General features: G+C 45.6%; 49 protein-coding genes and 1 pseudogene. 22 read left to right on the forward strand and 28 right to left on the reverse strand.

The window, feature by feature from the left end; genetic code table 11:
* Positions 1–452: 452 nt before the first annotated feature.
* Together JGK36_RS11975 and JGK36_RS11980 are read left to right on the forward strand one after the other, a co-directional pair.
* A complete protein-coding gene (locus tag JGK36_RS11975) occupies positions 453–1,655 on the forward strand; it encodes an argininosuccinate synthase (protein WP_293179989.1) in 1,203 nt (400 codons plus the stop codon).
* Between the two features lie 269 nt (positions 1,656–1,924).
* Positions 1,925–2,551, forward strand: coding sequence for a Uma2 family endonuclease (locus JGK36_RS11980; protein WP_293179992.1), 627 nt, complete (start codon positions 1,925–1,927; stop codon positions 2,549–2,551).
* 39 nt (positions 2,552–2,590) lie between these two features.
* On the opposite strand, the gene JGK36_RS11985 is transcribed toward JGK36_RS11980, so the two are convergent.
* Positions 2,591–3,370 (reverse strand): pentapeptide repeat-containing protein, encoded by a 780-nt coding sequence (locus JGK36_RS11985; RefSeq protein WP_293179995.1) that lies wholly within the window; start codon positions 3,368–3,370, stop codon positions 2,591–2,593.
* A gap of 262 nt (positions 3,371–3,632) precedes the next feature.
* Here JGK36_RS11985 and JGK36_RS11990 point away from each other — a divergent pair, with 262 nt between their 5' ends.
* Positions 3,633–4,190 (forward strand): DUF6232 family protein, encoded by a 558-nt coding sequence (locus JGK36_RS11990; RefSeq protein WP_293179998.1) that lies wholly within the window; start codon positions 3,633–3,635, stop codon positions 4,188–4,190.
* Positions 4,191–4,234: 44 nt separating this feature from the next.
* A complete protein-coding gene (locus tag JGK36_RS11995; RefSeq protein WP_293180001.1) occupies positions 4,235–4,648 on the forward strand; it encodes a hypothetical protein in 414 nt (137 codons plus the stop codon).
* Between the two features lie 54 nt (positions 4,649–4,702).
* On the opposite strand, the gene JGK36_RS12000 is transcribed toward JGK36_RS11995, so the two are convergent.
* The 5 genes from JGK36_RS12000 to JGK36_RS12020 form a co-directional block, all read right to left on the reverse strand.
* A complete protein-coding gene (locus JGK36_RS12000) occupies positions 4,703–5,131 on the reverse strand; it encodes a hypothetical protein (protein ID WP_293180004.1) in 429 nt (142 codons plus the stop codon).
* An 80-nt stretch (positions 5,132–5,211) separates the two neighbouring features.
* Entirely contained in the window at positions 5,212–5,784 is a 573-nt protein-coding gene (locus JGK36_RS12005) for a Uma2 family endonuclease (RefSeq protein ID WP_293180007.1), read from the reverse strand.
* Positions 5,785–5,858: 74 nt separating this feature from the next.
* Positions 5,859–6,479, reverse strand: coding sequence for a Uma2 family endonuclease (locus JGK36_RS12010; RefSeq protein ID WP_293180010.1), 621 nt, complete (start codon positions 6,477–6,479; stop codon positions 5,859–5,861).
* A 63-nt stretch (positions 6,480–6,542) separates the two neighbouring features.
* Positions 6,543–7,277 carry a hypothetical protein gene (locus JGK36_RS12015; RefSeq protein WP_293190115.1) on the reverse strand — a complete coding sequence of 245 codons (735 nt, stop codon included), beginning with the start codon at positions 7,275–7,277 and terminating at the stop codon, positions 6,543–6,545.
* A 197-nt stretch (positions 7,278–7,474) separates the two neighbouring features.
* Positions 7,475–8,098: a DedA family protein gene (locus JGK36_RS12020; protein WP_293151269.1), complete on the reverse strand. Its 624-nt coding sequence runs from the start codon at positions 8,096–8,098 to the stop codon at positions 7,475–7,477.
* Between the two features lie 345 nt (positions 8,099–8,443).
* Here JGK36_RS12020 and JGK36_RS12025 point away from each other — a divergent pair, with 345 nt between their 5' ends.
* On the forward strand, positions 8,444–8,788 hold the full coding sequence (locus JGK36_RS12025; protein ID WP_293197027.1) for an STAS domain-containing protein: 345 nt from the start codon (positions 8,444–8,446) through the stop codon (positions 8,786–8,788).
* A 97-nt stretch (positions 8,789–8,885) separates the two neighbouring features.
* Here the strand turns inward: JGK36_RS12025 and JGK36_RS12030 are convergent, their stop codons facing one another.
* The 4 genes from JGK36_RS12030 to JGK36_RS12045 form a co-directional block, all read right to left on the reverse strand.
* Positions 8,886–9,539: a hypothetical protein gene (locus JGK36_RS12030; RefSeq protein WP_293197026.1), complete on the reverse strand. Its 654-nt coding sequence runs from the start codon at positions 9,537–9,539 to the stop codon at positions 8,886–8,888.
* Complete coding sequence (locus tag JGK36_RS12035; protein ID WP_293151059.1) at positions 9,532–10,086, reverse strand: Npun_F5560 family protein; 555 nt, start codon at positions 10,084–10,086, stop codon at positions 9,532–9,534. The genes JGK36_RS12030 and JGK36_RS12035 overlap by 8 nt, the downstream gene beginning before the upstream one ends.
* Positions 10,087–10,499: 413 nt before the next feature.
* The gene (locus tag JGK36_RS12040) at positions 10,500–11,093 is read right to left on the reverse strand and encodes a class II aldolase/adducin family protein (protein WP_293190114.1); all 594 of its coding nucleotides are present in this window, start codon (positions 11,091–11,093) and stop codon (positions 10,500–10,502) included.
* 822 nt (positions 11,094–11,915) lie between these two features.
* Entirely contained in the window at positions 11,916–12,839 is a 924-nt protein-coding gene (locus JGK36_RS12045; protein WP_293151072.1) for a hypothetical protein, read from the reverse strand.
* A gap of 247 nt (positions 12,840–13,086) precedes the next feature.
* On the opposite strand from JGK36_RS12045, the gene JGK36_RS12050 reads away from it, so the two are divergent.
* Complete coding sequence (locus tag JGK36_RS12050; protein WP_293180028.1) at positions 13,087–13,344, forward strand: hypothetical protein; 258 nt, start codon at positions 13,087–13,089, stop codon at positions 13,342–13,344.
* 423 nt (positions 13,345–13,767) lie between these two features.
* On the opposite strand, the gene JGK36_RS12055 is transcribed toward JGK36_RS12050, so the two are convergent.
* The 3 genes from JGK36_RS12055 to psbN all read right to left on the reverse strand — a co-directional run bounded on the left by JGK36_RS12055 (position 13,768) and on the right by psbN (position 16,167).
* Complete coding sequence (locus tag JGK36_RS12055; protein ID WP_293180031.1) at positions 13,768–14,679, reverse strand: MBL fold metallo-hydrolase; 912 nt, start codon at positions 14,677–14,679, stop codon at positions 13,768–13,770.
* A gap of 1 nt (position 14,680) precedes the next feature.
* On the reverse strand, positions 14,681–15,781 hold the full coding sequence (gene aroC / locus JGK36_RS12060) for a chorismate synthase (RefSeq protein WP_293180033.1): 1,101 nt from the start codon (positions 15,779–15,781) through the stop codon (positions 14,681–14,683).
* A gap of 254 nt (positions 15,782–16,035) precedes the next feature.
* Entirely contained in the window at positions 16,036–16,167 is a 132-nt protein-coding gene (gene psbN / locus JGK36_RS12065; RefSeq protein WP_193971847.1) for a photosystem II reaction center protein PsbN, read from the reverse strand.
* A gap of 216 nt (positions 16,168–16,383) precedes the next feature.
* Here psbN and psbH point away from each other — a divergent pair, with 216 nt between their 5' ends.
* From psbH to JGK36_RS12095, 6 genes are all read left to right on the forward strand, one after another.
* Complete coding sequence (psbH, locus tag JGK36_RS12070; protein ID WP_293127124.1) at positions 16,384–16,587, forward strand: photosystem II reaction center protein PsbH; 204 nt, start codon at positions 16,384–16,386, stop codon at positions 16,585–16,587.
* A 150-nt stretch (positions 16,588–16,737) separates the two neighbouring features.
* Positions 16,738–16,989, forward strand: a complete 252-nt coding sequence (locus JGK36_RS12075) for a TatA/E family twin arginine-targeting protein translocase (RefSeq protein ID WP_293180036.1) — start codon at positions 16,738–16,740, stop codon at positions 16,987–16,989.
* Positions 16,990–17,652 (forward strand): aminoacyl-tRNA hydrolase, encoded by a 663-nt coding sequence (gene pth, locus JGK36_RS12080; RefSeq protein ID WP_293190112.1) that lies wholly within the window; start codon positions 16,990–16,992, stop codon positions 17,650–17,652.
* Positions 17,649–17,915, forward strand: coding sequence for a DUF3146 family protein (locus tag JGK36_RS12085; protein ID WP_293190111.1), 267 nt, complete (start codon positions 17,649–17,651; stop codon positions 17,913–17,915). The genes pth and JGK36_RS12085 overlap by 4 nt, the downstream gene beginning before the upstream one ends.
* 130 nt (positions 17,916–18,045) lie before the next feature.
* Positions 18,046–18,414 carry a type II toxin-antitoxin system RelE/ParE family toxin gene (locus JGK36_RS12090; protein ID WP_293190110.1) on the forward strand — a complete coding sequence of 123 codons (369 nt, stop codon included), beginning with the start codon at positions 18,046–18,048 and terminating at the stop codon, positions 18,412–18,414.
* A gap of 105 nt (positions 18,415–18,519) precedes the next feature.
* Complete coding sequence (locus JGK36_RS12095) at positions 18,520–18,849, forward strand: helix-turn-helix domain-containing protein (RefSeq protein ID WP_293190109.1); 330 nt, start codon at positions 18,520–18,522, stop codon at positions 18,847–18,849.
* Here JGK36_RS12095 and JGK36_RS12100 read toward each other — a convergent pair.
* Positions 18,811–19,131 (reverse strand): S-layer protein, encoded by a 321-nt coding sequence (locus tag JGK36_RS12100; protein ID WP_293190108.1) that lies wholly within the window; start codon positions 19,129–19,131, stop codon positions 18,811–18,813. The two genes, JGK36_RS12095 and JGK36_RS12100, sit on opposite strands and share 39 nt — an antisense overlap.
* Before the next feature lie 56 nt (positions 19,132–19,187).
* Between JGK36_RS12100 and JGK36_RS12105 the strand changes: the two genes are divergently transcribed.
* From JGK36_RS12105 to JGK36_RS12115, 3 genes are all read left to right on the forward strand, one after another.
* Complete coding sequence (locus JGK36_RS12105) at positions 19,188–19,418, forward strand: hypothetical protein (RefSeq protein ID WP_363319191.1); 231 nt, start codon at positions 19,188–19,190, stop codon at positions 19,416–19,418.
* A gap of 139 nt (positions 19,419–19,557) precedes the next feature.
* The gene (locus tag JGK36_RS12110) at positions 19,558–20,022 is read left to right on the forward strand and encodes a hypothetical protein (protein WP_293190107.1); all 465 of its coding nucleotides are present in this window, start codon (positions 19,558–19,560) and stop codon (positions 20,020–20,022) included.
* Entirely contained in the window at positions 20,012–20,389 is a 378-nt protein-coding gene (locus JGK36_RS12115; RefSeq protein WP_293197025.1) for a HEPN domain-containing protein, read from the forward strand. Before JGK36_RS12110 ends, JGK36_RS12115 begins: the two co-directional genes overlap by 11 nt.
* A 124-nt stretch (positions 20,390–20,513) precedes the next feature.
* Here JGK36_RS12115 and JGK36_RS12120 read toward each other — a convergent pair whose 3' ends face one another.
* The 5 genes and pseudogenes from JGK36_RS12120 to JGK36_RS12140 all read right to left on the reverse strand — a co-directional run bounded on the left by JGK36_RS12120 (position 20,514) and on the right by JGK36_RS12140 (position 22,579).
* Positions 20,514–20,741 (reverse strand): DUF433 domain-containing protein, encoded by a 228-nt coding sequence (locus JGK36_RS12120; protein WP_293197024.1) that lies wholly within the window; start codon positions 20,739–20,741, stop codon positions 20,514–20,516.
* Between the two features lie 87 nt (positions 20,742–20,828).
* Positions 20,829–21,044: pseudogene (locus tag JGK36_RS12125) on the reverse strand (CPBP family intramembrane glutamate endopeptidase); the annotation flags it as partial.
* Positions 21,037–21,468 carry a hypothetical protein gene (locus JGK36_RS12130; protein WP_293180059.1) on the reverse strand — a complete coding sequence of 144 codons (432 nt, stop codon included), beginning with the start codon at positions 21,466–21,468 and terminating at the stop codon, positions 21,037–21,039. The gene JGK36_RS12130 and the pseudogene JGK36_RS12125, both read right to left, overlap by 8 nt.
* A complete protein-coding gene (locus tag JGK36_RS12135; protein WP_293180061.1) occupies positions 21,461–21,679 on the reverse strand; it encodes a hypothetical protein in 219 nt (72 codons plus the stop codon). Before JGK36_RS12135 ends, JGK36_RS12130 begins: the two co-directional genes overlap by 8 nt.
* A gap of 63 nt (positions 21,680–21,742) precedes the next feature.
* Complete coding sequence (locus JGK36_RS12140) at positions 21,743–22,579, reverse strand: type II CAAX endopeptidase family protein (protein ID WP_293180063.1); 837 nt, start codon at positions 22,577–22,579, stop codon at positions 21,743–21,745.
* 212 nt (positions 22,580–22,791) lie between these two features.
* On the opposite strand from JGK36_RS12140, the gene JGK36_RS12145 reads away from it, so the two are divergent.
* The 5 genes from JGK36_RS12145 to JGK36_RS12165 all read left to right on the forward strand — a co-directional run bounded on the left by JGK36_RS12145 (position 22,792) and on the right by JGK36_RS12165 (position 29,032).
* On the forward strand, positions 22,792–24,240 hold the full coding sequence (locus JGK36_RS12145) for a GTP-binding protein (RefSeq protein WP_293180065.1): 1,449 nt from the start codon (positions 22,792–22,794) through the stop codon (positions 24,238–24,240).
* 132 nt (positions 24,241–24,372) lie between these two features.
* Positions 24,373–25,773 carry a 3' terminal RNA ribose 2'-O-methyltransferase Hen1 gene (locus JGK36_RS12150; RefSeq protein WP_293197023.1) on the forward strand — a complete coding sequence of 467 codons (1,401 nt, stop codon included), beginning with the start codon at positions 24,373–24,375 and terminating at the stop codon, positions 25,771–25,773.
* Between the two features lie 59 nt (positions 25,774–25,832).
* Positions 25,833–26,093, forward strand: coding sequence for an AbrB/MazE/SpoVT family DNA-binding domain-containing protein (locus JGK36_RS12155; protein WP_293180071.1), 261 nt, complete (start codon positions 25,833–25,835; stop codon positions 26,091–26,093).
* Positions 26,087–26,410, forward strand: coding sequence for a type II toxin-antitoxin system PemK/MazF family toxin (locus JGK36_RS12160; RefSeq protein WP_293180074.1), 324 nt, complete (start codon positions 26,087–26,089; stop codon positions 26,408–26,410). The genes JGK36_RS12155 and JGK36_RS12160 overlap by 7 nt, the downstream gene beginning before the upstream one ends.
* A 12-nt stretch (positions 26,411–26,422) precedes the next feature.
* Positions 26,423–29,032: a polynucleotide kinase-phosphatase gene (locus tag JGK36_RS12165; protein ID WP_293197022.1), complete on the forward strand. Its 2,610-nt coding sequence runs from the start codon at positions 26,423–26,425 to the stop codon at positions 29,030–29,032.
* Positions 29,033–29,183: 151 nt separating this feature from the next.
* Here the strand turns inward: JGK36_RS12165 and JGK36_RS12170 are convergent, their stop codons facing one another.
* Both JGK36_RS12170 and JGK36_RS12175 read right to left on the reverse strand, forming a co-directional pair.
* Positions 29,184–29,945 (reverse strand): Uma2 family endonuclease, encoded by a 762-nt coding sequence (locus tag JGK36_RS12170; RefSeq protein WP_293197021.1) that lies wholly within the window; start codon positions 29,943–29,945, stop codon positions 29,184–29,186.
* Between the two features lie 113 nt (positions 29,946–30,058).
* On the reverse strand, positions 30,059–31,738 hold the full coding sequence (locus JGK36_RS12175; RefSeq protein WP_293180083.1) for a mechanosensitive ion channel: 1,680 nt from the start codon (positions 31,736–31,738) through the stop codon (positions 30,059–30,061).
* A gap of 77 nt (positions 31,739–31,815) precedes the next feature.
* On the opposite strand from JGK36_RS12175, the gene JGK36_RS12180 reads away from it, so the two are divergent.
* Positions 31,816–32,280, forward strand: coding sequence for an SRPBCC family protein (locus tag JGK36_RS12180; RefSeq protein ID WP_293180086.1), 465 nt, complete (start codon positions 31,816–31,818; stop codon positions 32,278–32,280).
* A gap of 162 nt (positions 32,281–32,442) precedes the next feature.
* Here JGK36_RS12180 and JGK36_RS12185 read toward each other — a convergent pair whose 3' ends face one another.
* Entirely contained in the window at positions 32,443–33,120 is a 678-nt protein-coding gene (locus JGK36_RS12185; protein WP_293180089.1) for an alpha/beta hydrolase, read from the reverse strand.
* 318 nt (positions 33,121–33,438) lie between these two features.
* Positions 33,439–34,260: a SirB1 family protein gene (locus JGK36_RS12190; RefSeq protein ID WP_293180092.1), complete on the reverse strand. Its 822-nt coding sequence runs from the start codon at positions 34,258–34,260 to the stop codon at positions 33,439–33,441.
* Between the two features lie 489 nt (positions 34,261–34,749).
* Here JGK36_RS12190 and JGK36_RS12195 point away from each other — a divergent pair, with 489 nt between their 5' ends.
* On the forward strand, positions 34,750–35,970 hold the full coding sequence (locus JGK36_RS12195) for a hypothetical protein (RefSeq protein ID WP_293180095.1): 1,221 nt from the start codon (positions 34,750–34,752) through the stop codon (positions 35,968–35,970).
* Between the two features lie 223 nt (positions 35,971–36,193).
* Here the strand turns inward: JGK36_RS12195 and JGK36_RS12200 are convergent, their stop codons facing one another.
* The 5 genes from JGK36_RS12200 to JGK36_RS12220 form a co-directional block, all read right to left on the reverse strand.
* On the reverse strand, positions 36,194–37,681 hold the full coding sequence (locus JGK36_RS12200; RefSeq protein ID WP_293197020.1) for a hypothetical protein: 1,488 nt from the start codon (positions 37,679–37,681) through the stop codon (positions 36,194–36,196).
* Positions 37,682–37,824: 143 nt separating this feature from the next.
* The gene (locus JGK36_RS12205) at positions 37,825–38,526 is read right to left on the reverse strand and encodes an FHA domain-containing protein (RefSeq protein ID WP_293197019.1); all 702 of its coding nucleotides are present in this window, start codon (positions 38,524–38,526) and stop codon (positions 37,825–37,827) included.
* A gap of 345 nt (positions 38,527–38,871) precedes the next feature.
* The gene (locus JGK36_RS12210) at positions 38,872–40,152 is read right to left on the reverse strand and encodes a VWA domain-containing protein (RefSeq protein ID WP_293197018.1); all 1,281 of its coding nucleotides are present in this window, start codon (positions 40,150–40,152) and stop codon (positions 38,872–38,874) included.
* A 561-nt stretch (positions 40,153–40,713) separates the two neighbouring features.
* A complete protein-coding gene (locus tag JGK36_RS12215; protein WP_293197017.1) occupies positions 40,714–41,688 on the reverse strand; it encodes a protein phosphatase 2C domain-containing protein in 975 nt (324 codons plus the stop codon).
* A gap of 238 nt (positions 41,689–41,926) precedes the next feature.
* The gene (locus tag JGK36_RS12220) at positions 41,927–43,102 is read right to left on the reverse strand and encodes a tetratricopeptide repeat protein (RefSeq protein ID WP_293197016.1); all 1,176 of its coding nucleotides are present in this window, start codon (positions 43,100–43,102) and stop codon (positions 41,927–41,929) included.
* Positions 43,103–43,159: the final 57 nt, after the last annotated feature.

Below are 43,159 nucleotides of genomic sequence, written 5' to 3' on the forward strand. Positions count from 1 at the left end.
GGCGTAAGCCAAGAACATCGGGAGCCGGATGCGGTGAAAATCGCACGTCCGGTTCTAACTGAGAGGGGCGGGGAATAATATCCCCCCTCGACTCAACCAAGATACTGGGCTTGTAAGAGCAATTCCTGCAAGCCGTACTGACCAGCCTAAGTCTTAACTGACTACGTTTGTTGAGTCACGACACCCGGAAATGCGTAGCTAGTTTCCTGCTCTGTCATTTGCAATTAAACAGTTCTAAGGTCACTGGAACAGTGTTGCAAGTCTAAAAAGCTCTTTAAACATTGGCGAAGCTCACTTTACTGGAATGGCAAGGCGCTCCCGGCAATACAGGGATTAGACAAGTACCATTCCTCTACTTGTCTAGCCCCGAAAGGGGTAGGCGGTTAAAACCGCTCGTATCGTTTCCCTCTCAGGGCTAAAGCCGCTGAGTTTCCCACTTACCGAGTATTTTCATGAGTCGCGCTAAAAAAGTTGTCCTAGCATATTCCGGCGGAGTCGATACTTCTGTCTGCATTCCTTACCTGATGAAGGAGTGGGGAGTCGAAGAGGTAATTACTCTGGCGGCGGATTTGGGACAGGGAGATGAATTAGAACCCATCCGCAAGAAAGCTTTAGCATCTGGTGCTTCGGAATCTTTGGTGATTGATGCTACGGAAGAATTTGTCAAAGATTATGCCTTCCCAGCAATTCAAGCTAACGCGCTTTACGAAAATCGGTATCCGCTATCTACGGCGCTAGCGCGCCCGCTGATTGCTAAATTGTTGGTAGAAGCTGCCGAAAAATACGGTGCGGATGCGATCGCCCACGGTTGTACTGGTAAGGGAAATGACCAAGTACGGTTCGATGTGTCGATCGGCGCACTGAATCCCAAGATTAAGATTTTAGCACCAGCGCGGGAATGGAAAATGAGCCGCGAGGAAACCATCGCCTACGGTGAAAGATGCGGGATTCCGTCGCCGGTGAAGAAGTCTTCACCTTATAGTATCGATCGCAATTTGTTAGGAATGGCGATCGAAGCCGGCATTCTCGAAGATCCTTGGGCGGAACCGCCGGAAGAGGTATTTTTGATGACAAAGGCGATCGAACAAACTCCCGACACACCCGAATACATCGAAATCGGTTTCGACTGCGGAAAACCAGTCAGTTTAAACGGCAAAGAATTAGCACCAGTCGCCCTAATTACCCAACTCAACGAAATAGCTGGAAATCACGGAGTCGGCCGCATCGACATGATTGAAAATCGTGTAGTCGGGATTAAATCGCGGGAAATTTACGAAACACCAGCCATTTTAGTTTTGATGCACGCGCACCGAGACTTAGAAAGTTTGACTTTGACAGCAGATGTCACGCGATACAAGCGCGGCATCGAAGAAACCTACAGCCAAATGATTTACAACGGCCTTTGGTACAACCCTTTAAAAACAGCTTTAGACGCATTTATTCTAGACACGCAAAAGCGAGTAACTGGAACCGTGCGCCTAAAAATGTTCAAAGGAAACGCCACAATTGTCGGCCGCAAATCAGAGAATTCGCTGTACAGTTTCGACTTAGCAACCTACGGCGCCGAGGATGAATTCGATCACAAAGCAGCCGAAGGATTTGTCTACGTTTGGGGATTGCCAACCCGCATTTGGTCGGAGAAGAATCGGGGTTAGAATGTGTTAACAGGACTTGTGCAAAGAAACCGGGTTTCTATCAAAAATCTTTGCTTTCTAAACTAGAGATTTAGGAAGAAACCCGGTTTCTGGCCTCGGCATCCAGCAAGACTGACAAACAAAGTCCCAGCAGAGTGGGACTAAGAGTAAGGTGGGCAATGCCCACCTTATTTGTTAAAATATGGATCAAATAATTTAAAAATCCTAGTGGGTTTGGTACAATAGAAGTGGTCTGAATCTAGTATCATAAAAAACTCAATATAAAGCCAATGGTTGCAAATCAAAGCCAAAATTACATCTCACCGGAAGAGTATCTGAAATTAGAAGAACTCAGCCAGGTTAAACATGAGTATATTCAGGGCGAAACCTACGCAATGGCAGGTGCAAGTGATGCTCATGTGACAGTTGCTGGCAACTTATTTGCACTTTTGAGAAATCATGTTCGGGGTAGTGGCTGTCGTGCTTATATGTCAGACATGAAAGCTAGGATTGAATCTAGGAATATTTACTACTATCCCGACGTGATGGTAAGTTGCGATGAACGGGACAAAGCATTTCAATCTTTTAAAAGACATCCTTGTTTAATTATCGAGGTTTTGTCAACAGGAACTGAAGGATTCGATCGCGGTGATAAGTTTGCTGACTATCAAGAATTAGAAACGCTTCAGGAGTATGTGTTAATTAGTCAAAAGCGGCAGCGGGTTGAGTGTTTTCGCCGCAATGCTGAGGGGTTGTGGGTTTTGTATTCTTACACCCAAGGAAGCGAAATTCACTTGGCTAGTGTGGATTTTCGCACTAGCATGGATTCTATCTATGAGGATGTAATCTTTACCAACGAAAGTCAGTCGGCGATTGAAATCGCGACTACACAAACGAAGTCCGCCTGCGCGGACTGAAGAGTAGAATGGATATTATGGCAGGATTTGGTATCATAGCTATGCCTGACTCAATATTTCCAAAAACTCCTGCACAACTAGAGCCGGTTGTTCGCTGCATCGGGTAGCATCGTAATGTTTGACAAGACTGATGCCAGAATCTATCGAAAGTCCGCACATTTCATCTTCTGCTGTGTTTTGATGCGATGATTCGCGGTCAATTTTCAGCATTCCTAACTTGTTTTGGTGGAATATAAGAAAGTCAGCTTCTTGGTTTTGTCTCCCTTCCGGTGTTGTGAGTCGGAGTTGGGAGTTGGGGATGAAGAGAGTGGAAGTGCGATCGAGTATTTCGGCAATTTTCACTTGTGCGTCGGAGTGAAAGCAAAAATCGTTCCAGTTAATTTTGTTTTCCGAGTCAGATAATTCTGTTTCACTGTCAGCGTTTATAGTTTTATCTAAATCAGCTTGACCATAATCAGCTTCATTTAAGTTTGCGAATAATCTAGCACCGCTTAAGTTTGCTCCACTGAGATTTGCACCAGTGAGATTAACTTCGATGGTCAGATTTCGCTGTAGATTCACTTTACCTCGTCTTAAATATCGTTTCAATACTGACTTGAGATTATCTTTTTTGACTTTTTCTTCTAGTGCTTTTGAAAGTAGTTTCCATAGTTTAGCACCAGCATCTTTGATATAATCATATTCATATTCAGCACTGGCTGCAATTTCTTTATAAGACCGCCCTTCCCAGGATTGACGAAACACTAGCTCTTGAACTTTGTTGAGGCGATCGTAGTTGAGGGCTGTTTCTGCGATCGCTATGGCTTCGTCAACGGTCATATGTTAAAGTCCCTTACTAGCGGAGCGTTAAGGTAGGCTGAGTATAGATTGTACCGCAACAGGGAACAAATCTTACTTTTTTATTACTTTTTTATTACTTTTTCTCACTGTTGAAGCTCATATTAAGTCGCTATTATACTTCTAACTACACAGGGATGTCAATATCAATAGCACTCATCAGCAGTCCCAAGGACTTCATTTATGTAGGGATAGAATTAATTCTTATTACCTGGTGGGTTCACAGTTTTAAAAAAAGGGGGGAATGATGGCTGCAAATAACATATCATCACAAGATAATGACCGACCTATCTGGGATGACACCAAGATATATATTACCAAAAATACAGTTAAATTTGGTTCTGATGTCTATCAATTTCGCAACATTACAGGTTTTGGTATATCACCAGTTAAGACCCCAAAAATTCCATTTCAATGGATTTTGGGATTGTTTGTCATTGGACTTGTTGTAGCTACTTATTTTAATAATGCTGAGATGAGAGCGGCAGGAATAATTATGGCGATAGTAGCAATTATCTGGTTAATTGTAAATACTTTTTCGCCCGAAAAATACGGTCTTAAGTTATATCTGAATTCCGGTTCTCCTATGCCAATATTTGTGACAACCGATATGAAAGGATTAAAAAAAGTAGTTGATTTCTTATACAACTTCATGGAAAGTAATGCAGAAGGTAGTTATGTAGTCTATTCGACCGATCGATCTATCCGAATAGAAGGAAGTGTGGGAGGTTCTGTCACAGCAGGTGATATAGGAGGCAGTTCATCAAGTAATGTTGGAGGAAATGTTTCGCGAAATGACTAAAAATAACAGTATTATCCAAATATCAATCAACTTAGGAGGGAATAATGGAAGATAAACAAGGTATTCAAATCGGAGGAAGTGTTGGAGGTGCTGTTACAGGAGGTAATATTCAAGGCACTTCATCAAGTCACGTTGGAGGAGATGTTTCATTCGCTATAAACGAGTTACCTTCATCCTCTGAACCTGATAAACCCGGAATCAAAGAGTTACTGATTGAACTCGAAGCAGCAATTTCAGCCGATCCAAATTTAAGTGAAGATGACAAAGAAGATGCTTTAAAACAAGTAAAGGAATTAGCTGAAGCTGCTACAAATCCTAATGATGCAGAAATGAAGACTAAAGCCAAACAGGCAAATAGGATGCTAGAACGAATTATGAAAAGTGTACCAAAAGCGACAGAACTACTAGAATTCTGCAATAATCTACTGCCATTGATTACTAAAGCGTTTGGGTTTTAGTAAGTGTTTGCAACTCTTAGAATCACGTCTGAGAGTTGCGAACACTTACTATCTTTACCACATAAACAGTTCTTTGTCAACATAAACATATTTGCCCAAAACCGTCAGTGGCATCATCTCCCCGCTGCCAAGCAAATCAATTGAAACCCCATCTCGAATCAGTATTTTAAACAATTCCTCGTCATCTTTGATCAAACTAGCATCTAATTCAATAACTTGACCTTCTTCCCTCATTACCTCCAACAAATCAGAAGTAGATACCTGAAATATTTCCTGATTATTGCACCGCGCAGTCAAGCAATTGCCATAACTGCCCGTAGCTTCAATATCAAATATTTCCCATTGCTTTAAGAGATAATTTTTGTCTAAATATTCAAGGATTTTTGCAACTCTCAATTCCAGTTTTTCCTCTGCTTCGCAGCAAAGTGTCACAGCCCATTTTTGACCGATATTGTAGGTAATAGCCGACTTTTCAGATTTCATAATGCTTCCGGGATTCTACTATATCACTTCACTCTTCAGACTCAAAATCCACGCGATCGAACATTTCACCCAACGACATCTTAACTCAATCCAGGAACATCCTCATACAAAGCAGAGATTGGACACTGAAAATTGATACTAGCCAACTCCAGACATTCCCCCTCACCGCAGGAAGAAAAAACCCAACGCCCTTCCACATCGCGACGGTAGCAATCTACATTCATCCGTTGTTGACCGATTAATACATATTCTTGTATAGTTGAGAGCGATCGATAATCCGCAAATTTATCTCCTCTGTCAAACGCCTCAGTTGTTGGAGATAGGACTTCCACAATTAGCGAAGGATAGCAGATAAAATCGGCAACAGAAGTAGTATCTCGTTCATCGCAAGATACAGCTACATCTGGATAATAAAAAGTATTAATTGTCTCAAATCTTACTTTTGTATCGGCCATAAAAACCAGGCAACCAGTCCCGCGCAGATGATTTCTCAGCAGAGTTGCTAAATTTAGACAAATCAAAACATGGGGATTACTTGCGCCGGCCATTGCATAGATTTGTCCGTTCCTGTATTCATGCTTGATGGGACTTACCAGTTCACCTTCTAAATAGTCTTTAACTGAAACGTCAGGATGATTTTTGCTGGCAATCATTACGTTTTCCTCGATTTTTATGATTAAATTTACTCGCTTAATTCGATCTTACTTAATCATGTTTTTTATGGCTACTAATCAGACTCCGACTCAAAATCCACGCGATCGTACATTTCGCCCAAAGACATCTCAAACTGCACCGAGCTCAACACCAGAACCGCTTCAGCACCATCATACTCAGACAAAACCCACTTATTGTCATCCGTCTTAGAAAACTGTTCGACGTGCATCTCGTACTGATCGATCAAAATATACTCCCTCAAAGTGGGAATCGATCGCAAAAGTTTAAATTTTTCACCTCGATCGTAATTTGCTGTCGATTTCGATAAAACCTCAGCCACCATCACCACATTAGTAATCGCATCTTTCCTCCCCTCCGCAAACTCCAGCTTACCCGCAACCACCATCACATCAGGATAAGTACAAAATTGCTTTTGTGGTATCCACAAACGCAAGCCCAAAGCAAATAAATGATAATGTTTCTGTCCTTTAAAAGCAAAATTCAAAGGAGTAATAATATCACCTACTATCATATTGTGGTTGGCGGAATTCGCAGGCATTGGTAATATTTGACCGCGACAATATTCACTTTTGTCCTCTGCTGCTTCTTCTAAAGCAAAATACTCGGCTGGAGTGTAATAAGGTTGTGGCTTACTCTCAATTACTTCTTCGCGAATTTCTGTTGATGCCGTCATACTACATCCTCCTGCGATCGTACTCACAATTATAACCGGATTATCCGCAATCAAAACAACCGCTCAAAGCTCACTATCTGTCATTTTAATTACCTTCCCCTCAAACTCAAAACCCCTCTCCCAACCATCCAAATACTTATCCATATTAGGCTTGAACCACAGCGCCGCTTCCCCGTGTCCCAACTCCACCGCCCGATCGACTAATTCATACCAATGTGTCAGAGGCTTCCCCGTCGCTTCCACCGCTTGCAAATAATCCCAAACCACCTTTGGCACTGATACCGGCGACACCGCATACCTCAACAATTCCTGTGCACCCTCCGGCGAAACAATCACATTATTCTCAACCCAAATCATACCCACATCCGCCGCCTCTTCCCCTTGCCAATTCACCTCGCCTCTCAAAACATAACCCCAAGGTTTGATAAAATTGTCAATCAGATACTGCAACCATTCCACATAATCATAAAATTTTTCCATGCCATTCCACTGAATCCCCCCGCCGTCAGCAGTCGGAATCCACTGACACCACAAACCGGGCTGAGTCTTTGGCGGGCGGTTGTAATTTACGATCGACAATTCCGACTCTTCATCCCACTTTTCATTGACAAAATAGCAGCCTTCTTCGCCCACAGGCAAACCCACGGCTGTTCTCGCCGCATCGGGAACATCTTGCAAAATTTCAGGATTTCGCTTCATTCGCCTCGTCCGAGAAAACTCTAATAAATAAAGAGTTTCGCTATCCAATAACCGCTGATTTAAATGAAATGTGCCTTCAAAGATTGTAGTGTATCCCATGATTTCTATCTATTATAAATGTAGAGATATCGAAGTCTACCTCAGAATAAGTTTTATTGTTTGTGGAACGGGCTTCTAGCCTGTTCCTGACATTGGTGTAAAATATAAGTTTAACCTCAGATGTTACACTATTTTAAGAACGGGCAAGATGCCCGTTCCACAAGAAGATTGAGTCTTTTTGAGAAGAGTCTCCAACCCTACTTAGTCTTGTCCAAATTCCGCGACTCCAACCAAATAGGAATTGCAATCCAAGCAACTGTTAATAGCAAAGCAACTACCGCAAATTGAGCAGCCCAACCTACTAACTTCTCTAAAGACACAACCTGTCCTAAGAAGTATGACAAACTTACCATTACGGATGCCCAGCTTGCGGCACCCAAAATATTGAAGAATGAAAATTGCAAAAAGGGCATTTCTGCAATTCCCGCTAGGGGGCTGGCAAAAATTCGCAGCAGTGCGATGAAACGGCCCAAAAATACGGCTTTAGCTGCATTTTCGCTAAACTTTTCTTTTAAGTCAAACAGTTGTTCTTCCCGAAAGCGGAAGATTTTTCCCAGCTTCAGCAGCAGGGGCCAGCCGCCGTATCTGCCGATCGCATAACCGAAATTTCCCCCCACAGTCGCACCGGCGATCGCACTTCCGAGCACGTACCAGTAATTCAGTTCCCCGCTGCCAGCCAAAAATCCGCCAGCAATCGTAATTGTCTCGCCTGGAAGAGGGACTCCCAGATTTTCTAGCAAAATCCCGAAAAATACAGCCCAGTAGCCGTAATCTCGCGCCAATTGCTGAATAGTCTCTAACGATAAAAACTCAAAAGACATTTCGATATTGCCTTCGTAAACTTTTGCAAAGCTCAATACTTTTATATATTGGCTCGATTCGGCCAATAGTGCAATCTTTCGCTGTGATGAAAAACACACTACACTTGCGATCGCCCGCTCAAGCAAAAACTAACCTTTCAGAGATAATCAATTAATCAGGAATTGTTGCGCTTGCATTCCGATCGAAAGCCAGTCATCTTACTTAATCTACCACAAGTGCGATCGCCTCCGATTATTTAGTCAGCCCGATCGCCTCTTGAAACTTTAGCTGAAATTATTCTGTCTTTTGACAGAAGCAGCAAATCAATTTACTTAGTCGCATTTTACAATCTTAGGGTAACAGTTATGCAATTTCCCAACTTCCACCAACACATCGTGCTTCAGCCTCAAAACTGCCTCGACTCCCAAGCCGGTAGTCTCCTGCAACAACAGCTAGCAGAAATTTTGCCCGATCGCCACAATCTGTGGGTAATTGACATGACTAGCGTCGATTTCATCGACAGTTCGGGGCTGTGCGCTTTAGTCGGCGGGCTCAACGCCGCCCGCCACCGGGGATGTCGCCTCGTCATCTGCAACCTCTCAGCCACAGTCAGGCTAATTTTTGAAATTACTCAACTCGACCAACTCTTTGAAATTTTTGACACTTTCGAGCAAATTATCTCAACAGCAACTCCCGCTTTAGTTGCTTAATAAAAATTCTACTATCTCCCGTTAATTACCCATAATTAGGTTCGTAGTAAGGACGAAGAGTCCTAATTGATTCATCAAGAAAGGACTAAAGTCCTCACTACGAACATAAAGAAGTAATTTGCATATCGTAAATAGGCTTATTTGTCAAGCAATACCAATAACAGACAAATAAATCCGGTACTTGAACGCCGACAGAAGCGATCGCAGGTGCAGCCGGAAAAGGCAAAAGTCGATCGAAACAAATCCTGTCCCCAACGAACCCGAACTGCATCAAATAAGTCGCCGGTGGCGCATTTAAAAGATCCACGAGCAAGCGGAAAGCCAACTCGTACAACTGCTGCCGCCAAACATCAGACAAATGCAGCGGTTGAGAGTAACTCAACTCGCTCGACAACTTGTCAGATTCCCCAGCGATCGCCTCAGCATACAGCGGCCCCTTTGCCGTCAACACCACCGGCAGCCAAAAATTGCCATCGCCGACGGACACTTGTAGTTCCCGAGCCACTCGATCGCGCGCCGCCGCAACATTAGCGCCAAATCGAAACACATATTGACCCGGAAAAACCAGATTGGACGGAACATCCAGCGTCAAAGGGCAAACGATCGCCCCCGAAAGAGCGATCGCGCCAGAATTGAGTTCAGAAACCGCACATATCTCGACTTCAGTTAAAGGATCGGATTGAGCGATCGCAGCCTTGAGGCGATCGGCCGAGCCTTGTTCGTAGCCTGTTACAATCACAACTTTAGGCATTGCCAAAGCTCGGCATTTGAATACCGCGATCGTCCTCAGGATCGACGCTGGGCAGATCCAGGCCCTTAGCCTTGCGGTTGCGTACCGCCAGACGGTAAGTCACGCTCTGTAACTCAGTGTGCAACTGGTTGTTTTCCTTTTGCAGTTGCTGCAACTTTTCCTTAATCGGCTCGATCCGCTCGGCAAACTTCTGGCGGTAAACTCCCGGCAATTCCTGAACCACCTGTTCGAGCATTCTAGAGCGATCGGTCAATTCTTGCACCGACTGTCGCAGTTGGTAAACCTCAGCATCGCGCTCGGCGATTTGTTCTTGATAAAAACCAACTTGCTCTTCCACGGCTTGCAATTGTTCTCGCATCGCCTGCATTTGAGCTTGGTGGCGATCGGAAACTTCCGGCGCCGGGACAAAACTCGAATTTCCCTTGACCAGTCTGAAAAGTTCTTGAGATAACTGCTGCACCAATTGGTCGCGCATTTGCAGCTCTTCGGTGAGACGAGATACCTCTGATTGCAGTTCTTTTGAGCTTACAAGTTTCGTCTGATTCACAATGGCCCTCAGTTTTTACATTATATATTTCTTTAAAATATCTTTACCTTACCTCAGAGGCAAGAGGCACTTGAAAAGTTTTGAACCCGCAGTCGCTAGAGCGATCGGTGACAAATCAACGACCAAGCCCAGTTTAACCCCGATCGGCACCAACATCAGCCGATTTTAGATTTTAGATTTTAGATTTTATAAGGGATTGAAGCGCACACCTACAGTTGCATGATTGCGGTTTGAGTCAAATATTTGGTTAAAAAAACCGCTTTTGAGAGACAAGTTCATCTGTGTGGCCTCGCTTACCTCAGAAACCAGGTTTCTGCGTAGATTTCTTATCCCTGTCGCAAAATTGGTAGAAACCTGGTTTCTAACTACATATCACGATGAGCTTTTTCTGGCAAGAGTGCGAGATCTCCAGTTTACCCGATCGCCGCCGAGAGCACTTTGCCAGCTTCATCCAAGGTGCCGCCAAAACAGATAATTCCGTCCTCGTGACCGGCCATGGCCAGAATTTTGCGATCGGCCAAATTCTCCTCGTCAAAAAGTCTAAACATTTCTAGCGCCATTTGAGGAGTGCCATAGGGTATCTCTTTTCTAGTAGTAGGAATTTTAAACAGCAGTTGCTGCCATAGTTGAGGATTGTGAACGTGAATTATCGCACGCACATCATCTCTGCGAAGGTACAGTGCAGCGTGAGTTAGAGACTCCGACGAAGCTGGTACGGGGCCGCGACAGCCGAGGAAATTTTGTTCTAAGTTAAATTCGGTAACAGTACAATAAAATTCAGGCCCCAGATTTGGCAAGTGTGCCGTCTGGGTGCCTGAAATAATGAACTGACAAGAATTGCCAATTCTGATACTGATGTTACCAAAACCAATACTATTTTCGTAGACGCCTATTAGTCCCCAAGAGTGGAGTCGATCGCGCCAGTCCATCAAATCTGCTATGTTCTCGGCAGCTAAAGGATCTGCCTCTTGCCATTCGCAGCGGTACTTAACGACTCCTTCATCCATCTATTTTTATTCCTAGCAAATCCACGACACACAAGTCAGCTTCTGAGACTTCACCGAAGTTGTCAAACTGTTTTTTTGTCTGCTGCCTTCTGTCGAGAGTGCCTGAGTGCCTTCAATAATTTACATTCCTGTGTCACCGTAATTGGCGATCGACATTAGCAAAAAGTATACTACGCAAGAAGAACAAATTATTCCAAACATCATAAGTCTAGCCTCAACAGGTCATTGCAAAAGTGGAAGGTAAAAACACACGCTTTCAGGCTGGGAGTTTGATTCTTGGCTCTTGCTAGATCGAGTCTCTTATGTGAAACTATCTAACTTCCCTCAACAAGTTATTGCTTGAGATTACAGTATTTCTACTGAGCTTGTTAACCCTCTCAACAATATTTAACGATCGAGTAGTCCTTTATCCGGGAACTTAGGTAAAATCAACCGTACATTTACTTATTTTTTATTATATAGATATTTAAGTGAGCGGAACACCAAATCCAAAAAGTTTACCAAATCAACACAAATGCCAGCCAGTATCAACACAAATGCCAGCCGATCAGGAGTGGTCAATTGCTAAAACCCTTATTCTTATTGCTTTTCCGTGTTTTTATATAACTTAATTAAGTTCTGTTAAGACCGCCCGATCGCCAAAACTAGCTGCAACCATTGCTATTATTTTTTCCCTTTTTTCATATATATCTTTGCTCGCGAAAAGTGAGGTATCTCTGAAACCTTCTTCCTGGAACATCTGCTCGCCCCAAAAAAGCAAGCCGATCGAGCAGTGGCTCGATCGGCTAAACTCTTCTGTGGAGGGCTCGCGCCCGCAGCCCTTTAAATGTGGAAATGATACAAAATGCTGCCGTCGTCTTTAATTTCACAGTTGGCATTAAAGACTTCAGCTTGTTGGTTCAAAAAACGCTGGGCGACATCCGGCGACAGCCGCGTCTCCATCGCAAACCGTACCAGAGTGATTTCGCCGCTGCCTTCCTTGATCAGTCGGTACAAAGCACTTTGGAGCCTTTCGCTCTCTTCTCGCTGAAAAGCTGCTTTGTTCCTCCAATCCGCCACTGAAGGAATCAAACCGCGACTTACCAAAATCGCTAACAGCAGGCCAACTCCCACAATCAGAGGCACAGTTGGATCGCTCGTGGGCGTCGCCACAATTTGTGGCGCTGTAGCGGCGGCCAAACTGCTCACCATTTCTTTTTCCGAGGCTTGCGTATCCGCCATCGCAAGCTGAGTTTTGTTGTAAACGTCTTGCTGAAGCTTCATTTGCTGCAACAGGCGAGCGCGCTCTCTTTCGTATTGGTCGAGTTTTTGCTGAGCTTGTTTCAGGTCTTGAGTGACTTGTGCCAAGCGTTGGTTGAGCGTCTGATTGACTGATTGCCAGCGATATCTGTTAATCAGCCGGCTTTTTTCAACCATGCCCTTCATCAACATATCCGCTGTTTTGATTGCTTGCTGCTGATCGAGCGAGCGATACCCAACAGCAATCTCTAGCGGTTGTTCCGGCTTAGAAATCTGGACGCTAGCATTTTGTCGAACTTGCTGCGGCGACAGTTTAACTGCATCTGCCACGGCTTTGACAACATTATCTGCCAGTAGAACATCCGGAGTCAGTTGCTCTCCCTGCTTGAGAATTGTCGTGCCCGTGCTCGAAAATTTGACTGGCGGATTGTTAGAAGTGAGAGTGCCTTGGGCCATGAATCCGGGTGGCGGAGCTAGGCGGTAGGCAAGGGCCCCTGAAATACCCATAATTACAGCGAAACTGCCTAAGGCAATCCATCTGTACTGATTTGCTGAAGATCTAAAACGTAAATTTCCCATTTTGATAGTCAAGTCATAACTTTCACTTTGCTTGCAGCTAGTCCCAAACCAAAGAGCGATAGTCTCTTTCTTTTGAGTGAAATTGACTGCTGAAAAATTCCTCAGATTGTAACGAAAAGCTCTCAAATCGGCTTTTCAGAGTTGCCAATATTCATGTTCGGAAAAAAGCATCGCAATGCTGTATTTTTTCGTAAATCTAACCTCAGCTTTTATCTTTAGGAATTCTCAGAAAATTACTGGGCGATCGGGATTTGGGAAGTTTGCTGCCACCAGCCGCTCATCGCGAGAGTCTGCTCTCACGAGCTTTGCCGTGTTTGTTGGCACTCAAAACGTTGACCTTTTCGCCTCTGGCAATCCTCCAGTTATTTTACTTCTTGCTGTGCATTTTGCGGAAGCGATCGGGCCAGATGCGTCGTTACTCGATCGCAAATAATAGCACGTCGCAATAAATTTTTGCTTTGGTTTAGGGGCGACGTTAGTTCTGTCGTGGCATTTGGCGAAAGTCTGAGACCTTGCTTGCACTAGATATTTTTTCCGGTCGGCATATTTCTACCCATCACAGTCACAGAAAGTCCAGTAATCGGGTCTACAGACTTGAGCAGCTAAACTCCCGCTTTGAATAACAAACTGCCAATTTTGTTCGATTTTCTCAAATAAGAGCCTGTCAAACAATGAAAAAAACCTTAAATATTCTTCCTAAAAAGTTACCAAGTCAGAATTATACCACGTACCAAGACTCTTTGCTACACATAAAAAAGTTGTGGAGCAGGCCGCGAGACCTACTCCACATCATCATCATCATCATCATCATCATGATGATTTGACAAAGGATACGATCGACCGTACCGACGAAAGTTCAGAAGCCGATCGGCAAAATAAGACCCTCGCGGGCCATAACAGCCTTGGGAAAAGCGATTTGCACGTCTTCGGCGATGCGATCGAGAAAATCGTCAGTATGAGCCGGATCGTGGTGAAAAATCACCACCCGTTTCACCCGGGCCTCCTTAGCCATTCTCACCGCTTCCTGCCAAGTCGAGTGTCCCCAACCCACCTTCGGAGACTTGGGGTTGTGATATTCCTCGTCGGTGTACATCGCATCGTAGATCAGCACGTCAGCGTCGAGGGCTAAATTGTACACATTTTCATCTATTCGATCGGGAAAATGTTCCGTATCCGAACAGTAAACAACTGAACGTCCCTGCCAAGTCACCCGATATCCCATAGCAGTATTCGGGTGATTCAGAGAACCAGTTCTAATCTCAATATCGTCCAGCATCATCGTCTGGTTGTGATCGATCTCGTGAAAAGTCAGATCTGCCGGCAAACCCATCAGCGGTACCGGCGAATTGGAGTGCAAAACCCGTTCGACGAAGTGCCGTTTCAGGCAATCTCCATCGGGGGGAATTGCCCCATAAATATCAAAGCTATTGCCGCGAATGAAAGCTGGGGCGAACATTGGGAACCCTTGAATGTGATCCCAGTGATAGTGAGTAAAAAACATATAAGCTTGCACGGGCATTTCTTGCAGCAACTGGTCTCCCAGCATCCGCAAGCCAGTTCCGCCGTCAAAAATCAAGCGTTTTCCACCGACTCGCATTTCCAAACAAGAAGTATTGCCACCGTAGCGAACAGTTTCCGATCCGGGTGTCGGAACACTGCCCCGCACGCCCCAGAACTGTACTACAAAATCATCTATACCTTTTATTGCTTCGGAGGGTTGAGGGCAATCAACGGGATTTGCCACTACAGAGGACAAGCTGATTTCCATTTTAAAATTCAGACTTTAAGGTTCCACATTGTCCGTGATGGCGCAGCAGATGGTCGCACAACACTAAAGCTACCATTGCTTCGACCATTGGCACAGCTCTTGGTAAAACGCAAGGGTCGTGCCTTCCTTTTGCCGCCAGCAGCGTTGCTTCCCCCTCTCGGGTGACTGTGCGCTGTTGCTGGCGAATTGTTGCAGTTGGCTTGAAAGCCGCGCGCAGAATGATATTTTCACCGTTAGCAATGCCACCCTGAATTCCACCGGAGCGATTCGTGACTGTACGAATTTCTCCTTGTTCATCAGTATAGTATTCATCATTATGTTCGCTGCCCAAAAGCAGAGTCCCCGCAAAGCCCGAACCAATTTCAAAGCCTTTGCTGGCGGGTAATGACATAATCGCTTTGGCCAAATCGGCTTCGAGTTTGTCGAATACCGGCATTCCCAGACCTTTGGGTACGTTGCGGGCGACGCATTCGACTACGCCGCCGATCGAATCTCCACTGTCGCGAACTTTTTCGATCAGTTCAATCATTTTAATGGCGCATTCGGCATCGGGACAGCGAACGATGTTGCTTTCTACTTGTTCTAAGGTAACAGTGTCCGGGTCGGCGACGCATTCTAAGTCTTTGATGCGTTTGACGTAGCCGACTATTTCTACGCCTGCTGCTTGTTGGAGAATTTTTTTGGCGATCGCCCCTGCTGCTACTCTACCAATTGTTTCTCTCGCCGACGATCGACCTCCGCCTTGCCAGTTGCGAATTCCGTACTTAGCATCGTAGGTAGCATCAGCATGGGAAGGACGGTAAGTTGTGGCCATTTCGCCATAATCTTGGGGACGAGTGTCTTGATTGCGGACTAAAATGGCGATCGGCGTTCCCAGAGTTTTGCCTTCAAACACACCCGACAGAATTTCGCAGGTATCTGCTTCTTTGCGGGGTGTGGTAATTTTGCTTTGTCCGGGGCGGCGGCGATCGAGTTCCGCTTGAATTTCCGATGAGTCGATCGACACCAGAGGCGGGCAACCGTCAATTACCACTCCCACACCCCCGCCGTGAGATTCCCCAAATGTCGATATCCGAAATAGATGCCCAAAGCTATTGCCCATAATGCTTTTCCCTGAAACTTAATAATTTTTACTTTAACTGGAAGATAGATTTCTCAAATATAGATTTAGCGTATTTTAAAGAATATAGCATTGAGCAGCAGGAGACGGTGATTCGCGCAACGCAGAAGTTCGATCGCAGCGGGGAGGGGGAAAATTGGGAAAGGGGGAGAGGGGGAGATGGGGAGAGAGGGGGGAGGGGGAGATGGGGAGAGAGGGAAAATCTTCCTTCTTCCCTCTTCCTTCTTCCTTCATTTCTAATCTTCGTGTTCTTCAAAAGGATCTCTCAATTCCTTAGCAGGAGGGCCGAAAGCCGTGTAGATCGAGAAACCGGTGATTGCCACCAGACACATACCGAGAGAAATGCCGAGAACTGCTGCTGGTTCCATATTGAGGAGCGATTATGAGTGATCCCCTCTATAATATTACAAAAAATAACAATTCGTCTAAAAGTCTAGTAATTTGAGGCGCGGTACGGTATGGCAGCCTCTGAGTGGGACAGGGAGAGGGGGAGAGTGTCCGAGTGGGGGATCTGAGAAATTGCGATCGCAATTAGCGGTGGAAATATGTCAAACTTTTCTGTAGAGATTCATTGCAGGTGACTTATGGCACAACGGACTTGGTTGGGAGACAGACTCAAACCCCTTAACTCAGAATACGGCAAGGTAGCCCCCGGTTGGGGAACCACCCTATTGATGAGCGTTTTCATTGGACTGTTTTTCGTGTTCTTGTTGATTATTTTGCAAATCTACAACTCTTCTCTGATTCTAGAGAATGTGGACGTTGATTGGTCGAGTCTCGGCCGCTAAACTTTGAGCAGCGAAATTTAAGACTAACAGTAAAAGCTGAGGGTAGAGGAGAAAGGGTAAAAGCTAAGTTTTCCCATTTCCCCTTGCCCTTTCCCGTTAGTGCGTCGGAATTAAATTCTAACTAATTAAACAAATTGCAGGAGAAACAAAATGAATATTTTTGGCATTGGTTTGCCGGAAATGGCAGTAATTTTCACGATCGCGCTGTTGGTATTCGGCCCGAAAAAGTTACCAGAAATTGGTCGTAGTTTCGGGAAAGCACTGCGGAGTTTTCAGGATGCTTCGCGGGATTTTGAGTCGGAGTTTACGCGGGAAACGAAGCAGTTAGAAGAAGCAGTCGCAATCAAAAAGCCGGAACCGGAAAAACTCGCGGCTGTTAAGGAAGATAGCACAGACATTTAAATGAACAACACTCAGAAGTCGGAAACTCCAGCAGAGTTGGTGATTCCCCAGCTAATTGTAGGTTTGGGGAATCCAGAACCAAAGTACGATCGCACGCGACACAATATCGGCTTTAATGCAGTAGATGCTTTGGCTCAAGCTTGGCAGATTTCGCTGTTGGAAAATCGCAAATTTCAAGGCATATTCGGCGAGGGAAATCGGCCGCGCGGACAGAAAATTCGCTTGCTGAAACCGCTGACGTACATGAATCTGTCGGGCCAATCGATTCGGGCGGCTGCGGATTGGTACAAAATACCTGCGCCTGCTGTGTTAGTAGTGTACGACGATATGGATTTGCCGATCGGGAAAATGAGAATGCGCCTAGCCGGTTCAGCGGGCGGGCACAACGGCATGAAATCCACAATTTCTCATTTGGGGACAGACAAATTTCCCCGATTGCGGATTGGCATCGGCAAACCTCAAAGCGATCCTGCTAAAAATGATAAAGATACGATTTCCTTCGTATTAGGAAAATTTTCCTCAGAGGAAAGTCAGTTAGTAGAGAAGATGCTGAAATTGGTTGTAGAGGCGATCGAGCTAAGTCTGCAACAAGGAATAGAAAAAAGCATGAGTCTCTACAACAATCGTACCATTATAGAAACAAACGCGGAAACAAAAAGGTGAGTTCGAGACGTTTGCCTGAAACTACAGCCCATGTCCGAGTTACGGGTCAATCTTGGCTAAAAGGCACGATTGAAGGTGAAGTAAGTGCCGGCAGTTTTGAGTGGCACTTTCAATGGCGTTTTCGGGAAGAAAAAACACTAATTCTGGAACCTTCTCAGGGTAGGGCATTGATTCAGGAACCGCTGCACCGTTTTCTAGAAAAATGGGATTATCAGCTTGAACCAGGTGGCGATTATTCGTTTACGGTTCGGGCTCAGTTTTAAAATTGATATTTATTTTGGAATAATTCTTGACACTTTATGCTAAATCTAGCATAATAGAATTGTAGGCACAAACAAAAACAACAGGAATCGATAGCCATGAGAAAAAACTTCTTGAGACAATATTGTAAATATGACAAAAATATCATTCAAAACTATTGTATGGATTGGAAGTTCTCTGAACGATCTTAGAGAATTTCCAGAAGATGTACATGACATCATGGGCTATGCTCTGTATCTAGCACAAACAGGAGATAAATACGAATCTGCTAAACCTCTCAAAGGATTTGGAAGTGCCAAAGTTTTGGAAATTACCGATGACCATGATGGGGATACTTATAGAGCCGTTTACACCGTAAAATTTGCAGATACAGTATATGTTTTGCACGCTTTTCAGAAAAAATCAAAAAAAGGAATTGCTACACCACAACAGGATATTACCTTAATCCAAGAAAGACTAAAACGAGCTCAAGAGCATTACGAAGAGTTCAAGAATAAGTAGCGGTGAAAATAAGTAGTAATAGCAGTTACTTATATTTCTAAATAAGCTGGAAATTAACCGCTACTGTTGTAGAGATAACCAAGACAATATAAAAAGGAGATAATCGTGAGTAAAGAGATCGATATTCAAGTTAGTAGTGGTAATATATTTGCGGATTTGGGTATGCCTAATGCTGATGAAATGCTGATGAAGGCTGAACTGGTGCGCCAGATCAATGAGATAATTACTCAAAGGAAACTGAATCAACTTCAAGCAGCAGAAGTATTAGGAATTGACCAGCCAAAAGTTTCAGCCTTGATGAGAGGGAAACTGACAGGTTTTTCTACAGAAAGGTTGTTTCGGTTTTTAAATGCTTTAGGGTGCGATGTACAAATTGTAGTGAAGCCAAAGCTAAAATCACCTGAGATTCCTGGAATTAGTGTTGTCACTATCTGATGTCGGAAAAGCAGGCGCAGTTGCTTCTCGGTAAGCGCCACAATAATACATCGTCAAAACTGCCTTGTAAGCCCAGTGATTTGGCGGCACATCGGTAAAAGGATTTGGCAGAGTTTCCGCGCGATTCTGTACGCAAGCATTCAGGATTTGTTCGCGGGTTGGCTGGACTTGAACTAAAGAATTACTGGGCTTTATTGGTGCAAGCTTTTGTGCTTTTGCGGGAGATGAACAACAGGCACTAACTAGCAGTACAAATGCGGCAACGATTCTGATTTTAAGCATCTCATTACTTTTTGTGCGACAATATATCCTAACTTCCACTGCATTCCCTGCAAACTATGCCGAGTCCTATTCTCCGCAATCGTTATCAAACGATCAAAGACTTGGGACAAGGCGGTTTTGGCGACACATACTTAGCCAAAGATTTAGACTTACCCGGACATCCCCACTGCGTTGTCAAACATCTTCAGCCGAAACACCCCAATCCTGCTATTTTACCAGCTAAACGCTTACTCGACAACGACAGCAACGGTTTTCGAGTTGTGTGTGTGACTCCGTGGACTTCTTAGCCCTTTTCCCCTTTACTCTTCTTTCTTTTTCCCTCTCGCACGTAGCGCTAAAAATATGTTTTTTCAGATTCACCGCCGAACAGATTATAATTAGAAATATTGATTTTTATCACGAATAGTCCCATAGGAGATTTATAAAATGAATAACCTATTAGCAGAAACTTTTGCCACTGTCTCTCAACTACCCGAAGCAGAACAAAATGCCATAGCATCCTTAATTTTAGACAAGATATCAGCACCAAGAGTCGCGCCTTTCCTCATTTCCCAATCAGACATCGAAACCCTAGAAAAATCATACATTTTCCGAGACAAGACAGAAGTTATTAAATTTATTAACAAATATCCGTTTTTACTTCCCGTTGTGCTAGAAGCACCGGTTCAGATTAGCCATTATTTTCCCGAACAAAAACTATTACTTCAAGTCATCAATGACCCCGAAATTCCTAACTATATTCATCTGGTTCTCTCAATCATCTTAACAGACCTCGCTCCCGATGAAGCAATGGATAAAGAAGATGAATTGCGTAAAAATTGGTCTCGGGGATTATCCCATGAAATTCGGGAGAACTTTTATACGATTTTGGAATATACTGATGAGTTTTGATTGGTTGCAATATCTAAATTTAGCAAAAGAACTTGCTGGTCAAGCAACTATTCCTGCTGAACAGGAGGCGCGATTGAGGGATGCTATCAGTCGTTCCTATTATGCTGCTTTTATCTTAGCGCGGAACTATTTGCGAGATAAACAAGGTCATTCCCTGCCAAAAACCAGCGATATTCACCGCTATGTTTGGCAAGAATTTGATATTAATCCTGACTCAAGATGTCAATTAATCGCCGATAATTTAGCAGTGCTGCGCCGATATCGAAATCAAGCAGACTATGACGATAATTTTCCCTTATTATCTGCGATTGCTAGTATTGCGATCAAGCGTTCTCAAGAAATAATTTCTAACCTAAGTAGTCTCTAAATATCAATTTAATTTGGTAATGCTTTTTTGCTGTAGTCCGGTTTGTTGCTTCATCAGCCGATGGAGTCATGGATCAAAATATCGCCCTTACGCACTAACAACCGTAGCTTGACCTTTTACTACCTTAGCTAAGATTGCCAAAATATTCGGCACCACAGGCTTCAAATCTGCCAAACAGAGCAATTACTTGCTCCCTAGTTACAGTGGGAAATCCATCTAAAAAATCATCAATTGACTCTCCGGCTTCTAAATAGTCAAAAAGTGTTTGGACAGGAACCCTAGTGCCAATAAAAACAGGTGTTCCGCCCATGATTTCACCAGAAATACTAATTATCTGAAAATTCTGAGACATAAGCCTAAGTAGTTGTAGGGTGTGGATCCTGCGATAAATTCCTAACTCAATCCCAACAATCTCATAGCGACGCACCTGATGGATATATTACAAACCTTTGGATTGTTCGGACATTTGCCGTATTCCCACAGCCAATGTACCTAGAAACAATAGCCCGATCGCACCAGCCAACGGATTGCCGTTAATTCCTGTCACCCAATCCGGGACAGAGCCAGAATATCGCACTAACTCTCCGACGTTAATTATATAGTATCCCCAGACTAAACCTGCATGAATCCCGATCGACAAACCCAGCCTATCTTTGCTCTCCTCTCCTTTTAGGACTAATTTCAAATAATAATTCAGCCCGGTATAAGCAGACATCAAACTCCAGAAAGAAATTCATGTGTCCTAGAATTAATGGAGCATTCCTGTCTTTTGTCCAAGCAAAAGCTAAATCCACTGGAGGAAAGCGCTCAATGTTCGCCCTCAATACCAAAGCCCGCGCCTCAAACCTAGCCAAATTGCCTCCTAATGGAACAGAAAGTGTTTGACGTTCCCAAATTGCTCCTAATCTTAATCCCATTTCGTAGGGCAATACGTTAACACTAGAACCTGTATCTAGCAAGCCTGATGCACTTAAAGAGCAATTCTGATAAGTTAAAGTTAGTGGCAAGTAAGGCAATGTACTTAATGCACCCAGTTGCGGATCGATTTCGGTAAACGCAAATCTGACTTTATCAACCATGTTTTACTGCTTTTTCTTCTGATAATGCCTTTGCTAATACAGCAGCGGCTTCAAAAGAGTTGTAGGAATTAGTGCTAGATACTTTGCCTTGCTCTTCTAGCGGAACTATACCTGATTCTTGGAGTAATTCTGATACGATAAAATGCAGTAGTAAAAGTTTGTCAGTGTGAGGCAAATCTTTGACGAGTGGTAGAAGTTCAGCAAGCTGCATAAAAATTTCCCCAGGTTGGTTGTAGAGTATGGTCTGATATATTATGCCATTTTCAAGAATTGATTAATCCGATCGCCCTTTGGACTGTTCCGACATCTGTCGCATTCCCACAGCCAACACGCTCAAAAACAATAGCCCGATCGCACCAGCCAACGGATTGCCGTTAATTCCAGTCACCCAATCCGGGACAGAGCCAGAATATCGCACTAACTCTCCGACGTTAATTATATAGTATCCCCAGACTAAACCTGCATGAAGCCCGATCGACAAACCCAATCGATTTTGACAACTTCGCTTTGCCAAAACCAGGATCAAACCCAGCAACAACAGCCCCGGAAACTGAGGCCAAGTCCGCAGCATTGCCTCCACGGGTTTGATAAAATGAGATAGGGCAAACACCAGACTGTTCGCCCGCACAGACATCGGATAACTGTAATCCCGCTGCAACTCGTCGAACAACCAACCCCGGAATACCAACTCCTCTGCAAAACCCACTCCCAGGGCGCTTAATAGCCCTTCTGCGATGATTCTCGGCAAATTATGAGAATTTTGCCATGCGACAAAGCCGAGCAGCCCTTGCACAAAAAATAGGGTGAAAGTAATCGAAATGCCGATCGCCAATCCCGTCAAAAGCTCAAAACCGTTTTGTCGCGTATTTACTAAACCATAACTTTTGAGCAATTGCGTTTGTCTGTAAACCTGTTTTCCCCAGCGCGGAAGTAGCAACAAAAACTCGGTAAACAGCAATCCCATTGTCAGAATGGTTGCTAGGTTACTATCTTTAACTAAGAGATAAATTGGTACGGCTAGCGGTAGCCAGATTGCTGCTAAGATTAAGAGGAAAATTATTACACGTAATGGAAATGGATAACTGGCTATTATTTGGAGGCGGTTAATCATTGTTGTAAATTAAACAAGTTTTACATGATATCTGTAGGGACACAGCATTGCTGTGTCCTTACCAGGATGAGGACACAGCATTGCTGTGTCCATACCCGGATTATAAACACGCCATTGCCCTACCCCTAATGTACAAAGCCCACAGAAAAAGCTAGAATAGCATCATATCGGTAGAAACTTTAAGTAAAGCAAAGCTATAACATCAGGTAACAATGACTGAAGTATCGGATTTTTCAAATGTCGATCGCGAATTAGACGACACAATATTAAGCTTCGCAGACATTCAAGCAGAACTAAACCTGCGCCGCGCCAAAGATGCTCTGCGAGATATAGTAGAAAATCTCGATTTGACAGCACAAGAGCGAACTGGACTGGAGCCGGAAATTGGCGGCTTGGAAACCATGCTCGACAAGCTAGAGCGCGCTTGCGTGCAAATCGCTGTGTTTGGGATGGTAGGAAGGGGAAAATCTTCGGTTTTGAACGCGCTTTTGGGTCAAAATGTGTTTGAAACGGGCCCGACTCACGGGGTGACTCGCACCACAACTATTGGCCAGTGGGATGTCGGAGATGGTGTTGATGATGATTTACCCGATAGACTTTCGCCGGTTATTTACCGTTTGTCGCAAGTAGAATTAATCGATACTCCGGGAATTGATGAAGTTGACGGCGAAACTCGCGAACTTTTAGCCCGTCGCGTCGCGCAACAAGCCGATTTGATTTTGTTTGTGGTGGCTGGCGATATTACAAAAGTAGAATACGCAGCACTTTCGCAGTTGCGGGAAGCCGGAAAACCGATGTTATTAGTGTTTAATAAAATTGACCAGTATCCCGATGCAGACAGGCTGGCAATTTATCATAAAATCCGGGACGATCGCGTGAGAGAATTGCTATCTCCCGATGAAATTGTGATGTCGGCGGCTTCACCTTTGACAGCGCAGGCGGTGCGCCGTCCCGACGGAAGTATGGGAGTAAAAATGACGCGCAGTTTACCACAAGTACAAGATTTAAAATTAAAAATTTTGGAGATTTTAGACAGAGAAGGTAAATCTTTGGTGGCGCTGAATACGATGCTCTGTGCGGGGGATATTAACGAGCAGTTGGTGCAGCGAAAAATGGAGATTCGCGATGATGCTGCTAACCGGATTATCTGGAATGGGGTAATGACTAAAGCTGTGGCGATCGCCCTGAATCCAATTACAATAGTTGATATTCTCAGCGGGGCGGTAATTGATGTGGTGATGATATTAACTCTATCTAAAGTTTACGGCATTCCGATGACCGAAGCGGGGGCGGTGGAATTGCTGCAAAAGATTGCGATTAGTATGGGGGGAATTACTGCGGGGGAATTGTTAGCGAATTTTGGCTTAAGTTCTTTGAAAGGATTGCTGGGTTTGGCGACGCCGGCGACGGGTGGTTTGGCTTTGGGGCCTTATGTTTCTGTGGCTGTGACTCAAGCTGCAATTGCTGGGGTTTCTTGCTACGGAATTGGTCAAGTTACTAAGGCTTATTTGGCTAATGGTGCTTCTTGGGGTGATGATGGGCCGAAGGCTGTGGTGAGTAAGATTTTGGCTTCTTTGGATGAGGATTCTATTTTAAATCGGATTAAGGATGAATTGCGCGCTAAGTTGAATTTGGGAAGTGTGGAAAAACAGCAATCTTAGTAGTCAGTAGTCATTAGTCAGTAGTCAGTAGTCATTAGTCATTAGTAAAAAGAAGTAATTATGAAATAACAAACACCAATTCCCAATGCCCGATGCCCGATGCCCGATGCCCGATGCCCAATTCCCAATATTATGTTATTAACTATCTCCACAACTCGCGTCCCTGCTACGGATTTAGGCTATTTGCTGCACAAACATCCCGATCGCCTTCAATGCTTCCCGATGACTTTCGGACAAGCCAGCGTGTTTTATCCTGAAGCAAATGCAGACAAGTGCACGGCAGCTTTGCTGTTAGATGTCGATCCGGTTGGTTTGGTGCGCGGTAAGACCAAATCGGGCGATCGCCCTTTAGAACAATACGTCAACGATCGCCCCTACGTAGCCTCATCCTTTCTCAGTGTCGCCCTCGCCCAGGTCTTCCGTACCGCCCTATCCGGGCGCTGCAAAGACCGTCCAGAACTCGCAGAAACTGCCATTCCGCTGACAGTTAAGCTGTCGGTTTTGCCCTGTCGCGGGGGCGAGAAGTTCCTGCGCCAAATGTTTGAGCCGCTGGGCTATCAAGTCGCAGCAAAACCGCTGATTCTTGACGAACAATTTCCCGAGTGGGGCGCGAGTCCTTACTTTGCTGTGGAACTGCAAAATACAGTGCGGTTGGCGGATTTGTTGAGTCATCTTTATGTACTAATTCCTGTCTTAGATGACGATAAACATTATTGGGTGGGCGATGATGAAATCGAGAAGTTATTGCGTCACGGCGAAGGTTGGTTGAACTCGCATCCCGCCCGCGAACAAATTGCCGATCGCTATTTGAAACGCCAGCGCCGTTTGACTCGCCTTGCTGTGGCACAATTAGCAGAAGAAGATAATCTTGACTGCGATGCAAGCGAAGTTTCTCGTGCTTTAGAAGAGGAAGTTTTAGAACAGCGAATTAGCCTCAACGAACAACGTTTAGAAGCTGTGATGACTGTTTTAAAAGCCCGCGGTGCTCAGCGAGTGGTAGATTTGGGCTGCGGTGAGGGAAAACTGCTGCGATTGCTTTTAGCCGAAAGTGCGATCGCCCAAATTACCGGAGTCGATGTGTCTTTTCGGGCGTTGGAAATCGCTAAGGAACGATTGCAGGTCGATCGCTTTTCTCCGGCACAGCAATCTCGCTTACAATTGATCCAAAGTTCCCTGATTTATCGGGACAGCCGCTTGACTGATTTTGACGCAGCAGCGGTGATTGAGGTGATCGAACATCTCGATTTAGAACGGTTGGCTGCTTTTGAACGGGTTTTGTTTGAGTTTGTGCGGCCGAAATTTGCGATCGTCACAACTCCCAACGTTGAGTACAATGTTCGGTTTGAAAACTTGCCGGCGGGTAAATTTCGCCACCGCGATCACCGCTTTGAGTGGACGCGCGCAGAGTTTCAGACTTGGGCGAATGGGGTGGCTGAACGGTTTGGTTTTAGGGTGGAGTTTCGATCCGTTGGATCGGAGGATTTAGCACTTGGTTCGCCTACACAAATGGCAATATTTGCTTTGATAGAATAACTGCTACAGTTTTTTGTGCTTACAATGTAGTTAAACTTGGAAAAAGGCAGGCTTCAGCTATGAGCAAATCTATCCAAACCCAGATAATTAAAGTCGATCGGTCTCAAGGAATTCGCATTCCTAAATCTTTATTAGAGCAAATTGGTATTAGTGAAGCAGTAGAAATCGAAGTTCAGGGCGATCGAATCGTCATTCGTGCAGCTATAAAACCGCGTGCTGGTTGGGAAGAAGCGTTCGCAAAAATGGCCGAACAACATGATGATGTCCTGCTTGATGATGTCATAACTACTGAGTGGGAGGAGAATGAGTGGCAATGGTAGTCAAACGTTTTGATGTTTTTTTAGTTAATCTCGACCCCACTGTTGGCAGTGAAATTAAGAAAACAAGACCTTGTTTAGTGATTTCACCCGATGATATGAACAAGCGCATTTCCACTGTCATCATTGCTCCAATGACAACGAAGGGGCAAGCATATCCCAGCCGGATAGCTTGTAATTTTCAAGGCAAAGATGGACAAATTATCCTGGATCAAATTCGGACTGTTGACAAAAATCGATTAGTTCAATATCTCGGTAAAATCAGCGCTGACGAACAAAAAGCTGTTTTAGATATTCTGGCGCAGATGTTTGCTGAATAATATTATTAAACCATGAAAATTACAATTCCCGAACTATCTTTAGTCCTGCTCATCGGTGCATCGGGTTCCGGCAAATCTACCTTTGCGCGCCAGCATTTCCAACCGACAGAAATCATTTCATCCGATTACTGCCGCGGCCTGGTTTCCGACGACGAAAACAATCAAGCGGCTACCGCTGATGCTTTTGAAGTGCTGCATTTAATCGCTGCTAAACGTCTGGCTGCGGGTAAATTAACTGTGATTGATGCTACGAATGTGCAGCCAGAAAGTCGCAAACCGCTGTTAGAATTAGCCCGAAAATATCATTGCTTTTTAGTAGCAATTGTGCTGGATTTGCCCGAAAAATTGTGTGCCGATCGCAATCAACAGCGTCCAAACCGCAATTTTGGCAGTCATGTCATTCGCCGCCACGTTCAAAATTTAAGACGATCGCTCCGAAATCTCGATCGCGAAGGCTTCCGCTACGTTCACATCCTCCGTTCCCCAGAAGACATCGCAGCAGCCCAAATCGAGAGACAACCGCTGTGGAACAACCGCAAACAGGACACAGGCCCCTTTGACATCATCGGTGACGTTCACGGATGCTGCGGCGAATTGTCACAATTGCTGCAACAGTTGGGCTATCAAATTGTCGAACCATCCAGCGCATCTGGCTTTTGGGATTATCCCACCTACGCCCATCCAGAAGGTCGTAAAGCCGTGTTTTTGGGCGATTTGGTCGATCGAGGCCCGCGCATTCTCGATACCCTCAAACTCGTCCGCAACATGGTAGCAGCATCAACCGCTTTGTGCGTCCCCGGAAATCACGACATCAAATTATTGCGAAAACTCAGCGGCAAAAATGTCAAAATCAACCACGGACTCGAACAAACCTTAGCAGAAATTGCAGATTTACCCGATGAATTGCGCGAATCAGCAGTTAGCGAAATTAGCCAATTTCTAGATAGTTTAATCGGACATTACGTCCTCGACGGCGGCAAATTAGTCGTCGCCCACGCCGGAATGAAAGCAGAACTTCAGGGACGCGCATCCGCCCGCGTTCGAGATTTCGCATTGTACGGAGAAACCACAGGCGAAATCGATGAATTCGGCTTACCAGTCCGCTACAATTGGGCCGCAGAATATCGAGGTCAAGCTGCTGTTGTTTACGGACATACCCCGATTCCCGAAACAGAATGGTTGAACAATACTGTTGATATTGACACAGGCTGCGTTTTCGGCGGCAAGCTAACAGCTTTGCGGTATCCTGAAAGAGAATTTGTCAGCGTTCCTGCTGCGATGATTTACTGCGAACCAGCCAAACCGATCGCATTTCCATCCATTGCAACTCCAGATAACAGTTTTCCCGCCACAAATCTCACCGCCCAACAGCAGTTTGATGACGTGCTGGATATTGCCGACGTGCTCGGAAAACGCATGATTTCAACCAGGCTGCAACGTAACATAACAATTCGCGCAGAAAATGCGATCGCAGCCCTAGAAGTAATGAGCAGATTTGCCGCCAATCCCAAATGGCTGATTTACTTACCGCCCACCATGTCTCCCGCTGCTACCTCCCAAGAACCCGGACTTTTAGAACATCCAGCCGAAGCCTTTAACTACTACCAACAGCAGGGCGTATCAACAGTTGTCTGCGAAGAAAAGCACATGGGTTCCCGTGCAGTTGTCATTGTTTGCCGCGATGAATCGGCGGCCAAACGGCGCTTTGGGATTCTCAACAATAGCATTGGCATTTGCTACACCCGTACTGGTCGCCATTTCTTCGATAATTCTACCTTAGAAATAGAGTTTTTAACGCGGGTAAATCGCGCTCTTTCTGCTAGCAATTTTTGGGATAAATTTAAAACCGATTGGGTGTGTTTGGACTGCGAATTAATGCCTTGGTCTGCCAAAGCTCAAGGTTTATTGCAAGAACAATATGCTGCCGTGGGAACCGCATCCCGTCACGGGTTTGCAGAGGCGATTCAGCAGCTAGAACAGGCGAAACAGCGGGGAGTTGAGGTTGATTCTGTGTTGGCTAGCTACCGGGAACGAGCCGATTTAGCCGATCGCTATGTCAATGCCTACCAGCGCTACTGCTGGCCCGTGAAATCCATCTCCGACCTCAAGTTAGCGCCTTTCCACATCTTGGCAACCGAGGGAAATGTTCACACCGATCAGAATCACTGCTGGCACATGGAACAGATAGCAGAAATCTGTAATTTTGACCTAGAATTGCTGTTAGCTACTCAATACAAAGTAGTTAGAATTGCCGATCTTGACAGTCAATTCGCAGGGATTCAATGGTGGGAAAAAATGACTGAGACTGGGGGCGAAGGGATGGTGGTTAAACCGATGGAATTTATTGTGAACAATAGCAAAGGACTCGTACAGCCTGCGATCAAATGTCGCGGTAAAGAGTATTTGCGAATTATTTACGGTCTGGAATATTCTTTGCCGGAGCATTTAGAAAAATTGCGATCGCGCGGGCTTTCTGGCAAGCGTTCTTTAGCTTTGCGAGAGTTTGCTCTCGGTGTAGAATCGTTGGAGAGATTTGTGGCTGGTGCTCCGTTGAGGCAAGTTCATGAGTGCGTTTTCGGAGTTTTAGCGATGGAGAGCGAACCTGTCGATCCGAGGCTGTAATCTGAAGGTTGGATGCGCTTAGGAATGAGAATGAAATAACTTATAATCTTTATTGTTCTTGTGGGATGGGCGTCCCGCCCGTCCAGAAAAGACGGGCGGGACGCCCATCCCACAAACTTGTGTAAATTATTTAATTTGCGATCCTTATTGCTCATTCATTTCCTACTACTAATCGCTCAACTTCCGATGTCGATAAATTCATCATTTGTGCAACTTGCTCTAAATTCATGCCTGAATGTAACAGTTGAGAAACGAGCGATCGCAAAGCTGATTCCGCCGCCAGCCGTCCTTGTTGTTCCGCCAGCCGTTCTTGTTCTGATTGCTGATAAGTCTTCAGAAACTCTCCTGTTTGAGGATTTCTAAACCTTAATTCTCCAGAAACTAAGTGCAATTCCAGTCCCAATACTTCGCTGTACAGCCACAGCGTATCGAAGGCGATATTATTGACGGGAATCGGCTCGTACTGGTTGTTTACTAAACGCACTCCTTGCAATATCGGATTCAAATAATCCCCAGACGGATCGTACTGGAAGTATTCCCTGACTCCCAAACTTCGATAAGTTTCTGGTTTAATTTCTTGATCTACCTCTTGAGTTGTTTCTGAGGTTATTTCTAAGACAAACTGCGGTGCTATCCCTGCTTCTTTCCATATTTTATAGTTATCTCTCTGGCGTTTTCTGACTCCAAATACTACATAAATGTCGGGAGCAACTACTGCTGATTTGTTTCCTTCTTCGTAATACACGAAAGAATTTGCTGACACATAGACATCCGATCGCCCTTGAAAGTGCTGCTTCAGAGCTTCCACGCCGTAAGTCATGTAATCGCGCGTGATGTCACTTTCCGCCATCGGTTCTCCGTCGCTGCTGGGATATTCTATTTCTTCTTCGATTTGTTGAGTTAAAACTGTCACGGTTTAAGTCTCCTCAATTCTCGCTGATCTTATTTTAGCAGGTTCGATAAATTTAAGCATAAAAAAACGGCGTTTGTTAAGGACAAACGCCATTTTTTACCGATCAATTAGACTTACGAACGTGGCGTCTTATCTTGTTTAAATGACGCCAGCCATCCGCGAAGTTCGTCGGCCGCAATCTCGCGCCCGCCCAAACCAAAAGCTAGAGCAATCCCAACGGCGATCGCCCCGAGCAACAGCCCGAAAGCCAAATTCACAATATCGCTGCCAATGCCCATCTGTTGCAGCGCCAAGGCTCCAACAAAAGCAATCACCGCGATTCGAGCCGTTTGGCCCAACAGCCGCGCTTGGCGAGTTCCAGAGCTAGCAATCAAACTAAACGCCAGATTCGCCAAATACAAGCCGATCGCAAATACCACCAAACCAGAGAGCACCCTACCAGCAACCAGCACAATACCGCTAACAATCGCAGTCAGCGCTGGAATCTTCAGCACGTCGGTAGCCGCCACCACAGCAAACAGCATGATGCCTACCTGCACCACAATGCCGACAAATTGCGAAGGCGTGCGTGCCGCAACATCCGGTTCCTGAAGTACAGTTGCGTCGGGATCCGTCGAACTCGACGACGGTAGTCGCAGCGGCTGTTTCGGCTGCATTCCCAACCAAGAAAAGACATTGTTAAAGCCAATTCCCGTCAAGATATTCGTCACCAAATCGCCGATCCAGCGCCCCAAAAAGTAAGCAACCGCGAGAATTATCGCTGCTGTAAAAATGTTAGGAAGCGCGCCCAGAATCGTATTGAGCATCGCGATCGCCGGCAAGGAAATCGCTTGGATGTCCAAAGCATTCAAAGCTGCGATCGCCGTAGGAATCAAAATCAACACATAGACAATTGTGCCGATAATCCACGACAGCGATTGTCCGCCCGAACTCCGGGAAATGCCAAACCGAGCGCCCAAACTGTCCGCGCCAGCAGCAGCCAGCAGATTCGTAACAATCCGCTGCACAACTTGAGCCAGCAGCCAGCCCACAAACCCAATCAGCACAGCTTCCAGAATCTTCGGAATTGCCGCCAAAATTTGGTTCAGCAAATTATTCACTGGCAGCAGAGCCTGCTGTAAATCCAGCGATTCGAGAACCAACGGCAAAAACAGCAGAAAAATGAACCAGTACAGCGCATTTGCCAGAGTATCGCTCAGCAGCAAAGGAGTCTCGGTGGGTGCAGTACCCACCTGCTGGTTCAAGCGCTCGTCTACGCCAAAAGTCCGCATCGCCCGCGACAAGGCTAATTTGGCAACTGTCGCCACCACCCAAGCAATCCCCAAGAAAATTAGGGCTTTAGCCAACTTCGGCAAAGCACCAGCAATTTGGTTGAGAAAAGTATTCAGCGGTTGCGAGACAGCCGTGAGATTCAGCCTGTTGAAAAAGGCAACTAGGAAAAAGATAAAAATGATCCAGAATACCGCACCGGAAATCCATTTTTCCACTTGCGGCGATCCTTCTCCTTCCGGGCGCCCGGTAATCCAAGCAGCCAGTCGGTTGTCGATCGTTGTTTTCTTGAGCAATCCGCCGACTAAAGATGAGACGAGGGCTGATACGATCAAGCCAATTAGCAGGATGCCGATCGCCCAGACGAGATTTTCAATGTCTTTGCCCGCAAATAGATTGTTTAATCCCCGCTCCGCTTCTGAGAGCGGATTCGGGGCTACCTGGGCCTGTGCCAAGATTCGATCGGACACAACCGCCATTGGGCCCGATATCGGTTGAGTTATTTCTTGCCAAGTTTCATTCATTGTTTTTTCAGGTTAAGGTCAGATTTGACAAGGAAAATAAGAAACTGTAAGAATACGCTTCTAGCTTGCAGGTTCTCATGTCAATTCGTCAAGTTTTCGAGCAATCCATTGAAATTCGCGCTGCTGCTACGTTGGTGGAGCGCTGTATAGTCGATCGCACTTTAATGCACAAATGGCTCAATCCGCTGCTGCGTTGCGATCCAGAGGGCGAATGGGATACTGCTGTAGGAAGTCGCAGTTTATTTATCATAAAAATTCCCGTTTTGCAACCCACTTTAGAGAGTGTTGTGTTGGAGCGACAACCCGGTTTAATTGTATGGGGGTTCGACGGATATTTCAAAGGATGCGATCGCTGGGAATGCCAGCCCCAAATCCAAGGGACTCTCTTGATTAACCGCTTTGAATTTCAAATTCCCAATCCTTTAATTAGATTTGGATTCAATCGCTTTGCAGCCCCTTGGACGCAAAAAGATATGAAAAGCCAACTGCGCCGGCTCAAACGGGTAGCCGAGCAATTATCTCAAGAAATTGGCAAGGTGTAATGGGGAATTGGTAATTGGGTAATGGGTCATCGGTAATGGCTGAAAAGTAAGAGATAATAGGAAAAGAAAGCACCAATTCCCTATGCCCTATGCCCTATGCCCTATGCCCTATGCCCCATTCCCCATTCCCCATTCCCCATTCCCAATCCAGAGCAAAATGATTTACTTCCCAGCCCCCGATGATGAGTTGGGCTGACAAATCATTTGTCTTGCTTGACCAGCCGTACTTTGCAAACCCGGGGAATTCTGATACATAGCTTGCAAATCTTGGATATCTTTAATCACTCGCTGGTAGATAGCCATAGCTTGATTGCCATCAACTTCTAAAGCCGGAGGAGTGTAATTTTGCATCACTTCCATCAGGGATAGTTTGCCATCTTTGGAAGCTGCAACCAAAGCATCGCGCAGTGCCGGCGCGCTTTGTGCCTTTGTAGCCGGGGTATAAGCAACCTCACCCAATTGCTTGAAAACAATTTCCCCAAAATAAGTATTTGCCAGCCGCGAAACCATTTGGGGATCTAAAGCCACTTCTCGCGTTAATATTTCGCGCACCGATTCGGGAGTTTGTTTCGCAAGACTCAAAACACTTTGCAGTTGAGATGATGGTTTGCCGGTTTGTGCAAAGCTTTGCAAATCGCTCATTGGTAAAGTTACGTCAACAGCACCGTATTTTACGGTAACTTTGTCTAATGCAAAGGCTTTGCTACTGCTCAGCAATACTGTACTTGTTCCCACCAAAAGCGCCAAACCTAATGATAAAGACTTTGAGATTCTTTTGGCTAAATGGGCTGACTGCGGTTGCATTCCGTTAAGATAACCTTGTTGAAACTTAAAGTTCATGAGTTTATGCCTCTTTACGTCAAAATACTTTTTCGTTCGATCGAATGCCCAGGTATCAGTCGGGAAAGTGGATTCAGAAGTTCCGTAAATGACCTAGGTATTATACAGTCATGTCAAGCCAATTGAACCTATCAAAAGATAGGTGTTAATTCATAATTTATATGTTATACTCCGATTTTTGACAATTTTATATACCTTTGCAAAACTTATAAAAGCGAGATTTGGCGATCGCCCTGTAACTATATAGATTGTCGGTTTCACCTGTGATGTTGTGCGAGCCAATAGCTGCAACCTTGACTAGCGATCGCAAATTTAAGTTTAGTTTTGGTCGAGCCTTTCGAGCAATAGGCGAATTCTAGCAGCATCCTCAGCATTCGGAGCATTGGTAATGTATAGTTCCAAATCGTGCCGCGCCTCGGCCAAGCGCCCCAGTTGATAATAGAGAATTCCGCGATCGCGCCTTTCCAAGAGTGCATCAGGAAACAGCAGCAAAAGCCGATCGATCGCCGCCAGAAACCTCATAGCATCACCCTGTTGGAAGTAAATCGCCTTCAGATTTCCCAGCATTCGCCCCAATAACTGCCGCGGACTTACCGGCGCGAGAAAAGCCGGCTGCAACTCCATAGGTTGACCGTAAATTTGAGAAAGCCTCCCTTGACAATCTTCAGGAAATAGTATCTCGCCACCATTAAACGCATCCACAAAAATCCCAGCATCCTCAAAATCCGGCCTAATCAAAAAATGTCCCGGCATCCCAATCCCCACCATCGGAAAATCAATCCGCTTAGCAACCTCCAAATAAACCAAAGATAAAGAGATGGGAATCCCAGTGCGGCGATCGATCACTTGATTCAAAAAGCTATTGCGGGGGTCGTAATAATCAGCATTATTGCCGGAGAATTCCAAATCGTCATACAAATAGCGGTTAATAGTTTGAATGATCCGCAGCGGATAATTCTGTGGCGGGAGGCGCAAACGCACTCGATCGGCGATCGTGTCAAGTGCGTTGAGATAATCCAGAGGCTCAAAATTCGGGTATTCTTCCAAAGCCATGTACAGCGCAGCTTTCGCCAGATCGATCGCAGCCTCTGGCTGATTAATTTCTTGATAAAAGAGTTGTCGGGCGATCGTCAAATCCATATTTATAATTGATTAATTTTTTAATAAACATCGTGCGAGATTGCCTCTGGCGTATTTAAATTGTATATCCTGATTGAGAGGTAGAGAGTCCGATGGGGATCGGGGGATAGAATTCTCCATCGTCATCGAAATATACAATTTAAATGCTGCAACAGCTTAGACATCCTGTAAATAACCTATGAATGGCAGAGTGCGAGTTCGATCTGGAGCATCTCAGTTTTACATTATTATTATTATAGTCCTGTCCCCGCTCGCATATTGTACAATACGTGAGCGGGGACAGCACTCAAAGAAAAAATGCTTTTTACAAAACCCAGATGCACCCAAATGCGAGTTCGAGCGAAGATGGCAGAGACTCCTATTTTACCTGGAAATTCAGCTTCGGGAATACACCCGGACTCATCTAGATAGAGACAATACTTTAATTTAGATTTTAAATTGATAAAATGGTAATCTACTGCACAAATATAGATAATCGAAATTGCAACCGTGAATGTAGAACAAATCGATCGCCTGCTAGCTCAGTGGAAACAGAATCTCGATCGCATCAGTCAAAATCTGATTGATTTGCATGGATTGCCAACTTATCAACAACTCACTGCAATGCCATCTGACGTTGAGTTAACTGGCAAAACAAAAGCAAAGGTTGTTCCCGCACTCAGTGCGATGAATGACCTCTTTCAGAATTTTGATTTGTTAGTTAAAACGATCGATCGGGCTGTGATGCTCCGCAAGCAAGTTCCTAAGTTTTTGATTTCCAGTGCAGAATCTCAACTGCGTGAAATTGAATATCTTTTAACGGGAAATTCGATTCAACTTGGCGAACAACAAATTCCTCTAGCACAGCGAGACTTACTAAGTGCAGCCCAAACCCAAAATGCAATTGCACCTGCGAAATTACTGGAGGTGATGACTGCTGCTTTTCAAGTCGCGAAAGATGTGGTTGTCGCAGTGGAGACGGCACGATCGCATTTAGCAGCACAACTGACGCGAGCCCAAACTGAAATGCGATCGATCCAAACTTTAGCTGACTCTCTCGGTATTCGGAGGAGTAATGAACTAGCAGTTGCTCAGCAAAATTTGCTCGATTTTGGCGATCGCATTATCTGCGATCCGTTAGGTGTCAGCGATGAGTTCGAGCGAGAAATTGAACCAATTATCATTCGATCGAGACAGTATTTAGAGGAAATAGCTCGGCAAAAAGCATCGGTTAAACAAGAATTATCTCAAGCGCATCAACTTCTGCAAAACTTAATTCATTTAAATCAGCAACATCAAACTATTTTTGCAGAGTATCAGGAAAAAATCACAGAAGCTGCGACGCGATCGCAGCCTTTAGCGGACGAACAAATTGAAGCTTTAAATCAGTGGCTCGCTCGACTAGAAATTAAGTTCAAAGAAGGCATATTTCAACCCGTTAAGATTGGTTTACAGAATTGGCGTGTCAGAACGCAAGAGTATTTATCCGCTCAACAACAAGCCTATACAGACAATCAAACTGCGCTAGAAATGCGTCAAGAATTGCGAGGACGACTCCAAGCACTGCAAGCTAAAGCATTAGCGAAAGGAATGGCAGAAAACGAACAATTGAGTCAAATTGCCCAACAAGCCAAGCAATTGTTATATACTCGACCTACTCCGTTAGGGCAAGCAATCCAGCTTGTCAGTGAGTATGAAAAGTTATTGAATCGTTCTTTTAAGTCGATATAAATGACATCTTGCAGCATTATCAATAATCCTGTAGGGGCTGGTTCGCCAACAGCCTAAAAGGTAGCAGACAGGTTAAATAAACCCGCCCCCACCCCACTGACATCTTGCAGCATTATCAATAATCCTGTAGGGGCTGGTTCGCCAACAGCCTAAAAGGTAGCAGACAGGTTAAATAAACCCGCCCCCACCCCACGAAAAAGCCCCAATTGACTTCTTTGGAAGATCACGAATATTCCTTCAAACGCAGATTGAGTCCAAAAAAGGTTAAAATAGCGATCGCACTAATTAACCCGAGACTCCACATCTCAACTTGGTAGGTATTTTTAAACGATCGATCGAGCAGAGACAACTGCAAAATATCATCACTTGATTGCTTAGATTTATCGGGCACATAACCTACACTTTTAAATCCCCGATCGAGATTCTCTGTAAACGCGGTTAAATTAATGTCTGTTACATCATTGTGTTTTTTAAGGAATTGAGTGAACGCCCAATTAGATTGCCCTTGTTTATTTCCCGTACATAGTGCGATCGCTTCAGCTTTTTTGTCGCTATTTACCAGCGATCGAATTTGTTTGTCTATGTTGACATAAACCCCAAATGCTGATAACATTTCCACCGCCGCTTCTCGCTCTCCACCAAAAGTAATATTGGCAAATTCTTGGGCGAATAATCCAGTAAAACCCGCGACACCCTTGACGTTGGATGGCTTGAATTCCTTAGCGACAGACTCAAAATTTAGATTACTGGGGATGACGGCAATTTTCGCCATTTTCTCAACAAAGTTGCGTTCGTGTTGAGCCGCAAATTCTCGATCGAGCAAATAGCGGCTTTCATCGGCATTAGCACTGTAGGCAAGAGCGCGAGCCTGTCGCAACGGCAAAAGCGAGTTAAAGGCATCCTCCTTAGCGACTTTCAGATGATAGGAAGCCGCATTTAGTGCATTGGTGATATAAAAGAATAAGACGATCGCACATAGGGTAGCTCCCAACAAATAGGGATTGAGATTGCGGCGCATTCGGTGGTAGAGAAACAGTTGTAATAGTCCCAACATGACAAGTGGCAAGAGGTTGCCAATAACTGCGAGGAACAAGAGGTTAGCCGATCGCGCTTTTTGTGAGATATAAGCTCGATCCAGACTCTCTAAGTTAACATTTTGCAATTGTTCGGCAGCAGGTAGTAAAATTGAGTCCAAAATGTTTGCTGCTTTGCGATACGCCTCCAAAAGCGATCGCGAATCCCCCCGTTCGTTCGCCAATCGCGCCCGTTCGATTTGCGTCATGTAGTCCCCCAACGATAGGATCAGCGTGCGAATCTGTTGGCGTTCTGTATCCCCCTCCGTAATGTTCTCCGCCGCTAATGCCAGGAGTTTAGACAGTTTTTCTTGCCGTCCCCGATAATCTTTAGCGGCTTGAGGATTCTCGCCCGGTTTGACGAGCAATTCGTTAGCAGCATTGGCATCCAAATCGGCGAGGCTATCTTTAATTCGCTGGGCAGTTAAGACGCTGGGTGCGGTATTTTTGCCGATGGTTTCGATCGCATCGCGCTGCATTTTCACTGCTTCATTGGCAGTCCCCAAGGCTAAAAGGCTGACTCCCCACACCAGGTACAATCCCCATCGCAGAATCTGAGGGGTGGTGAATTTTGTCTTCCAATTTGCGATCGAACTGGGCTTTTTTCTTGAAGCAGAATTGGTGGTAACTTGGCTCATAAATTTGGTAATGGGTAATTGGTTAAAAGATGCGGACTTAAGTCCGCACTACGAACTGTTTTTGTTATTGTGGTAATCTATCGGACATGATATAATTTGTCATTGGTGGGGGAGTTTTTATCAATTACCGATTTGCCTGCTAGTTAAGACTGGGTAATATTAACAATCATCTTTGTCCAATGTCCCAACGTAATTTCATCCCCATCTTTCAGACTAATATCTGTCATCGGCACAAGTTCAACCCCATTGAGAAACGTACCGTTGGTGGAACCGATATCGCGCAGGATTAATGCCCCATCTGGTTGGCGGTGAATGACGGCGTGGCGGTGGGAAATGGCATCGTCCAAATCGAGGGCGAGATCTGGATAAATGGCGCGGACATCGCTAGTGCGTCCGATGAGGGTACTGGGTTTTTCCATAGGGAAAGTCATGGGGGTAAACGCGGGCGGTTCCGGGCTACCTTCACAGCGCAAAGTGCGATCGACTGTGATGAGAAGTTCGGGAGTTCCTGTCGTTGTGGGTGAGGTAGATGTCGGGGAAATATGGGTTGCGCCCGCATCTATAGTACCCGCATCCAAAACAGAAGATGCGATTCCTGATGCCTTGGGAATTGGAATTTCTCCACTCGCACCGGTGACGAAGTTATAGCCACAAATTTCGCAGAAGTTGCCGCTATCTTCCTCGTGTGGAGTCGCGCAATCGGGACAGTTAATGGTAGCTGTGGCAACTCGAACGGGCGGACTTTTGGCTTCGACAGCCGCACCTCCATTAATCTTCGCGCCGCATTCCGAACAATAATCGGATTCGATCGATTCGTGACCTTTTGGACACTGATAGACTGACATAATTATCTATACGATTTTGGATTGGGGATTTTGGATTGCCGATTGTGGATTCTAGATTTGGGATTGTATAGCAACCGCCACATAGGTTAGGACATAAATCAATACGATTGCGATCGGAGATTGTCACAGGGAAAACTCATGAAACATAGACACTGCGTTGGCGAAGCCTGCCCGAAGGGCTTATGCTTCGTTCCTCTCTTCGGACAATCTTAACTGAACCGTATCGGGACATAAATAATGTCATAAATAGATCCTAATACCCTTGAGCAGAAACGGTTAGATGCTCGTACTATGTAACTGTCAACTGTCAACTGTCAACTGTCAACTGCTATAGATTTGGGATGGCTAATTTCTCGAAATTCGTGCTGTTTTGGTCGATCGAGTTTCCAATGCCATTTCATCTTCCTTCGCCACATTCCGCTTCAAACGAACTGTTCCCGTGGGTGCATCTTCCACCTCCACCACCTGGCGCAGTAGTTTCGCCGTTGCCTCATTTCCGGAGTCATGGGCGAGTTTGACAGCCCTTCCCAGCTTAGCCGTCGCCACTTCTACATCACCTTTATCGCGGGCTTCAAGTCCTTCCTGAATGGTTTGCGCGAGTTCTGCTTGTCCGGTGTAGTGCGCCACTCGCCGATCGATTTTCGTAGATTTCTGTTCGTCATCCGTCCACACCGCTAGAATCCGCGCCTCGGTAATTTTCGTTTCCACCCCATCAGCGGTGTAAATTAAACTCGCCCTTCCCGCCAGCATCTCATCTCCCACATTACCGGGATTCACCTCAATGCAGAAGTGGTAATCGCGCGATTCTGCCGTTCCCCAAGCCCCTGTCGGATAGTCGCAAACTTGCGGTTTAATAGATTGGGCGCGATCGGTCAAATCGACAATTTCGGGACTAACTTGCTTGCAAAATCGCACCTTTGCCCCTTGGGGAGTCCACAAACGCAAGGCGACATCACTCACCGTTTTAGTCATTGCTTGGGCGAGAATGGTTTGGAAATCCGCTTCTATTTGCACCGCGTTGGCGATGATATCGGTGGTTCCGAGTAGCCTGTTGGCAATGAACTGAAGCTGTTTGACGCGCCAGTCGGTTCCCACGCCCCGACAATCGCACTGAAATACACCTTCGCACGCTTGCAGCACCTTTTCTAGGCGTTTTTGGTCGGAATCATCGTTCTGCCCGTCGGTAAGCAATAGGGCTTGTCTGACGGCATTGGGCATCTCTTTGAACTGCGTTAGTGAAGCTTCCAGCCATTGAGACATTAATGTACCGCCACTGGCTTGGACTTCTTTAATTTGGGAAATGGCTTGGGATTTGTTTTCTACTGTGGCTAGGGCAGTGGGAAAAATTACCTGGGCGCGAGTGGAACCTACCACGATAAAAAAGGAGGTATCCGCCGGAATTAACTGCACGAGTTTAATCATCGCATTTTTGGCGGCGTGGATTTTTGCGCCCTGCATCGAACCGGAAATATCGCAGATAATCCCGAAGAGTTTGCCTCCTGTTTGAGGTGCGATGCCAATATTTTCGTCCCCACGGACGGTGACGGTCATAATGGCATTGACTTCTCTGGAACCTTGATGAAGGTAGGGATTTTGGAAGACTTCGGCTTGGAATTGGGTAGACATTGTTTTTGAGTTTTTTGAATGAATTTTGAGTAAATGCGATCGATGCTTTTTTCAGTAAAAATGATGCTAATTTACAGATTGAGAAAAGAGATTAGAGTGTAGGTTGAGTAGAACTGAGATCTTGCAGTATTATCAATTATCCTGTAAGGGCCCGTGAGCCCACTATCTATAATGAACATCGACAATTTACAAAAACTCGCCCTCACCTAACGACAGAAATTCGTGAAGCGCAGCTATCCCGTAGGGAATCGCACAATCTCAGAAACCGGGTTTCTTTTTATATGCTTCGTACTCAGCAGACCTTATTCGCAGAAACCCGGTTTCTCGCCAGCCAGCGATAGAATTGCGATCGCACATTCCCCAATTATATCAAAGAGCGCGATCGTGAATCTCTCGTTGGGTGGGGGCAGGTTTATTAAGATTGTTGGTACTCATTAGATATGGTTGGCGAACCTGCCCCTACAGGTTAATGGAGAACGTTGCAATATCTTATTTACATCCGTTACATTCCGTACACAGCTTCATTGCCAAACTTCCTTCTTCCTTCTTATAATATTATCCTCAAACGACTAACAGAGTGACAGTAATGTTATCTCGACCGCCACAAGAGCGAGCAAATTCTACGAGATGGCGCCCCATGCCGATCGCATCTTCTGAAGCATTGCCCTTGACAAGATCGGCGAGTTGTGGCGCTTCGGGTGCATAATTCCACAATCCATCCGTACAAAGTAACAAATATCCAGAACCGGGAATCGGAAACTGCACGATCGAAGGAACAGCATCCTCTTTAGCATCCACACCCAGCCAGCGCGTAATGGCATGAGCTTTATCGGACTTGCTAGCTTCGGCTGCGCTCATTTGTCCCGATGTAACTATTTCGTTCAACCAAGAATCATCTCGCGTCAGCAGTTGGGAGTTTTCCCGATCGATCCAGTAGGCGCGACTATCTCCCAACCAAGCAATTGTCGCGATCGAATTTTGTACTACCGCCGCAACAATCGTCGTCGAAGGTGCATCTTGATTCAAACTCCTATGAGGAATAACACAGACTTCATTGAGTGCGGCAGCGATTCCGTGTTGGAGAGCTGTTTCTGGGGAAAGATGTTTTTCTAGAGCAGTGACAATGCCATCTCTGGCACCTTCTGCCGCTGCTTTCGATGCCAATTCGGGAAACTGAGAACTCGACACCCCATCACAGGCGATCGCAATATAAGTGTTACTGCTTTCTATTACCGCACAAGCCAAGTAATCTTCATTGCGTTCGTGTCTCAATCCCCGATCGCTCACTCCCGCGAAATTAGGCTGAAGATTCACTTCCATGCGATCGGTTTCTCGGACTTGCCAGTGTTCATTCTTGAACCCGCAAACCGAACAGTATCCATCGGCATCGATCGCCTCGGGTGCCGCGCCGCATTTATTGCATAGTTTTGTAGAAGTTTCAGTAACATTGACGGGTGAATTGACCAGTGGCGTACCGCATTCTTCGCAAAAGCGATCGTCTGTTTGAACTAAAGCTTCACAGTTGGGACATTGCATAGTTTGGGTCTTAAAAAAGCATGAGTAATATCGCTTCCTGCTGGATCGGAATGATTTAACCGCAGAGGGCGCAGAGAACACAGAGAGAGACAAGAGAGATGAATAATTCTGATGTTACCGGATTTGATATAACAAGAAAATATGGCGGTTCAAAACGCGGCTACAGGAGTAAAATCGGCCTGTGCAGGTTGAAAATTCCTGAGTCCGCGTAGGCGTGAATTCCATTCGCTTTCCTCTCCTACAACCATGTTCTCGGACGCACGCGATTCGCCTCATCAACCAAACGAATCTTTTCCGCTCCCGTGGATAAATGTGCCATGGCGCGCAAGGCTTTTTCTAACCCTTTTCTGAGCTCAACTTCTTGCAGTTGATGCCCCAAAAGGACGATCGCCGATGGCTGAATCGCTTTTGAAGCGATCGATCCTAGCGCCGTTTCTAAAAGCTGTTTCGTCAAGCGATGCCGCTCCATGCCTTCGAGCGTTAAGGCTTCGAGCGTCGTGGCTGCTAGGCTCAACTCCTTGGCTCCTGGTGCGGTATGTTTTCGATCGATCAGCATCCGTGCCGTTTCCACCCGCGATCGCACCGACAAATTCGAGGTTGGCGGCACTCGTCGCAACGCCTCCACCGCCGCCTGACGATCGCCTGTAGCACTCAAACACCTGGCCAAGCCAAACGTCGCGCTGACGTAACTGGGGTCAGTCCGACACACGCGATCGTAGAGCTTAATTGCCTGCTTGCGATCGCCTGCCAATTCCGCCGCCAGCGCCAATGCTAGTTGAGGAGACAGTTCCCCCGGCAATTCCGAGTAAACGCGATCGAACTGTTCCTGTGCGGGTTTTGCCTGACCCCGCGCCAGCAGCAACCTACCGCGATACCAACGCACGCGCCAATCCCAAGCATCGAGTTGTTCGGCTTGCGTTAGTGCCGTTTCGGCGGCTGGATAGTGGCGAATCTCGATCGCACTGTCAGCCAGTCGGAGTAAAGCTTCGCGAGAGTTGGGATACTGCTGCACCACCTGCTCCAAATTCACCTGACGTTGTATGGGATCGGCGATCGCTTGGGCATTCAATACCGCGTTAAAAGCTGGATCGTTGCTATCGATCGTCGGTACGGGCAACTGTCGGAAGTCCGCGCCAATCGGTTCCAAGTCTGAAGATGCCGTCAGCGCGAGCATATCCGAGCCGAACAGGGTACTGGCAGCCGGATGCGGCGTATTTGTTTCCAGTGCTACCACTTCCCGCAACACTCCCAACAATCGATCGGCCATTTCCTCCGCCGACTGGAAGCGATCGTCAGCGTTGTACGCCGTGGCTTTGAGCAAGAAGCGATAGAGGGATTCTTGGTGGGCGAATAGGGGTTCTTCTTGCGGACTGGGTTTGAAACTGTAACTTAATTTATGGACAAAGCTACCCATCCTTGACTATTTGGGTAGCTTTGTCCGCAACTCGGGCGATCGCACGAGACTATTTGC

This window comes from Microcoleus sp. PH2017_35_SFW_U_B, assembly GCF_020737865.1.
Lineage (GTDB): Bacteria > Cyanobacteriota > Cyanobacteriia > Cyanobacteriales > Microcoleaceae > Microcoleus.

Coding starts and splice junctions, on each gene's coding strand:
- JGK36_RS11975 (WP_293179989.1), top strand. CDS start 453: ATGAGTCGCGCTAAAAAAGTTGTCCTAGCATATTCCGGCGGAGTCGAT.
- JGK36_RS11980 (WP_293179992.1), top strand. CDS start 1,925: ATGGTTGCAAATCAAAGCCAAAATTACATCTCACCGGAAGAGTATCTG.
- JGK36_RS11985 (WP_293179995.1), bottom strand. CDS start 3,370: ATGACCGTTGACGAAGCCATAGCGATCGCAGAAACAGCCCTCAACTAC.
- JGK36_RS11990 (WP_293179998.1), top strand. CDS start 3,633: ATGATGGCTGCAAATAACATATCATCACAAGATAATGACCGACCTATC.
- JGK36_RS11995 (WP_293180001.1), top strand. CDS start 4,235: ATGGAAGATAAACAAGGTATTCAAATCGGAGGAAGTGTTGGAGGTGCT.
- JGK36_RS12000 (WP_293180004.1), bottom strand. CDS start 5,131: ATGAAATCTGAAAAGTCGGCTATTACCTACAATATCGGTCAAAAATGG.
- JGK36_RS12005 (WP_293180007.1), bottom strand. CDS start 5,784: ATGATTGCCAGCAAAAATCATCCTGACGTTTCAGTTAAAGACTATTTA.
- JGK36_RS12010 (WP_293180010.1), bottom strand. CDS start 6,479: ATGACGGCATCAACAGAAATTCGCGAAGAAGTAATTGAGAGTAAGCCA.
- JGK36_RS12015 (WP_293190115.1), bottom strand. CDS start 7,277: ATGGGATACACTACAATCTTTGAAGGCACATTTCATTTAAATCAGCGG.
- JGK36_RS12020 (WP_293151269.1), bottom strand. CDS start 8,098: ATGTCTTTTGAGTTTTTATCGTTAGAGACTATTCAGCAATTGGCGCGA.
- JGK36_RS12025 (WP_293197027.1), top strand. CDS start 8,444: ATGCAATTTCCCAACTTCCACCAACACATCGTGCTTCAGCCTCAAAAC.
- JGK36_RS12030 (WP_293197026.1), bottom strand. CDS start 9,539: ATGCCTAAAGTTGTGATTGTAACAGGCTACGAACAAGGCTCGGCCGAT.
- JGK36_RS12040 (WP_293190114.1), bottom strand. CDS start 11,093: ATGGATGAAGGAGTCGTTAAGTACCGCTGCGAATGGCAAGAGGCAGAT.
- JGK36_RS12045 (WP_293151072.1), bottom strand. CDS start 12,839: ATGGGTATTTCAGGGGCCCTTGCCTACCGCCTAGCTCCGCCACCCGGA.
- JGK36_RS12050 (WP_293180028.1), top strand. CDS start 13,087: ATGCTGTATTTTTTCGTAAATCTAACCTCAGCTTTTATCTTTAGGAAT.
- JGK36_RS12055 (WP_293180031.1), bottom strand. CDS start 14,679: ATGGAAATCAGCTTGTCCTCTGTAGTGGCAAATCCCGTTGATTGCCCT.
- aroC (WP_293180033.1), bottom strand. CDS start 15,781: ATGGGCAATAGCTTTGGGCATCTATTTCGGATATCGACATTTGGGGAA.
- psbN (WP_193971847.1), bottom strand. CDS start 16,167: ATGGAACCAGCAGCAGTTCTCGGCATTTCTCTCGGTATGTGTCTGGTG.
- psbH (WP_293127124.1), top strand. CDS start 16,384: ATGGCACAACGGACTTGGTTGGGAGACAGACTCAAACCCCTTAACTCA.
- JGK36_RS12075 (WP_293180036.1), top strand. CDS start 16,738: ATGAATATTTTTGGCATTGGTTTGCCGGAAATGGCAGTAATTTTCACG.
- pth (WP_293190112.1), top strand. CDS start 16,990: ATGAACAACACTCAGAAGTCGGAAACTCCAGCAGAGTTGGTGATTCCC.
- JGK36_RS12090 (WP_293190110.1), top strand. CDS start 18,046: ATGACAAAAATATCATTCAAAACTATTGTATGGATTGGAAGTTCTCTG.
- JGK36_RS12100 (WP_293190108.1), bottom strand. CDS start 19,131: ATGCTTAAAATCAGAATCGTTGCCGCATTTGTACTGCTAGTTAGTGCC.
- JGK36_RS12105 (WP_363319191.1), top strand. CDS start 19,188: ATGCCGAGTCCTATTCTCCGCAATCGTTATCAAACGATCAAAGACTTG.
- JGK36_RS12110 (WP_293190107.1), top strand. CDS start 19,558: ATGAATAACCTATTAGCAGAAACTTTTGCCACTGTCTCTCAACTACCC.
- JGK36_RS12115 (WP_293197025.1), top strand. CDS start 20,012: ATGAGTTTTGATTGGTTGCAATATCTAAATTTAGCAAAAGAACTTGCT.
- JGK36_RS12120 (WP_293197024.1), bottom strand. CDS start 20,741: ATGTCTCAGAATTTTCAGATAATTAGTATTTCTGGTGAAATCATGGGC.
- JGK36_RS12130 (WP_293180059.1), bottom strand. CDS start 21,468: ATGGTTGATAAAGTCAGATTTGCGTTTACCGAAATCGATCCGCAACTG.
- JGK36_RS12135 (WP_293180061.1), bottom strand. CDS start 21,679: ATGCAGCTTGCTGAACTTCTACCACTCGTCAAAGATTTGCCTCACACT.
- JGK36_RS12140 (WP_293180063.1), bottom strand. CDS start 22,579: ATGATTAACCGCCTCCAAATAATAGCCAGTTATCCATTTCCATTACGT.
- JGK36_RS12145 (WP_293180065.1), top strand. CDS start 22,792: ATGACTGAAGTATCGGATTTTTCAAATGTCGATCGCGAATTAGACGAC.
- JGK36_RS12150 (WP_293197023.1), top strand. CDS start 24,373: ATGTTATTAACTATCTCCACAACTCGCGTCCCTGCTACGGATTTAGGC.
- JGK36_RS12155 (WP_293180071.1), top strand. CDS start 25,833: ATGAGCAAATCTATCCAAACCCAGATAATTAAAGTCGATCGGTCTCAA.
- JGK36_RS12160 (WP_293180074.1), top strand. CDS start 26,087: ATGGTAGTCAAACGTTTTGATGTTTTTTTAGTTAATCTCGACCCCACT.
- JGK36_RS12165 (WP_293197022.1), top strand. CDS start 26,423: ATGAAAATTACAATTCCCGAACTATCTTTAGTCCTGCTCATCGGTGCA.
- JGK36_RS12175 (WP_293180083.1), bottom strand. CDS start 31,738: ATGAATGAAACTTGGCAAGAAATAACTCAACCGATATCGGGCCCAATG.
- JGK36_RS12180 (WP_293180086.1), top strand. CDS start 31,816: ATGTCAATTCGTCAAGTTTTCGAGCAATCCATTGAAATTCGCGCTGCT.
- JGK36_RS12185 (WP_293180089.1), bottom strand. CDS start 33,120: ATGAACTTTAAGTTTCAACAAGGTTATCTTAACGGAATGCAACCGCAG.
- JGK36_RS12190 (WP_293180092.1), bottom strand. CDS start 34,260: ATGGATTTGACGATCGCCCGACAACTCTTTTATCAAGAAATTAATCAG.
- JGK36_RS12200 (WP_293197020.1), bottom strand. CDS start 37,681: ATGAGCCAAGTTACCACCAATTCTGCTTCAAGAAAAAAGCCCAGTTCG.
- JGK36_RS12205 (WP_293197019.1), bottom strand. CDS start 38,526: ATGTCAGTCTATCAGTGTCCAAAAGGTCACGAATCGATCGAATCCGAT.
- JGK36_RS12210 (WP_293197018.1), bottom strand. CDS start 40,152: ATGTCTACCCAATTCCAAGCCGAAGTCTTCCAAAATCCCTACCTTCAT.
- JGK36_RS12215 (WP_293197017.1), bottom strand. CDS start 41,688: ATGCAATGTCCCAACTGTGAAGCTTTAGTTCAAACAGACGATCGCTTT.
- JGK36_RS12220 (WP_293197016.1), bottom strand. CDS start 43,102: ATGGGTAGCTTTGTCCATAAATTAAGTTACAGTTTCAAACCCAGTCCG.